21 protein-coding genes and 1 pseudogene are annotated in these 41,652 nt (G+C 44.0%); 11 read left to right on the forward strand and 11 right to left on the reverse strand.

The annotated features are described in order from the left end of the window. Positions 1-103: 103 nt before the first annotated feature. Together EZE20_RS22990 and EZE20_RS22995 are read right to left on the reverse strand one after the other, a co-directional pair. Entirely contained in the window at positions 104-2,509 is a 2,406-nt protein-coding gene (locus EZE20_RS22990; RefSeq protein WP_132122205.1) for an SdrD B-like domain-containing protein, read from the reverse strand. A 740-nt stretch (positions 2,510-3,249) separates the two neighbouring features. Then, entirely contained in the window at positions 3,250-3,525 is a 276-nt protein-coding gene (locus EZE20_RS22995) for a LuxR C-terminal-related transcriptional regulator (protein ID WP_132122207.1), read from the reverse strand. Positions 3,526-4,619: 1,094 nt separating this feature from the next. On the opposite strand from EZE20_RS22995, the gene parA reads away from it, so the two are divergent. The 3 genes from parA to EZE20_RS23010 all read left to right on the forward strand — a co-directional run bounded on the left by parA (position 4,620) and on the right by EZE20_RS23010 (position 8,013). Then, the gene (parA, locus tag EZE20_RS23000; protein WP_132122209.1) at positions 4,620-5,264 is read left to right on the forward strand and encodes a ParA family partition ATPase; all 645 of its coding nucleotides are present in this window, start codon (positions 4,620-4,622) and stop codon (positions 5,262-5,264) included. Between the two features lie 23 nt (positions 5,265-5,287). Then, complete coding sequence (locus EZE20_RS23005) at positions 5,288-5,545, forward strand: hypothetical protein (RefSeq protein ID WP_132122211.1); 258 nt, start codon at positions 5,288-5,290, stop codon at positions 5,543-5,545. Positions 5,546-6,732: 1,187 nt separating this feature from the next. Continuing rightward, positions 6,733-8,013 (forward strand): replication initiation protein, encoded by a 1,281-nt coding sequence (locus EZE20_RS23010; RefSeq protein WP_132122213.1) that lies wholly within the window; start codon positions 6,733-6,735, stop codon positions 8,011-8,013. 783 nt (positions 8,014-8,796) lie between these two features. Here EZE20_RS23010 and EZE20_RS23015 read toward each other — a convergent pair. Further along, positions 8,797-10,203, reverse strand: coding sequence for a hypothetical protein (locus tag EZE20_RS23015; RefSeq protein ID WP_132122215.1), 1,407 nt, complete (start codon positions 10,201-10,203; stop codon positions 8,797-8,799). Positions 10,204-10,303: 100 nt separating this feature from the next. Further along, entirely contained in the window at positions 10,304-10,867 is a 564-nt protein-coding gene (locus EZE20_RS23020) for a Crp/Fnr family transcriptional regulator (RefSeq protein WP_132122217.1), read from the reverse strand. A 1,891-nt stretch (positions 10,868-12,758) separates the two neighbouring features. Between EZE20_RS23020 and EZE20_RS23025 the strand changes: the two genes are divergently transcribed. From EZE20_RS23025 to EZE20_RS23055, 7 genes are all read left to right on the forward strand, one after another. Then, positions 12,759-15,203: a type I restriction-modification system subunit M gene (locus EZE20_RS23025; RefSeq protein WP_132122219.1), complete on the forward strand. Its 2,445-nt coding sequence runs from the start codon at positions 12,759-12,761 to the stop codon at positions 15,201-15,203. A gap of 108 nt (positions 15,204-15,311) precedes the next feature. After that, positions 15,312-16,409, forward strand: coding sequence for a PDDEXK nuclease domain-containing protein (locus EZE20_RS23030; protein WP_132122221.1), 1,098 nt, complete (start codon positions 15,312-15,314; stop codon positions 16,407-16,409). A 173-nt stretch (positions 16,410-16,582) separates the two neighbouring features. Then, a complete protein-coding gene (locus EZE20_RS23035) occupies positions 16,583-17,818 on the forward strand; it encodes a restriction endonuclease subunit S (RefSeq protein WP_132122223.1) in 1,236 nt (411 codons plus the stop codon). Between the two features lie 55 nt (positions 17,819-17,873). Further along, positions 17,874-21,020 carry a type I restriction endonuclease subunit R gene (locus EZE20_RS23040; protein WP_132122225.1) on the forward strand — a complete coding sequence of 1,049 codons (3,147 nt, stop codon included), beginning with the start codon at positions 17,874-17,876 and terminating at the stop codon, positions 21,018-21,020. Continuing rightward, positions 21,010-21,750 (forward strand): M48 family metallopeptidase, encoded by a 741-nt coding sequence (locus EZE20_RS23045; protein ID WP_132122227.1) that lies wholly within the window; start codon positions 21,010-21,012, stop codon positions 21,748-21,750. The genes EZE20_RS23040 and EZE20_RS23045 overlap by 11 nt, the downstream gene beginning before the upstream one ends. Positions 21,751-21,965: 215 nt before the next feature. After that, positions 21,966-28,046: an AAA family ATPase gene (locus tag EZE20_RS23050; RefSeq protein ID WP_132122229.1), complete on the forward strand. Its 6,081-nt coding sequence runs from the start codon at positions 21,966-21,968 to the stop codon at positions 28,044-28,046. Positions 28,047-28,278: 232 nt separating this feature from the next. Beyond that, complete coding sequence (locus EZE20_RS23055; protein ID WP_132122231.1) at positions 28,279-28,842, forward strand: recombinase family protein; 564 nt, start codon at positions 28,279-28,281, stop codon at positions 28,840-28,842. Between the two features lie 20 nt (positions 28,843-28,862). Here EZE20_RS23055 and EZE20_RS23060 read toward each other — a convergent pair whose 3' ends face one another. From EZE20_RS23060 to EZE20_RS23085, 6 genes and pseudogenes are all read right to left on the reverse strand, one after another. Continuing rightward, a complete protein-coding gene (locus EZE20_RS23060; RefSeq protein WP_132122233.1) occupies positions 28,863-29,114 on the reverse strand; it encodes an RHS repeat domain-containing protein in 252 nt (83 codons plus the stop codon). Positions 29,115-29,197: 83 nt separating this feature from the next. Continuing rightward, positions 29,198-29,623, reverse strand: coding sequence for a hypothetical protein (locus EZE20_RS23065; RefSeq protein ID WP_132122235.1), 426 nt, complete (start codon positions 29,621-29,623; stop codon positions 29,198-29,200). A 21-nt stretch (positions 29,624-29,644) separates the two neighbouring features. Further along, a pseudogene (locus tag EZE20_RS23070) lies at positions 29,645-30,454 on the reverse strand (RHS repeat domain-containing protein); the annotation flags it as partial. 269 nt (positions 30,455-30,723) lie between these two features. Beyond that, positions 30,724-31,008, reverse strand: a complete 285-nt coding sequence (locus tag EZE20_RS23075; protein ID WP_199879944.1) for a hypothetical protein — start codon at positions 31,006-31,008, stop codon at positions 30,724-30,726. Between the two features lie 10 nt (positions 31,009-31,018). After that, complete coding sequence (locus EZE20_RS23080) at positions 31,019-34,279, reverse strand: DUF6443 domain-containing protein (RefSeq protein ID WP_132122239.1); 3,261 nt, start codon at positions 34,277-34,279, stop codon at positions 31,019-31,021. Between the two features lie 56 nt (positions 34,280-34,335). Next, on the reverse strand, positions 34,336-39,444 hold the full coding sequence (locus EZE20_RS23085) for an SGNH/GDSL hydrolase family protein (RefSeq protein WP_132122241.1): 5,109 nt from the start codon (positions 39,442-39,444) through the stop codon (positions 34,336-34,338). Between the two features lie 1,339 nt (positions 39,445-40,783). Here EZE20_RS23085 and EZE20_RS23090 point away from each other — a divergent pair. Next, positions 40,784-40,990, forward strand: coding sequence for a hypothetical protein (locus EZE20_RS23090; RefSeq protein WP_132122243.1), 207 nt, complete (start codon positions 40,784-40,786; stop codon positions 40,988-40,990). A 201-nt stretch (positions 40,991-41,191) separates the two neighbouring features. Here the strand turns inward: EZE20_RS23090 and EZE20_RS24700 are convergent, their stop codons facing one another. Then, a complete protein-coding gene (locus tag EZE20_RS24700; RefSeq protein ID WP_132122245.1) occupies positions 41,192-41,482 on the reverse strand; it encodes a T9SS type A sorting domain-containing protein in 291 nt (96 codons plus the stop codon). Positions 41,483-41,652 lie beyond the last annotated feature (170 nt).

Below are 41,652 nucleotides of genomic sequence, written 5' to 3' on the forward strand. Positions count from 1 at the left end.
TACAATTGGCTGAAAAACACCCTGCAAAACATCGCTACGATTAATCATAAAGACATTGCCGATCTGTTTCCGCAAAATTTTAGCAAAGGTCAGTAATTAACTATTATGTAGTTGGTAGGCCGGATACCTTGTAGCAGCCGCTTACGTTAAATATCCTAATGCTAAGAGCAATTTCAGTTAGCGAAGCCAGAGGTTGATTTTGTAGAAGCCCCTGGTCTGGTATTTGATCTGCGGAGGAGTGATCCGCCCGACCCGTATAAATTGGAGTCGGAGTCAAATCGTACCGTTCGTCACTAGTATAGTTGTCAAGTTTCAGGGCTATTGTGGCGTTGGATAAATCGGTTCCATTACATAGTAGTTCTGCTGTTACATTTGATTTATTCACACATTTGAACCCAAAATCCAAATTAAACATATTCTCTCCTTGAACAGGGGCAACAAACGGAATTACAGCATGACCCATTTGTTCAAGTGCATCATTATCAATATCTTGTCTTAGTTCTTTTGCAGATGGAGCAATTTGTAAAAGACCATATGGCTCTTGCTGTAACGGAATACGAAGTTCATACTTTTCTCCTGGGTTTAGACCCCTGGTTAAAAATCGGCTGTCAAAGTAATAAATACCAAGGCTATCGGTTTGTGTCGTTGCAATTAGATTCGATTCTCGCCACAAACCTACTTTAACATTTGACAAACCAACTTCATCCGCATCCTGTAAACCGTTTTCATTACAGTCCTGCCATACCCGGTGGCCCAAAAGTGTAGGTGGAGCTGCCCCTAATACCTCTACATCACCTATATGATTACTCTTGCGACCCACAAATTCCGTTGTAGAATTTTGTTGATATGCTACTAAACTACCCACTTTCTTACCAGTTACGTTATCATAAGCGCTAATCCCGGCTGAATTGTACTCGGCTATGGGCTCGCGACTACTGACTAATACCAAGCCGTTATTAGGTAAAATGGCAAGGCCACCCATCCCATTCTCCTGGTGATAAGTCGTCTGACCTACGGAAAAAATATCTTCAAAATAGAATTCGCCCCCCTGTGGCCCCTGTTCATTATTGTGCCCTTTGCTTTCATTTCTACCCACGCTGGCATTTGCCTCCAAGCTGAAATTTTTTCTCTTGGGTGTTGCTCTTAAAACATCGCCTGCTGAAATAACTATGGTTTGTTTCCACTGACCATCAGATGTACCCTTGCCAGAAGCCATTTGATGACCTAGACGATCCATCAGGCCAATTATAAGACTACCATCGGAGTCAAATTCAATATCTGAAAGGATGGGTTGTGGATGTACTGCCCACCATGCGGGCTCTTTAAGCATAACCTCCTTAGGATTGTCAGTCCATGCAAACCAATTTCCTATCCCATATTCAACTGTCCCTCTTTCATAGTTAAGAGGAAAAGAAATCACTTGGGCCATTTTCCTGGTCTCGGGGTCAAAAGAATGAACATAACCTATCAAATCCTTGGATTTACCTGAACGTTGAGCATCGCACACACCACCAACATAAACCTTATCTTTATAAGATTTGACCGCAAAAGGGCGGTAGGTTCCACCCCTACATCTGGGTACCGCAAGATCAAAGCTGTTAAGATCTTTTGAAGTAGGAGCTTTGTCATTGTCTGGTAATTGAAGGGAATACAATTTTCTATCAAATAGACTAACGGTATATAATATACGTTTGTTTTTGGATAAATCAATTCCCCCAAGTCCCATCTTTCCCACGAGAGGAAACATTAAAGAGTCATTCATTGGGCTCTCGAATCGGGAGGATAAATCACGTACTAAATCTTTTGGACCCGTGTTTCCTCCTAAGGAATCTAAAGAAGCAAAAGGAATAGTTTTCCCTGTCAAAAGATTGGTCTTGTAGATTCCACCTGAACCTAATGGTCCAAACCCACTGTGTCGCTTAGCTAGCGCTGCAGAGTAGAGCAAATTGTGTGACCTATCATAGGTGAGCCCCCAAATACAACCTGTATACTTGGGGCTAATTTGTATTCTATCATCTCTTACTAGGGAATCAGACATGAGGATACGGATAGTACTTATTCCTAATGAATCTATTCTGCTGTCTGTATGATCGCCCATTGGCTGTATACTAACGGCAATTTTTGGCGACTCACTTACATAAGCAGTTGGTTGATACAAACCTAGATCTATTACCTCTCTCCGCCTTCCATCAATGAATCGGTTAAGATATTGGCCAATTGTAGGATGGAAACCTACTGGCAAACCTTCAAATTCAATTCGGAGTGGCTGCGGTGGTATACCCGAAAGAGAATAGAGCCCAATTGTGTCCGTTAAGGAAGTTCCTAACAATTGGCCCATACGGTCGTACGCTAAAACCTTTATCTGGCTAATGCCTTTTTCAGATGGACTATCGTATTTCCCATTTGCGTTTAAGTCCTGGTAGGCACGCCCCCCCACTTGCGCCAATGCATTTTGGCAAAGTAAGCCCGCAGCAACCGTAAGGATGCAGGGCAAAAGTTTTTGTTTCATAAAGATTATGCGATATGAAAAGAGTTATTGATGGAAAATCACAATAGAAATTCGGAAATGAAATATATAATTAATATAAATTGTATCTAAAATTATTTTTCAAGGGAATACGATATGTATTGATATATGTAGCTCCTTAATAAATATTATTACAAAATGCTATCTTTAAGCATTTAAATACTAAAACCAAAATTTTTAATAACTATCCTTTATTCGTTTTAATTTGCAAGTATATAAAATACTTGCCTACTAAGGTATGGTTAAGTGCACAATCTACTGTACCTTGCTAAAATGCAAGATATTTTTAATTTAATTATCATATAATGCCTCATAATCAATTAGTTATGCCTTAACTATTTTAAAATATCGCAAGAAGGGACATATATGTATTTACAAGTCCTTATTTATCTAAATATCTATTATTCAGATAGTAAATTAAAAGGTATTGGCTACCCATATTACCGTCAAATTCATTAGTACACTTTTAGAATACCTAATCAATACTCATTTTTTTGTATAATTTTGGCACATTATAGAAACCAAAAGTTAATATGGGTTTCACAACTCCAAAACTGAATTTAAAGGATTGATATTAAAATTTCAGCCTTTATTTATGACAAAATTAGGTTATTCGCCACATTTGATGCAAGGGTAAAAAGACCTCAAAAAGACCTCAAAAATTGAGGTCTTTTTGAGGTCTTTTTACCCTATCTTTAAAAGATACTCAATCACCAAAATTTTTATGATGGTGATTTACCAGTGTGCTGCATGTATAATTCCCTCAAATAATTGCGATTACGACGAGCATAACGAGCTAATACATGCGGGCCTTTTTGTTGCAGCCTGTCACTAATTCGGTTTCGATAGTTTTTGACACTCTTGATTGATACAGATATTCTTTCAGCAATATCTTGGTTATCAAGGTCGTCAGCTAGCAAAAGTAGCACCTCCCATTCTCGATGGGTGAGTTGATGCCAACTGGATGAGTCATAATGTGGAACTGTAAAATCACGCATAAAAGTACTATTAGGTTAAAAATTAGTGAGGCTCCTAAATGTTTTAGTATGTGTACCTTTACCTTTGCGCACAAGCATTGGTTACAATTTATGATAAATCATCAATAACAATGCCAGTTTGTCTGTTTTGTGTCCATTATTTACTTCTATTAACTAAATTCTAAACAGATCACAAATAACCTTCGGTTCTGAGCAGTTGCATTTGAATACTTTATAGTTGAATGATCCTCATGCTATTGTAATAATGGCCAGTGATTTCAAATAGATAAGGATTTAGTTCTTTTCAGACACTCGATTGAGGTTTTCTTTTAGATGTGCGGAATACTGCGTAACTAGAATAATTACATAGCTCTAAGCCACATAAACTATTAATTTTGAGTCGGTTGCAGCTATTTAGGGAGTAAGTAATATCGGATGATATGTGAGGCATTTGATTTTTCGAATTAAATGCATAGCAACATACAATGTTCACTTTTGCCCCATCGCTTCCGAGGATACTGTTAGATTGATGACTATAATTTCAGCAGCAGTTTTCTCCTCTATATTGAGCATTATTGCTATTTCAGCTTTCAAGAGTGCTCTCTAGCTAGGTCTTTTCTATCCCCAGTGTACCCTTTTATACTTTTTGCACCCTTCCTCGCTACGGTCCAAAAAAAACTCGTATAAATTTGTCAGGTGATTCAAGAGTAAAGAAAAATGGCCCTAAGAAGTTAGAGTATCAACAGTGCATCTTCAATTTCCATAGTCGTGTTATGTTAAGTAGAATAGTCACTGAATGTCTAAAAAAATCACTTAGAAGCTTAAACTTGGCCTGCCTGCGCCCAGAAAGGTCCATACCGTGATCAGAAAACCAAATATATACCTGCAGCAAGGCACGAAATAGTATTCTTACTTATCCCAACATTTACTTAAATAAGTAAATACTTACGTTTTACGTCATAGTAGAAATGCTTCTCCACGTAACACTCCAATTTTGTTGTTCGACATAAAAGTGTTTACGTTAATCCAACCAACAAATACTTATTTAAGTAAATAAGTATTTGTTGGTTTAAGTATTTACTTACCTTTACACCCACAAGCAATCTGATTATCTAATGATTATATCTGTAACTAGCCTAAAAGGGGGTGTTGGTAAATCAACACTATCACAAAATCTTGCCGTATGCTTTGCTCATGCGGGTTATAAAGTGTGTATCCTGGATGTTGATACGAACCAAAGTGCTATACGCTGGTCAGGTTTGCGCCCGGACGACGCTCCTGCGATTCCTGTATTTGGGCAGCCGGATGGTATAGAACTTTCAAAAAATGCGAAACATTTGAGTAAGGACTACGACATCATTCTCATTGATGGTACTCCTTCGCTCAATAAGGTAACTAGCAAGATTATCCTACTGGCAGACCTGCTGTTGATTCCAATCTTGCCTAGCGGTCTCGATATATGGGCAACTGAGCAGTTCTTAGAACGATACCATGATGCAGAAGCAGAACGAGAAAAAAAGCTACCAGCTTACTTTTTGATGAATCAGTTTCAGCCCAATACAAACCTTTCAAAGGAGGTTCGGGAAGTCCTGGAAGACACGGAAATTCCAGTCTTGAAGAATACACTAAAAAATCGTACAGCTTATCGAGAGGCCGTAATTAAAGGACTTGGCGTGATTGAATATAAAGACAAGAAAGCCCAGGAAGAGCTTGTAGCTCTATACAATGAAATTTCAAAAATTATGAAAAAGATCAAGTAAGCACCAATTAAAAAGACAAAACCATGGCAAAGGAAAAATTAGGCTTAAAAGAGACGCTGGGCCTGAGCCCCAGGCAGAATATAAAAAAAACAGTTATTGATGTCGAAAAAACGGAGAAAGCAGTGAAGGAGCTCCATTCTACCGGTAAAAAGGAGATCACCCGCCTAAGCGTTGATATTGACAAAGAGCTTTTCAAAAAAATGAAAGTAAAGCTGGCGCAAGAAGGTATGACAGTCCGTGATTACGTGCTGAGTTTGATTGAAGCAGATATACTTAAATAAGTAAATAAGTATATGTGTGTTTAAGTATTTACTTAAACACACATATACTTACACTACCTTTTTATATTTATATACTTGGTTATCAGTAATTTTAGCTGGTTAAACCCGCTCTGATTGCTAGAATGAAACCAAATAAATCTATCAGTTTGCCATCGTACAATCCTCAATTCAATATTGCTTTACTCAATTTATGATCAGTTATTTCTTACTTCAAGCAACGAGATACGCCGGTTAGGATTTGAATATGAGAACAAATGCTAGAAAAGTCAGATATAGAACTCCATGAAAGAAGGCCAATAAAGAGAAAACAAATATACATATAAGACAAATAAGTAAATTTATCACGTCAAGAAATCTACACTGACTACATGAAATAGCCAATAAATTATGACCCCATAAAAGTCGTTTTTAGCATAAAAACGGACAAAAGAACCATAATTCGGACAAATACAGGAAAAAACCGACAAACTGCGACAAATACCGACAAAAGGAGTGTTTATCAAAAAATCTTTACTCCGCAGGCCCAAAAAAAGTTTTTTTTTAAAAAAGTGCCTCATTTTGGAGCATGATAACGTAATCGGCTAATTATCAAGTGATTATGTATTATGATATTCTAACTGCTAGTTTGTCATTCACAAATTTTGATTGCGAAAGTGTATCCAATACAAACATTTAAATCATAATGTATTGAATATCAAAAGATTATAGAGACAAAAACGACTTTTATGGGGTCGGCGCAAAAACTTTCTTTCTTTACAGACAGTCAAAAGGAAGTCCAATGACTGTGTCAATTGTGATCGATTCTTGAAAAAGTACTAATTGGATCGATTCTCTTCAACAGCTAAATTTTTATTTTTTTTACTAAAATTTTAAAAAAAACACTGTTTGTTTCTTTCTTTTACCTTTCCTCTCTTTCCTAACTTTCCTCCTTCGTAACCTATTGAAAATCAGTATGGTTAACAGTGTTAAAAACGACTTTTATGGGGTTAAAAACGACTTTTATGGGGTCAAAAACGACTTTTATGGGGTCAAAAAACGACTTTTATGGGGTCAAAAAACGACTTTTATGGGGTCAAAAAACGACTAAGAAAAAAATAAGTCGTTTTTCTGGTATTAAATAAAATACTCTCTTACTTTTGTTCTACGACTACCGATGAGTATGAGTCGTTTTAAACACATCAGGATTCATGGAAGAAAAAAGAGATAAGGCATTACTTTCAATTGCGAACGATCCCCACAGATTAATCAAAACCAATCCAATCATCAATGCGCGGTTTGATATAACTGCTGTGCAGCTAAAAGTCTTCTTAAAAATTATTGCTAGCATAGATCAAAGCCTGGACGATATTCCGGAGATAAAGCTTTCGGTCAAAGAGATTACGAAATTCATTGGGAGCGGCTCCAAAAACATTCATACTTACTTGCAGGAGGAGCTTAGTAAGCTCCGCAAGAAAGACATCAACTATGAGGATGAAAACATCCGATTGGAGTCTAATTTTATTAACACAATTGTCTATCACAAGAAAGAGGGATACTTTACTTTCGAGATTCCCAGCAAGATCAAACCCTTCATTTTACAGATCAAAGAGAACTTCACGGTGATAGATATACGTAATATTATGCACCTGGATAGCGTATATTCCATACGCTTCTATGAGTTTTGTAAGGAGTACGAACGCTTTAAGGGCTTTGAGTATGAGCTGGAGGAGTTGAAGAGAATATTTGGAATTGAGAATAAGTACAAGAACTACTACGATTTCAAATTAAAAGTACTTAACCAAGCGCGGAATGAGCTTATAAAAAACTCAGAGTTGTACTTTGACTATGAAGAAGTAAAGGCAGGCAAAAAAGTAATCAAGCTGCGTTTCAAGATAAGGAAGAATAAAAAACAAGTACTAACCGACGTAGATCCGCAGATACAGGAGATTTTAGAGCTTGTAAAAGAGTACGTCCCGGAATCCGTGGTAAAAGCCTGGTTCGACAAGTACTCATATGAGCAAATAAAAAAAGGGGTAGAATATGGGCTAGGAAAGCTCAACGGAGGGAAGGTGAAGGATGTGGCCGCGTACATGCAGAAAATGGTCTCTATGCCCGAATTTGTGGATAGTGAGAAGGTATTGAAGGAGCAGAAGGCAACGAAGGCCAAGCAAAAGAAGGCGGAAAAGGAAATTTCACAACTTAGTCATGAGAATGTTGAGAAACTAAAAGAAATGGTCTACCAGGAAAAAGTGGCTATTTTTAGAAGCCTCACTCAGGAAGATTTGAGTATTCAGGAGCAATTGATTGTTAAACTCCGGGGAGGCTATTTTAAGTCTACGTACAAGGATAATCTGAGCTTTTCGGAAAACCTGAAAGATCCAATGTTGGAGGGAATGTTGGTGGGAGTCGCTCAGGACCTTTTTCCACAAGCATTTTTATCAATTGCTTCACGGGAGATAGAAATAAAAAAAATGGAAGATGGGTTTTAGCATTTGGTTGCCCCTAATGTAGTCATTTAAAACGTTAAAATTTGATTTTATATCGTTTTAAATACGTTTTAATTACTTTAATAGAGATTGTAAAACGAATTTCCTGTTATGAAAAGATCAGGATTGACTCCATCTCTAAAACAAGCCTTCCCTGCTGCTCTCCCACATCAAGGAGCTATCCCAAATCTGTATTTTGGCACCGGGAGAGATCTCTGACATTAAGCAATAAAATCTCCTCACAGTGAATGACAAGGTCTGGAATGGCAATTGAGCTCAGAGAGCCGCGGGGAAAATTGCACCTTTTAATAGTTAAGCCTCACCTAAGAAAGAGTGGCAAGCCAACTTGGCTTGCCACTCTTTCTTAGGTATTATCAAAACAAAATTTTAATTTAACCCCTTTATCCGCAACCCGAGTTAGAATAATGATTCTCAAAGTATTCTTGCGGAACCTTCTTATAAGGCAATCGAAATTTTGGATGAGTCAGGAACTCCCACCAAAGCCAAAATTTAAGCGGATTAATCCGGAATGCTCTGTACACGATGGCATCAGGCTGTTTGCATTCTTTCTTGTAATAATCAAACCATCTAAGTACCTCATCATAATTTCTTCCCTTACTCTTGATCTCACTCTCAATGAACACGAGATCATCTGAAACATAGATATATTCGTAGGAAAAAAACATTTCCAGCAGCGGCTTGATTGGGGGTAGATTTGAAATAATCAAAAATAATCCCAAGATCAGTAACAATTTTTTATTATTTCTAAACATGATTAGTGTTGATTTAACAACCACCCTGTTTTTGGGTTGGATAGCCAGCGGTTGTACTGCGTGTCATGTTTGGTGCCAGAGACATACTTCTGATGTCTTCTCCTAAATCCGAAGGGTTGAGACCACCTCCACCCCACCAACTTCCTGAGGTTTGAGGAAGTGAGATTTGGTAGGAGGAACATGCATCCAAAACGTAATCTGTGCAGTTGTTGTTATTGAGATTATAAGTGTTTTCAGCAGTTGCGATAAGTTGGTCAACTATTCCATCAAACTGATTTTTAGACACTTGAATTTCAAGTTTGACGTCATATCCGCGAGTGTCAGCTCTAACATGTCCAGATACACTAGGATTTAAGGGAGTGACTATTCCATTGGGATAGAATCCTACATTCCTCACGATCTTCTGGCCACCGTACATCATTTCGAGACCAATAAAAACATGGCCTGGTGAGGAGTCAGATGAACTTAACCCTATAGTTCTTGTGCCTGGTCTTACCTGATCTACGTAAACGACTACTTTGTAAGCGCTTCCTGAACTTGAATTCATTTTGAAGCAGTCCAATTCTGTCCTAATATTGATTCCAGGTCCACTACCATCTATCTGATAGAGATACTGCCCATTGGTATTGTAGTTGTTGGTTATGTATGAAGGGCTGGACACTGTGGGAGGGGGCGTCACGCCATCAGAACCATGATCGCTTTGTTCACAAATATAATAGACCTCCGAATACATATAGGTTGGTGCGTAACAGTTTCCATTTACGCATGCAATCGACCACCACTCAACCTCGTATTCATGATACTGAGAGCTTCCGCAGGGGTTAGAGACTACCCTTGCATTTTTTAGTTTCGGACTGAGCTTGCCCGTAATTTTGCCATTTTTATAAGTGAAGCCTTCTATAAAGTTGCCATCGAGGTCAGTAACCGTAAGCATTCCAGAAAACTCTTTCGTGAGGGTCTTTCCGTTTTTCTTCTGGTCGTTTTCATCAGGCATAATATTGTGTACCTGGTACTCGAATCCACCCAGTTTGTTCTTCCATATTATTAGTCGGGAAGAAAAATTGATTTCTTTTCCAGGAGTCTTTTTTTTCTGCTTAGAATCACCAAATGAAATTGCTGGGATGTCGTTCATATATTTTAGAGGAACGATCACTACTTGCCCAACTTCTGCCGTATTTCGGGGTACGGCAAAATTCCAAACGGCCTCTTTATTCCAGGCTCCGTTGGCATTTGTGCGGGCGTTTCTTTTGGTAGCTGTAACGACAGAACCTTGAAACCAGGTTTTAGCTTCAGCTACGGTAAATTCTTTGGCGTTGGCTTGATTGCCAACCTGGACGGGAGACCTTGGTTCAAGGTCTTTGCAGCTCAGTAGTGAAGCCACAGTAAGCAGGACGACAAGAATTGCATTGAGTGCTTTCATTTCCTCTTTTCGTTTGGTTGATAGGCAAATATCGGCTAATCGAAATGCCTGCTACTTGACAAAAATCAAAAAATGATTAGTAAATCAAAAAAATCAGGATTTAATATTTCGCCCTGATTCGACTCAATGTTTCCTGAGTGACATTTAGGTAAGAAGCAATATAGCTCAATGGGATTCTTTGCAGGGCGCGAGGTTCCTGGCGAAGTAATAACTGGTACCTTTCCTCGGCAGAATGGAAGATAATCATTTTCATTCTCTGGTCAAGAAGAAGATAGTTTTGGGTGACCAGTAGTCGACCCAATCTTTCGAGTAGGGGGTAATCCAAAAACGATTGTTCGATTATATCATATTGAACGGTGTGCAGAACCGAATCTTCGAGTAACTCGATATTGTAGATTGTCTTATCTGCCGTGAATAGACTGTCAATACAGCTGACAATCATGCCTTCAAGGCCAAACCAGCCCGTAATTTCTTTATCATCTTTATGATAATAAACACGAGCGCATCCTTTTTCAATAAAATAAAATTTCCTGCAAACAGAGCCTTCCCGCTGCAGGATGGTTTTCTTTTTGATTAATCTTTTGCTTACAGCGCTTTGAACAAGGATACTTGTTCGCTCGTCGAGTGGAACAAGTTGATTCAGAAATTCTAAAAAAACACTCATAAAAAAATAGGCATCATTCGTTAATCTAGAAATACTATTAATTTTCCCCTAGTTTATTATATAGGTTGTACAATAGGCTGAAAGAGATTTTTAAATAAACTAAAAAATCAACCAATTATGCTTAATGTAAGAATATGTTAATGTTAATTTTTTTCAAATTTTCTCCACACATCTGCTTTTTAATTCGGTAATTTGAGGAGCACTGTATATAACGAATTTTGGTTTCAACTACCCATTCGTGTCAAAAGTAAAATAGGAATTCAAAAATGGCATTTGATTTTCCGAACTGAGGGTTAAATTAAAAGAAAGGAAAAAAAGGTCACGACTTCCACGTAGACATTTGTTTTTTGCCTGTGGTTGTATGCCGGAACCTAATGGCTCAGAAATCTACCTGTCAGCGTTATTGTGTCAATCCATTTAAACTTTACTATTGATTTCAACGCATAGTTAGCAACTATTTCATATTCTATTCTGAATTCGTGCAAAAGCCGGATGCACAATCACTTCGGCCCCCTTTATTATCCACATGGGCAGCAAGGCCTGAGATAGCTGCCCATCTGCTTATGATTTCGTCAAATGATAACACTCCTAATTCTGTATTCTATGATCCTTCCAGCTAAGGAAACAGGGGGTGTTACAGGGGTGTTACAAAGGTGTTACAGGGGTGTTACACCTGCCGGTTCAGGGTGTTACAAGGGTGTTACACCCCCTGTTACAATTGAATAGCCCGATTTAGGCAGAGTAATTGGGCTTTTAAGGGTATTTTACACGCAATTTTCGGTACATACGTATCACATTTGCCTTCGTATGGGCCTATTCACTGGGCTTGATCTTCAATTCTGCCTATACAATTAGCTGAAACGGGTCAGGAGATGGGAGAGGAGCAACATCAGCAGCACATTTTAGAATGAAAAGGGCCTCAGATTTGGTTTCTTTTTTAGTGGCCGGGGCTACCTTAATAGGTTATCTAAGTGTCGACTCCTCCCGGAAATTCTCCACAGCTAGTTTAAAGCTACTTTTTCTAAAAGTTCTTACCGGTATTCCCGTAAAAGGCTCTGAATTTACCCTGAATCAGAGAAATGAATCCATCCGCCTTTTTAACACGGTCCGAATCTGTTGTGATTCATTGCAGAGAATATAACTGACTGCTTGTAATCTCGGCTGTGAATCACTGTATTCGCAGCTCCGACTCACAGACGTGGTCCAATGAATCAGTGCTATAATTTGTGTATTCGTTGCGATCCAAGCAAAGAGTGGTATTTCCGGTCCGAATCTGTTGTGATTCATAGCTGAAAATACAACCGATTGCTTGTAATCACAGCTGCGAATCAGAATGAATTCGCTACCTGCACCTCTTTCTGAGCGAAATACAGTAACTACCTATAAACCAGCTGTGAGTCACTGTATTCGCAGCTCCGACTCACAGCCGTGGTCCAATGAATCAGTGCTAAAATTTGTGTATTCGTTGCGATTCGAACGAAGGGGGGTATTTCCGGTCCAAATCTGTTGTGATTCATAGGGTTTGTCTGCTCTGATTCTCTATACGCCAGCAATGAATCAGAGGGCAAAAGCCATCGAATCAGGAAGCGAACCAGTACTTACGAAGAACGGATCGCATTGCTGCATCAGTCAGCGATGTAGTCAAATGAGATTTCACCTTGTAATACAAAAAATGGTAGGGGGATAAATAGCGAAGTTCCTGTATGGCCACCCGGCAGATGGAGCATATCACCCAGTTGAAACACATCAAATTGGTAATTCTTGCTATCAACGGACAAGTCCCCTTTTCTCTCTCCCAACGAGCTTTTCAGCATTGAGTAACTCTCCAAGAAGTCTATCTTTGCCCCTTTACGTACCTATTGCAAAATACCCAACTCACTTACCACGACCTATGGCCGTTAAAAAATCCGAATTATATAGCTCACTCTGGGCAAGTTGCGACGAACTGCGGGGTAGTATGGACGCCAGCCAATACAAAGACTACGTGTTGGTGATGCTGTTCATGAAGTATGTTTCCGATAAGCAGGACCCTCTTATTGAAATTCCTGCCGGAGCAAGTTTTTCCGACATGATTCAGCAGAAAGGCAAGCCCGACATCGGCGACAAGATCAACAAAATCATCGGCGCTTTTGCCCAGGCCAACGGCCTGACGGGCGTCATCACCGTAGCCGATTTTAACGATCCCGAAAAACTGGGGCGAGGTAAAGAAATGGTAGACCGGCTTACCAATCTGGTTTCTATTTTTGAAAAACCTGAATTGGATTTCAGCGACAACCGTGTTGAAAACGACGATTTACTGGGCGACGCCTACGAGTATCTCATGCGCCACTTTGCCACTGAAAGCGGCAAGAGCAAAGGCCAGTTTTATACACCCTCCGAGGTTTCGCGGGTGATGGCCAGGGTTATTGGCATTGAGAGGTCTCAAAGTCAGTCAGAGACAATCTATGACCCTACCTGTGGTTCGGGTTCGCTGCTGCTAAAAGCCTCTGATGAAGCCCCGCACGGCATCACCATCTACGGACAGGAAAACGACAATGCTACCCGTGCCCTGGCCGTCATGAATATGTGGCTGCATGGCAACGCCGACGCCGAGATTGTGCAGGGCAATACGCTCGCGGCTCCGCAGTTTACCGACGAAGCCAATAGTCAGCTCAAAACCTTCGACTACGCCGTTGCTAACCCCCCGTTTAGCTATAAGTCATGGATGAACGGGTTGGATCCTACTAACGATCCCTACGGCCGCTTTGACGGTTACGATGCCGCACCACCCAAGAAGAACGGCGACTTCGCTTTTTTGCTCCACCTGATCAAATCGCTTAAATCTACTGGCAAGGCCTGCATCGTTTTGCCGTTGGGGGTACTCTTCCGGGGCAATGCCGAGGCAGACATCCGAAAGAAGTTGATTCAACGGGGGTACATCAAAGGCATCATCGGTCTGCCGCCTAACCTGTTCTACGGCACGGGTATTGCGGCATCGCTCCTGGTGATTGATAAATCTGACGCCGCCCGCCGGACGCACATTTTTATGATTGATGCCAGCCGGGGTTTTATCAAGGATGGGAACAAGAACCGCCTGCGCGAGCAGGATATTCACCGCATGGTGGATACTTTTAACCAGCAAATCGAAATTCCGAAGTATTCACGGCTGATTCCACTGAGCGAAATTGCGGATCCAAAAAACGACTATAACCTCAATATTCCTCGCTACATCGACAGCCAGGAAGAAGAAGATGTGCAGGACATCGAAGCCCACTTGCTGGGAGGCATTCCTACACGTGACGTGGATGCCCTGCAAAAATACTGGACCGTCTACCCGTCTCTGAAAGCTGAACTGTTTGAGCCCATACCCAGCCGTGCGAACTACTATCAGCTGACCACCCCCATTGCCGACATCAAAAACCGGATCTTCCACCATCCGGAGTTTACGGCCTTTGGCGAGCAGATGAACGCCGTCTTTGAACACTGGAAACAGGAAACCATTTCCTACGCTAAGGGGCTGAATACGGGCTTCAAACCCAAGGAAGAAATTCATCAGCTATCGGAAAAACTACTGCGGCAGTATGCCAACCGGCCCCTGACCGACCCTTATGCCATGTACCAACACCTGATGGACTATTGGTTTGAGATCATGCAGGACGATTTCTATGAGCTGACCGCCGATGGCTGGCAGGCTGGAAATCAGGTAAAACGCCTGGAAAAGAAAACACAAAAGGGCGACAAGGAGGTAGTAAAGCAAATACCAGGTATGGAAGGCCTCGAAGGTCGACTCATTCCGCCGGCGCTGATGGTGCAGGAATACTTTGCCGCCGAGCAGGAAGCTATTGACGCGCTGGAAGCCGAAGCTGAAACCCTGAACGCCAGCATGGACGAACTCCGCGAAGAGCACGGCGGCGAAGATGGCCTGCTGGCTAACGCCGTGGACGACAAAGGCAAGATAAGTAAGGGTAACCTTGCCAGGGCTATCAAGGAGCTGGGCAAGCGTACCGACGACAACGCCGACGAGTATGACCTGCTACAAACCTACCGCAAGGCCATGGAGGCCGAGAAAAAGGTACAGGACCGCATCAAGCTGGCGCAGATTATGCTCGAACGCCAGGTGATTGAACAGTATCCACAGCTGGAACTGGAGGAGATAAAAACCGTAGTAGTGGAGAAGAAGTGGATGGCAAGTATTGAGCAGCGTATCGGTACCGAGATGGACAACATCAGTCACCGTCTTACGCAGCGCATCAAGGAGCTGGCCGAACGCTACGAAACGCCCCTGCCCGACTTAGAAACATCGCTGGGCGAGATCGAGCAGCGGGTGAAGGGGCATTTGACAGCGATGGGGTTTTAGGGATATTCTTTTCATAAATTGTCTACGCAGTGCGTAGACAATTGAGCGGGTCTTACCCTCGAATGTTTATCTATCTGTTTTGACGAGCTTAACCCTAAAACCTTACCAATGACTTTCGAACAGCTAATCAGCACCTTAGAGAGCACCCATTACGACCTTTCGGCGCGAGCCAGCCAGCAAGTGAATACCGCTTTGACAGTACGCAACTGGCTGATTGGTTACTATTTGGTCGAGTTTGAGCAAAACGGTGACGACCGGGCCATGTACGGACAGCGGCTTATGGAACGTACTGCCGAGCGGTTGTCGGCCATCAAGGGCATGACCATTACGAACCTGCGAAACTTCCGACAGTTTTACCTGACCTATGGCTGGTTTATGCCCTATGTGGTTCAGGAAATGAAGTTGGGACCAATTCACCAGACGCCGTCTGGCGAATTGGGAACTGCCCAAAACAAAGAAGATGAACACTTGAAAATGTCGCCCAGCCGGTTACTGAATACGCTTGCCTTCTCGCATTTTATTGAGCTGATCCGTTTGGACTCGGAACTAAAACGAAGATTCTACGAAATAGAAACCATTAAAAACGGCTGGAGCGTGCGGGAGTTAACGCGGGCGACTACCACCCTGTTGTTTGAACGCACGGGGCTTTCTACCGACAAAGCTGCTGTGATTGGTCGTATAGCAGAGGGACAGCTCGGCATCCCGTCCGACCAGATGCGGAATCCTTATGTGCTAGAATTTCTGAATCTGACTGAGAGAGCCGAGTACTCCGAGAATGATCTGGAAACATCGATTTTGAATCACTTACAGGAATTCCTGACCGAACTGGGGCGGGGGTTCTGTTTCGAGGCTCGTCAGCGGCGCATCACCTTCGGCAACACTCACTACAAGATCGACCTGGTTTTCTACCATCGAATCCTGAAATGCCACGTTCTGATTGACCTCAAAATTGGTCGGTTCGATCATGGCGATGCGGGCCAGATGAACCTCTATTTGAACTACTACCGGGAAAACGAAATGACCGAAGGCGATAACCCGCCCGTAGGCCTTATTTTGTGTGCCGACAAAGACGACAGTCTGGTGCGGTACGCCACGGGCGGAATGGCCAACGAGTTGTTCGTGTCGAAATACCAGTTACAGCTTCCTGATCGGCAGACGTTGCTGAATCTGATTCAGCAGGATCTCGAAGCGTTCGGTGAAGTTTGACGAGCGTCGCAAATTAGTACCAAATGTGCGACAGAAACGGCAAAATAAATGTACTTATAGGTTTGATTATCAATAGAGTACAAAAAACAAAAACGCGCGGGGGTACTGGCATATTTAGTGCCGATGAATGAGCTTGAATTTTTGAAAATAGAAAAACGTATCAATAGCCTGCCATGGTAGAAAATAGAGTAGTACAAGCTGAATTTAAGGAAACCGAAGTGGGGTTAATTCCGAGTAATTGGGAAGTAAAAAAATTAGGAACATATTTAATTCAAAACCCTGATTACGGAATCAATGCAGCAGCAGTAACTTACAATCAAGGATTACCGGTTTATTTGAGAATTACAGATATTTTAGAAAATGGTAAGTATTCAAAAGCAAACGTAGTTTCGGTTGATAGTGTTGACTCAGGATCATATTTTCTAAATGAAGGAGATCTTGTTTTTGCGAGAACAGGAGCAAGTGTTGGTAAAACTTATCTTTATGATAAAAAAGACGGTGAACTTGTTTTTGCTGGTTTTTTAATTAGAGTTAGAACTAACCAGAAAATCCTTTTACCTACATATCTATTTTTCTTTACACAAACGAAGTACTATTGGAATTGGATTGCAGCGAATTCAATGAGAACTGGGCAACCAGGCATAAATGGTAAGGAATACAAGGAGTTACTAATCCCCCTGCCCCCCACACTAGCGGAGCAAACGGCCATTGCCACGGCCTTGAACGATGCCGACGCGCTCATTACCCAACTGGAAAAACTCATCGCCAAAAAACGAGCCATCAAGCAAGGCGCCATGCAGGAGCTGCTCAAACCCAAAGAGAGGTGGGAGGTGAAGAGGTTGGGGGAGATATTCGAGTCAAGTCAGAGCAAGCCTTCCATTAAAAGTGAAACACCAGTTGTTTTTTTGGGAATGGAGGATGTATCAGAAGAGGGAAAAATTCTTAATCAACATATATTTTCTTATTCACAAGTAAAAAAAGGGCTTTCTTTTTTTAGAAAAGATAATGTCTTAGTTGCGAAAATAACTCCATGCTTTGAAAATGGTAAAGGCGCTTGTTTGGATACGCTTAAAACGGACTTAGGATTTGGTAGTACAGAGTTCCATGTACTGCAAATTAATGAGAAATCCATACCTAGATTTGTTTTCTATCATACGCAAACCAAGGAATTTAGAAATCAATTAGAGTTAGAAATGACAGGTACAGCTGGTCAGAAGAGGGTTCCAATCAAATCAATCATTAACTACGATATTTCCCTGCCCTCGCTTGCCGAACAAACCCAAATCGCCCAAACTCTTTCCGACATGGACGTAGAAATAGAGGCTTTGGAAAAGAAACTAGCCAAGTACCAGCAGCTCAAACAGGGCATGATGCAGAACCTGCTCACGGGAAAAATCAGGCTGGCATAAGCTACCATTCCCCAGCAAACCCTAAACCCTCAACGAAAAACCACCTACCCCCACCATGAGCAGAATCGGCAAAATAGAACGGGAGACGCAGAACCGGCTGGTCCGGCTGTTTCAGAGCGAACTCGGGTACCGCTACCTGGGCAACTGGGAAGACCGCGCCCACAACAGCCACATAGAAGCGGAGCTCCTCACCGCCCACCTCAGCCGGCGGGGCTACCCGCCCACCCTGATCACCAAGGCCCTCTACGAGCTCGACAAGGTAGCCAACGACCAGGGCAAGAGCCTCTACGACGTCAACAAGGAAGTCTACTCCCTGCTACGCTACGGCATCAGCGTGCAGCCCGAAATCGGCCAGAACCGCCAGACCGTCTGGCTCATCGACTGGCAGCAACCCCAGGCCAACGATTTTGCCATTGCCGAAGAAGTATCCGTGGTTGGCAAACACAAAAAACGCCCCGACCTGGTTCTGTATGTCAATGGCATTGCGCTGGGCGTCATCGAGCTCAAACGCAGCACAGTATCCATTTCCGAAGGAATCCGGCAAAATCTCGATAATCAAAAGCAGATTTTCATCAAATCATTCTTCTCTACCATTCAGTTGGTCATGGCCGGCAACGACACCGAGGGGCTTGCCTATGCCGGTATCGAAACCCGGGAGAAGTACTTTCTGCGCTGGAAAGAAGTAAACGAGGAAGAAAACCGGGAGCATCCCTACCTGCTGCAACTAACCCAACCCCTGCGCCAACGCGCCGCCACCTACGCCTACCCACTCGATCGTAACGTGGTGGAGCTGTTGAACAAAGAGCGCTTTCTGGAAATCATCCACGACTTTGTGGTCTACGACCGGGGTCAGAAGAAGCTTTGCCGACCCAACCAATACTTTGGTATCAAGGCCGCCCAGGACTTTGTAAAACGCCGCGAGGGGGGTATCCTGTGGCATACGCAGGGCAGCGGCAAAAGCCTCACCATGGTGTGGCTCACCAAGTGGATCCGGGAGTATAACCCCAACGCGCGCATCCTGATCATCACCGACCGCGACGAGCTCGACGAACAGATTGAAAAAGTGTACAAGGGCGTACAGGAAGACATTTACCGCACCAGCAGCGGGCGCGACCTGCTCACCAAGCTCCATGCCACATCCCCGCTGCTGATGTGCTCGCTGATTCATAAGTTTGGCGGAAAGGAAGAAGTGGACGAGAACGACATGCAGAAATACCTGGCCGAGCTAAAAAGCAGCATTCCTACCGACTTCCGGGCCAAGGGCGACCTGTACGTATTTGTGGATGAATGCCACCGCACCCAAACCGGCAAGCTGCATCAGGCCATGAAGCAGTTCATGCCCAATGCTGTATTCATCGGTTTTACGGGTACGCCTTTGCTCAAATCCGACAAACAAACCAGTCTGGAAGTATTTGGGCGGTACATTCATACGTACAAGTTCAACGAAGCCGTCAAGGACAAGGTTGTACTGGATTTGCGTTACGAAGCCCGCGACATTGAGCAAAAAATTAGCTCCGAAGAGCGAATAGACGAATGGTTTGAGCTCAAAACCCAGGGCCTTACCGACTACGCCCGGGCAGAACTCAAACAGAAGTGGGGTACCTTAAAAAAAGTGTTCAGCTCAAAGTCTCGTTTGGAGAAAATCGTGATGGACATCGTGATGGACATGGCCCGGAAAGATCGCCTGCAAAATGGTCGGGGAAATGCCCTGCTGGTATCCGACAGTATTTACAACGCCTGCCGCTACTACGAGCTGTTCCGTAGCGCCGGCCTGAAAGAGGTAGCCATTGTGACATCCTTTGTGCCTACGTCAGCCGATATTAAAGGAGAAGAAACCGGAGAAGGTTATACGGAGAAATTGCAGCGCTACGAAATCTACCGCCGCATGCTGGCCGACTACTTCAACGAAGACGCGGATACGGCCCTGGGAAAGGTGGAGGAGTTTGAGAAGCAGGTTAAGAAAAAGTTTGTGGAAGAACCCGCCCAAATGAAGCTATTAATTGTGGTGAACAAACTTCTCACCGGTTTTGACGCACCTTCGGCTACCTATCTGTACATTGACAAGAAACTCCGCGACCACGGGCTGTTTCAGGCCGTATGCCGCGTAAATCGTTTGGACGGAGACGACAAAGAGTACGGCTATATTGTTGACTACATGGATTTGTTCAATAGTCTGGAAGCAGCGTTTTACGATTTTACGACCGAAGCTTTGGGCGGCTACGACAAGGAGGATATTGAAGGCCTGCTAAAAAACCGCCTGACCAGCGGCAGAGAACGACTGGACGAAGCCCTGGAAGCCATCAAAGCTTTGTGTGAGCCCGTTGAGCCGCCCCGGGGCGATCTGGAACACAAGCATTACTTCTGCGGCAACAGCAGCAATCCAGACGACCTTAAAGATACCGAGCCCCGCCGGGAGATGTTGTACAAACTCACCGTGCAGCTCATTCGTGCCTACGCCAACATTGCCGACGAAATGAAGGAAGCAGGGTACAGCGAGCGGGAAATTGAAGCCATCAAAGCAGACGTAAAACACTTTGAAAACCTACGCCAGGAAATTCAGCTGGCCAGCGGCGACTACATTGACCTGAAACAGTACGAGCCCGCCATGCGGCATTTGCTGGATAGCTATATTGGCGCAGAACAAAGCCGGATGCTGGCCAACTTCGACGATTTTAGCCTGGTAGAGCTGCTGGTACAACGAGGCGAAAAAGCTCTGGAAACATTACCTGACGCTACCCGCAGGAACAAGGAATCGGTGGCCGAAGTAATAGAGAACAACCTGCGGTCTGTAATTATCGAAGAAAGCCTGGCCAACCCCGCCTACTATGAAAAAATGAGTACCTTGCTCAAAGAGCTCATCCAGATGCGGAAAGACGCAACCCTTGAATACGAGGAATATTTAAAGAAAATCATTGCCCTGGCTGGTCAGGTAAAAGCTCCCGGTAGCACTAACGCCTACCCGCCTATGGTAAATACGGATGCCAAGCGGGCCTTTTACGATAACCTCGGCAAAAACGAAGAACTGGCCCACGATTTGGATCAGAAAATCCTGACCACTAAAAAAGACGGCTGGCGAGGCAATCCTCAAAAAACCAAAGCCGTAAAATACGCGATTGAAGAAGTACTGGATAGACACGAAGTACAGGAGCCCAGCGCCGATTTTGTGCTGGACCTGGTGATGAAACACAAGAATGAGTACTAAAAAAAGCATTGATCGGGAGCAGATCACCATCAGCAATATTACGATTGACATTGTCCGAAAGGACATCAAAAACATCCATCTTGCGGTATACCCACCCTCGGGGCGCGTCCGGATTGCGGCCCCTTTGCAGGTGAAGGACGATGCCATCAGGCTATTTGCCATTTCAAAACTAAGCTGGATTCGTCGCAATCAACGCAAGTTTGCCGAGCAGGAGCGCCTTCCGGCCCGGGAATACAAGCAGCGGGAAAGTCATTACTTTCAGGGCAAGCGCTACCTGCTTCGTATCCATGAAGCCGACTCCCCGCCCAGGGTTGTTCTCCGCAACAAAACTTACCTGGATCTATACGTTCGTCCTGGGACTCCTCCCGAAAAGCGACACGAGGTCATGACACGCTGGTACCGCACCCAGCTCAAAAAGCAGATTCCGCCCCTGATTGAGAAGTGGGAGAAAATCATGGAGGTATGCCTGAACGGCTGGCAGATTCGGCAGATGAAAACCCGCTGGGGCTCCTGCAATCCCGACCAAAAGCAGATCCGTCTAAATCTGGAACTAGCCAAAAAGCCCGACACCTGCCTTGAATACATCCTGGTCCACGAAATGGTCCACCTGTTGGAGCGCCACCACAACGACATATTCGTGGCCTACATGGATAAGTTCCTACCCAATTGGCGGCAGTTAAAGGTGGAGCTGAACAAGCTGCCAGTTCGGCATGAGGAGTGGGGGTATTGAAGGAGGGTAGAAAACACACTGAGTGATTTTAAAAAGAGGAGTGGCTCATATCCGTACGATCCGAGTGCCGAAGCGAATGTGGACCACTCCTCAAAGAGCTGATAAAAAAATTTAGGAGATTAGAAAAGAAATGCAATCGCTTGTCTAATTCTTTCAGAAGAAGGAAGTCAATTTCTTTACAGGATAATTCACTTATCAATAAAAAACTTACTCTAATGAGTGATGATATTGTATCTGCCAGGGGTGAACGGGCTGCAATGGGCGGCTATGTACCACAGTTTAATGAATTCGCACGCTTCGCGTACCATGAATTGGTAAAAAACAACCTCGAATGGATCAAAATTGCCGACCCCGACGCTGAAAAACTAGACGACATCCAGTATGCAACCCGCAATGAGGTTCATGCCTATCAGGTGAAATGGACAATTGCTAGCCAAACTATCAGCTATAATAATTTCACCGACTTGTTGCCCTTGCTCCTGTCGAGCTGGCAAAAGCTGACAGCGATCCACACAAAAGACAAGAAAAAAGTCATTGCACATTTACTGACCAATAAGGCGCTCTCCAAACATGATGCGATCATGTCCGGCGAAAAAGAAGTTGGGACTTTTGCTGATTTCTATGAAGAAGTTTGGCAGAAGTGGAAGCTTGGTCTGCCTATCGCAAAAAAATGGAACCCAGTCGTCAAAAAATTGATGGCTGACCTAAAATTAAACGATGCTGATTTCAAGGCATTTATCTCCCATTTTGAATTCCATCCTGAGCATGTAGGCGCTGACCTAAGAGTCGGTTTGCGAATGCACTCAAGCGAAGTAGAGGACTCATTGACTTTCAGGTCGTTTTTACTTGAAAAGGTTGCTGACCCGGAGCGAAAAGTGCCCTTTACTAAACAAGAAATCATTGATGGGCTGGTCTGGGCAACAAAGTTTAAGACAACATTTAATCATGAATTGAGCGTAGATATTAACCGCTATCAATCCATTGCCTCTACTGTCGATGACCTGAATGAAAAACTGGTGGCTCACGGTAGCGGTTATGTCTTTCTAGTTGGCGGGCCGGGAAGCGGCAAATCCACGCTTCTGACAGAATGGATGAAAGGTCGTACGGAGCGCGTTATCAAATTCTATGCATTTGACTTTACCAATCCATCATTTTCAGTCAATTACCAGGAGCGCGGGGATGCAACCAATTTGTATTTCGACCTCGTTTTTCAGCTTAAAGAGGAGGGTGTATATCTTAAGCCGGTGCTGCCTTATAAAGACCTAGTCTTCTTAAAATCTGTATTCGCGGAACAGCTAGAAGAGCTTGGTCAGGAATATAAAAATCATAATAGAAGGACTGTTATTGTCATCGACGGCCTGGACCACGTACCAAGGGAATATAGATCCGTCAAACAAAGCTTCCTGCGAGACCTGCCTCTACCGGCGGATCTGCCGGAAGGTGTCTTCATTGTGCTGGGCAGTCAGTCCTATGAACTGGAAGACCTTAGCCAGGAAATCAAAGCAGAGTGGAAATCTGGTACCCGTTCTGTGCAGATGAATCCCATGGGCAAAACAGAGGTGATAAAATATGCTGAAGCCTCGGAAATTGAACCCGCCTTGACTCCGGAGCAGCAAAATTTGCTCTTTGAAAAGTCACAAGGGCATCCGCTGTACTTATCCTACCTAGTGGAACGTTTGAAAGCTTCGGAAAACATGGATGAGGCAATAAATGGCTTTATTTCCATTGATGGGGATATACTGATATACTACAACAAGATATGGGAACCGATTAGTAGCAATGTGGGATTGCTAGAAATGCTTGGGCTCATGGCCCGGATCAACGACAGCATAGTCATTGCCTTCGTTAAAGAATGGAACCTCGGCAGACAGACCTTGCTAGATTTCAAAAAAGACGCCCGCGTATTATTCGACGAAAACCAGAACGAATGGACTTTTTTTCACAACTCATTCCGCCTGTTCTTGCTATCAAAGACGGCTACTGATTCACTGACAGACGAATTTGACAGCAGTCAGGATATCGACTACCACCAGCGCCTGGTAACACTCTACAATAACTCTGCCGTGGAGCCTGGCTGGAAACAAAACTATCACCTGTTTGCGTCCGGCGATTTTGATCAGTTCATCGCCTGGACCTCCGCTGATGAGTTTTTTTCACAACTTATCAGCTTCAGGCCGCCTGAAGATATAAGAAGAGATATCAAATTGGGTATCGAAATCGCACAAAAAGATGGCAATGTTCATACCCTACTCCGTTACCTGTTCTCCCTCGCTGAATTAGACCGGCGGACGTTTAATGTCAATCCTGCTTCTTACATAGAGGAATTACTATTGTTGGGTAAAACAACGGAAGCTAAACGCTATGCCAGAAAGGGTGCAGCGCTGCTGATAACGAAGCGGTATGCCCTGGAGGTAGCCAGGCTGTTTGACAAATTCGGCCAAAGCTCTGAAGGCATGCTATTGTTTAGCCTGGCACAGCCCGAAATGGTCATGCCGGACAGCATTGTTTTAGACTACCGCGGAAATACTGATAACTCTACTTATCAGCTCTTACAGGAATGGGTTACCTCTGCTGCGATATTCCAGAACCTTGATATCGTGTTACAAAAGATCAAAAACCTTACGGCAATTAACCTGTCGGAAGAGCACGAACTATTGATGAAACCGGAGTTGATCCAAAACCTTCTGCTTCGTGACCTAGCCATCGCGCTGATGCACCAGGAAAAATGGCCAGAAATGGAGCATGTGTTCGCAGAATATGATCTAACAGAGGATTTACAGAAAAATTATTTCTTCCAGGTACTTCACATTGCAGTTAGATCCAATATCGGACGAAACAGGGATCAGGCTAGAGAATACCTGAAGGTGTTACTCTCCAACTTTTCACCAGCAGAAACAAATGATAGCCAGCGGATCTTCATTGCGGATCTGATCATCACTCTGGAAAAGGACAAAGATCTGGCGACGAATTGGGTTAGCGGCATTGAGCAGCCGTTAATTAAATGCAGTGAAGACTTGGGCTTTGAGTCTAGCGTTGATGTATTTCAGCCATTGATAAAGCTTAACAAAGTGCTGAACCTTATTGGCAAAGGTGTGGCTGTACCGGATGCTGTTCCCACAGGCACCTACACGTCCAGCGATTGGGTTGTTGGCGAATTCCAGCGCATGCTGTGCCTTACGACGCAGCTTTTTTGTGAAGAAATAGAGAATAAGACCATCTTGAATCTCACCCAGCGGATACAGCCGATTATTCAATTTTACAATCGAGAAGCTCCTGCATACAATACCTACTGGCACCGGCTCACCAAACTGAAAACGGATTATTTTGATTTTCTAATCCGTGCAGTGGCCCCATCAGGTGCGGAAAATGTGAATGAATTAGTTACCGCATTGGAGGCGGATATTGTACATCACGCCAAATACTGGAGCAGCGATCAAATTCGCGGGATTGCCGATACTCTGCTCAGAAACCATATTGAAGTCGATCGCGCCCTCGCCCTGCTGTCTACATTGGAATTAAACATGCTTATCGGAAAAGACATCAACGGTAGGATCACAGAATGCATGCAGCAGGCCAAAAGCTATCTATTAGCCAATGACAAAGCAAAAGCGGAAAAATGGATCAAAAGAAGTATTACAGAAGGCATTGGCGTTGGCTACCGTAAAGACTACCAGTATAATACTTGGCTGGACTGGTTGCTTCAAAGTATCAAAAGACATCCCGAAACAGCTGCACAGGAAATCTGCTGGTTCCTGTCCCATTTGCATCATTTGAAGGAATCTACCGAAGGGCGTGCTGCTAACTCTGCTGCCAGAAAGCTATTGGGCATTACACTGGGCTGGAATCTGGCTGCGGGTATAACCCAAATGAAATGGATGCTGGACAACGGTTTGATCCACTTCGAAAACGCCATCGGTACCTTTTTGGAGACCCTCCTCATTAAGGATATCGGTCAAGCGGAGTATAAACTACTAATCGGAATTTACTCAGACCTTTACTTATTTTTGGCAGATTCTCCGGACGACAGTCTACTCGTGCTCTTCTTGCAGAAAGGCGAATCGCTTTACGGTGAGGAATTTGACGTCACTTGGGTACAGGCTATTTACCGAATAATCATTACAAAAGCCCTTGATGAACAACGCCCATCGATGCTGATCGCACTTGAAAATTTTCTGTTGGACAAAGGAAAAAAAGTACAGGAACTGGTTCCGCTTTTTGCCATTCCCGAAGAACCTGACCATCGACAGTCTAGGTCGAGCTCTTCATCAAATTCACTGGTTCTCCGTCCCGGCCATGAGAGTATTTCCCATGAAGAGGTCATGATCAGGGTAAATACTTATGAGGAGTTTAGAGATTTACTGAGTCAGGAAGACAAAGTCAATTCCCGCTACAATTGGACAGAGGTTTTCAGGAAAATTGAATTATCAATCGATCTAGCACGAATACAGGAAATAGAAGGCATCATAATCGGTACCCGAAAGTCAATCGAATTACTTGTTTTATTAAGTGAAAAAGCACAGGAACTGGGCGATAATTTGCTCGCTGAGCATTTAGTGAATGAGGGTATTGCGCAGTCCAGTGCAAGCGGCTGGGTAACGTTTTATGACGGCGGTTCCCGCATCAAAACATTTACAACACTTGGCAAGATCAAAGGCGCTGAAGGGACCAAAAAAGCGTTCGACGTGTTTTGCTATGACTTGCTGCATGGCGATTCGGCAGGAAACTATGCCGAATCACTCGATGAAATATTACCGGTAATCTCGCCGGGTTATAATGAAGATGAGGTCTGGTCGCAGCTGTTTACTTATTTGCAGAGGTTGATGTCCACTAGCACTCCTTCTGACAATTTACCTGACCTGACGCCGCAGGATAAAAGCCTGTATGACAATATCATTGACATCCTAAATTACCTTTCAACCTATACGGTGACTCTGGTTTATACCGCAGCACAAAGATTATTAGCCGAACAATTAAATGGTAAAATACTATACCCGCTTCAAATAGTTGCCTCAATACAACTGGATGATGATTCTAGCGCAGAATTGTTTACCGGGCTACTCCTATTAAGCCAGGAATATGGTAATGATCTGTCCACCTTTTACCCGCAATTGGAATCACTTGCAACATCGTCCAATTACATGATAAGAACAGAAGCGATACATTTGCTGAAACTTAATGATCAGCGGGTTCCTATAATTGCTAAGCAAACATTATCGCCATTCTTTCAAATGGATTTTGACAGCTCCAATTCGGATGTCATTACCTTAAGCATGGAAGGTCATGTTCACCCGATCGGGCAAATTATCAAACTGATAACGCCATTGGACCGAGACTTGAAGATATTATCCAAAATATCAGGAATTGCCGAAAGAACACTGATATACCGAACATACATGGAATTAAGAAAGGCTGGTATACCTAGCGATTGGCAGGCGGCTGACGACGGAGGCTTTAGCAAGCACCTAGAAAAGATACGGTTGAGGTATGGTTACGCCAAGCCGCGCGCGATCGCCGTAAAACGAGCTATATCGAGGGTAGTTTCTGAATTGGTCGATGCCGGAGTACTCGAAGAGGAATCTGCTATTCAATTTTTTGGGCCCCGTGACAAAGGAACGGATATACTGTCTGTGAGCATGAGACCCAGCTTTATCAATCCGCTAAGTGAAAAGAAGTTTATGCTCGATACCGAGCAATGGCTGAATGATATTAAGAATAATCCGCGGTTGAAAGAAACAGTCTTAAAGAATGATGGACGGAACATTATCGGCGAATACACGGTGCTGACAAGTTTAGATTGGGGTAAGGCACAGCAGATTTTCATGAGTCAGATAAAAGGCAATCAGGAACCAAATGGAAAATGGTTTATTTTCGGGGGGGTAACCAACGGGCAAACAAAAGATTATTATGACCTGAATAGTACAGGTAAAAGCCTAATAATTGTGCGGGAAGAAACCCATGTTAATTCTAGTTCCTTATCTAATTGGATCGCCATCAATCCGGTACTGGCAAGGCATCTTGGATGGCACCCGCTTCCGGAAAGGTTATTTGCCTGGGCAGATGCAGAGGGTAATTGCCTTGTAGAGTCTGTTTATTGGGTGGACGGTAACATCAGAATGCAGCCGCCACATTTATACAGTGAAGCAGGTGAAGGCTGGTATGTACTGGCAACAGACCAGGCGCTGGCGGAAATAAGGGAGGCAGAACCCTATATATACCAGGAAAAATTCATTTATCGCTCAACAGAGTATGGTGGCAACTCCGCACAACATACAACTATACAATTGATCAATGAATGATGTGTAAAGACCATTTCTTTTCTGTTTCTAAAAAGCTTGATCTAACCCCCTATTTCCTGGAATCTGATTCTACTATTTGGTCCAATAAGCCATACCTTTCTGAACCATGCCAGCAAGCACGGTCCCCTATCATCATATCAGCCAAAAACAGGGTTCAAAAAGTAGGTTCAGTTCAAAAAGATGCACTATCTTTATGAACCTAACTTTATGACCACTTCTGCGGACCTGACCTATGAACCAAATCTTCGGATACGCTCGTGTATCAACAGCTGACCAAAATACAGACACGCAAATTGATGCTTTACAGAAATTCGGTTGCGACCGCATTTTTCAAGAGAAAATTTCCGGACTTTCCGTTCAGCGCCCAGCCTTGGACGAAATGCTCTCGCTCCTGCGGGAAGGTGATACTGTTGTGGTTTCCCGCTTCAACCGATTAGGCCGGAGCCGGGATCACCTGATTAGCCTGATCGGCGAGTTCTCTAAACGCGGCATCATCTTCAAAGCCCTGGATCTGGGAATTGATTCTTCCACACCCTCGGGTAAGCTGGTCATTGGCATCTTTGCTGCCCTGGCCGAGTACGACCGGGAGATGATTCTGGAAAAGACTCGCGCCGGCCAATTGTTGGCAAAGGCAAAAGGCAAGCACATTGGCAGACCCAGCGGAGTGAATGAGGAAAATTTTCAGAAGGTGAAGAAAGCTATAGACAGGGGGCTATCGGTTTCTGAGATTGTGCAGTTGACTGGAATTAGTATTTCAAGTGTGAAACGGTATAGGAAGGAGATCACAAATTATTAGATTCGGAAAATGTCTATATTTTAATTCAGCACATAGGGCGACATAAACTCCTGAGCCTCGGCCAAGGGATCTACACTCAGGAAACGCGCAAGGGTTGGATCGTAAAACCGAGCTTTCAAGTCTAGCCAACCCGTTTCCTGCTGCAACTCGCAGGTAAGGTAAAGATACTTGTTTTTTGCGCGGCGGCTCACTTTGTGGCCAAAGGCGTAGTACTCGATTTTCGGTATGACTTTTACACGCTCGTCGAAAGTTCTCCGATTACCTAGTGTGATCTTTCAGGTAATACTAACGTGGCCGCCAAGGGCCTGCAGGGACTCAGGTCACGGAGGAGTACATGCCATGGTGAGAGTAAAAATCAATAATAAACTACATTGTAGTGCGTAATTATAATGATCCTATCCATTACTGGGAAGAAAACCCCAACAACTTCATCAGATATACTAAACCAGATATCCTCCCAATATCTTATCAAATAGCTTAAATCAAACTTATCTATTTCATCTGGATAATTCCAGATCAAAAAAGCCTCTGAGTCATTTAGAAGCGCTAAATCTTGCAAAACAGTCTCTATTTCACTTGATGAATTAATACCTTCGTAATCCTTTTTATATGACAATTTATCTTGTAGAACTTTAAAGAAATTACCATTGATAGATTTATTTATACCATATCGCTGAACTAATAAACCATTTAAATATAGCATTTCGTTATCAGATATTGGCTGACAGGAGATAGGAGCTTTATGTTCTAAGAAAAAAAGTTCTTTTTTAAAATGTATCATTCTTTAAACTTTAAACCAATTTTATTTAGGATCTACCAAAGGGATAGCTCCATATTTGCCGCCTCTATCTTTTTTCCCATTAGTCCAATCCCAATAATTAATGTGGGGTACGGATTCTTCGTGTCCTTTTGGTCTATCCGGATGAGCAGGGTCAAGCCTGTACCCTTTTTTTGAATCACCTGCTGTTGGACTTCCAAATTTACCTTTTTCTCCCTTTGGCAATGATCCAGATATTCCTAGCTTATCATAAACCTGTCTTAAAGCCCCTTTAACATTAGATATTTTAACCCCTGAACTGCTTTGGGCAACCTCCTTTCCAGCCTTTACAACCTGTGATTCTACACTGGTTTTAGAAAGCAAGTTACCAGGGTTGGCTGGGCTTGCTCCTGCTGTAGCTACCAAAGCTACATCACCAACCGTATTTACTGCTTCCCTTACTTGTCCTAAAAGTGAATTGTCAACGACTTGTTTACTAATTTGTGTCTCGAATACCTGCTGCCCGCCTTCCACTTTATATCCAGCACGAATATCGGAACCAAATGCCCTTGCAGCAGTATTTATGATGGCATGTTTTGTATCAAAAAATGCAGTTGCTGCCAATCTCGCAATAAGGAAAGGATCATCTCCCGGCCCATCCGGCATCTTCCCATTTGGGTCTGAAAACCGTATCGGATTGTTGTAGCCATAGTGATAGGGCGACATAAACTCCTGAGCCTCCGCCAAGGGATCTACACTCAGGAAACGCGCAAGGGTTGGATCGTAAAACCGAGCTTTCAAGTCCAGCCAACCCGTTTCCTGCTGCAATTCCCGGGTAAGGTAAAGATACTTGTTTTTTGCGCTGCGGCTTTGGCTATTGGCCTAAGGTGACTCAGGATAAGTTAGAGGTTTCGGGAGGAAATGTGTAGACTACAAGTAAAAGCAACTGGGCGGCGGCCCACTCATCAGTAAAATCCAGGTTAACGGAAATGAAAAAGGGGTCGAGAAACTCCCTCCCCCTTTTCAAATTCATATTTTGAGTAATCCCAAAAAACTCAGAAGTCAAATCTAGTGTTGGCTAATACACCTAATCAGGAGGCTTTTACATTAAACTAGCTACCAATCTATTCAGATTTGAAAATAGTCCATTTTGAAAATTTATCTGGTCTTTCTGCTTGATATCCCAAAGGCAAATCTGCCAACTCTAAAATACTTGAATCGTGTGCAATCATTTCTTCAAGTGAAATAATCCTGGCATCTTCTTCTTCGGATTTGTCATCACTCATAAATTGCCAATCCCCGTCTTCATCATGAGAAATGAAAGTAACTTCTGATTTGTTTTCAATGACAAAACGGGTAGTGAAAACATACATTTGTAAATCTTCATCGAATTTTTTTTCGCTATTCATAAGTTTCATTTTAATTTTCCCTGTTTCCTTTTCTTAAATTCTCTTCTTTTGAAATCACACGAGCATTACTATTACTGTTACTTCCACCTTTGGATTTTGGTTTAATATGGTCTATTTCTGCCTGATTCATGTCTGCTTTCTGTCCTTTTTTACTTTGCTGTGGTGAATTGAGGTTATTTCCACTTTGATCACTTTTAATATTGCCTCCGTTTTTGGCTCTATTCTCTTCTAAAATACGCTTCTTTTGCGCAGGTGTAAAGCTTTTCCCATCACCAACATTTCTAGGTTCTTTCAGGCCGGAATATTTCCCCTCCGCGTTCACCCTACCCTTATCATTTCTGATATTATCAATGGCATTCATTGCCGTATTGCCACCGTGCGTTACCAGTGCCACTGATCCTGTCGCAGTTGTTGCAACTACGGGTGTTAACAATCCTGCGCTTCCCAGTTCTGCTCCAACCGATGTCCCCAATCCCAGGGCACCACCTGCTATTTCGGCTGCACCTGCTACTACTGAGGCATAATGCCCCACAGTTCTTCCCGCATTATAGGCACCAACATAACCCGGTTTGACAATTGCCGGATTGCCCCAGCCCATGTTCTCATTTAGAGCCTGTCCTACGCCAGAAAAGAAATCACCAATACCATCGCAACAATCCGGCATCCTCCCATTTGGGTCTGAAAACCGCATCGGATTGTTGTAGCCATAGTGATAGGGCGACATAAACTCCTGAGCCTCCGCCAAGGGATCTACACTCAGGAAACGCGCAAGGGTTGGATCGTAAAAACGAGCTTTCAAGTCCAGCCAACCCGTTTCCTGCTGCAATTCCCGAGTAAGGTAAAGATACTTGTTTTTATCCCGACTAGCCACTAGATCAGATGGATTTTTCGGAATCGCCAACCCAAAGGGATAATAATCAGTCTCTTGCACCACCGAGCCGCTTTCATCAAGTACTACCCTTACGTTACCCAGGTGATCTTTCAGGTAATACTGCCACTTCCAGGCCCCGTCCACTTTTACAAGCTGACCTTCATCGGTGGCAATACGCGTCAGCAGGCCATTACCACCATATTCAAAGTTACCCTCATAACTCGTTACGGTACCGTTTACAGTCATGCGGTGCTTCTGTCCACTGGCGTCATAAGTATAATCCATGTTCTTGCCAGGCAGCGTTACACGGCGCGGGAGGTTGAGGTAATTATACGCTATGCTACTAATCTGACGGTCAAGATCAGCTGTTAAATTCCCGTTTTCATCGTATGAGAAATCATTGCCCGATGTATTGCGATTGTTGTACCCCAAATTACTTACAGGGTCATAAATAGACATCAGCCGATTGCCGTTGTAAGAGTACGTCAGTTGGTCAATAGCTGTCCCGGCGGCATTGTAGCGATGTAGCCCATTTATATTTCCATTAACATTGTATGCAACTACTTCCCCCTGCCCACTATTTAAGCCCGTGCGGCCACTTTTCATCCGGTTAAGTTCATCGTAAACAAACTGATAAGAACCCGCTGCGGAAGTGGGAGTCTTCCAGTACATGTCCTTAATATTGCCGTTGCTCTCATAGTTCAACGTAATCTGGTATGGTCGGTTGACGTTCGTCCCCTTGTGTTCCCGCAACCAGCCACGTACATTATTTCGGTACGTGAGCCGCTCAATAGCACCTGTTCCTGTGGCATCATTGGCGTTTAGATATTTATCGGTCAATTGTCCTACCTCATTATAGCTCAAAGTGTTGACGTAAATATCTTTTGCCATGCCAGCAGCTGTACTGCTGGTAATATAGCGGGTGGACGTTAACCGGTCAGCTTGATCGTAAGTAAGGATACGCTCCAGTGTGTAGGAATCACTGCTCCAGCTTTGAGTTGTTTTTTCGCGCAGGGGCTTACCCAGAAAATCATATTTATAACTTATACGCTCAAGACCATTACTGCCCATAGGCATTCGCCGAACAGTTTGTACGATACGCTCACGGTCATCGTAGTAGGTAACTGAGCAATCCCACTCGGTACTCAAGGAACCGTCAGGGCTCAATAACCGCGAGCATTGGCCTGTTGGCAACCCTTTACGGCTAGCAGTACGCACATTGGCTGGCAGGAAATCATCGCCCGAATTGAGCGAATAAACATTCTCAAAACCAAAACTACCGTCACCCAGCTTCACGTTGAAAGGGGGGAGAATGGATTCATAATTATCGTAATAAGTAAATGTAAGCGGATTATTGTTAGGCATATTACCGGGGGCTGTTAACGTACAGCCTGCCCCAAGGCATACACCCATTTCAATTTGTCGATTCAGAACGTCATACTTATGATAAAAAACCTGATTAGTGGCATCACGAAAACTGATAAGTAGGTCGCGGTCATTATACAACATTGTTGTTTTTCCGCCTCCGGGGATTTGTTTTTCAATGAGTCTTCCCCGACTATCATATAAATAAAGAAAAGCGAATTTATCCAGATCGGTGCTAGTAGGCATGGAAATCTCATCATACTTAGGTTGTAAAACAGCACGGAGTCGGCCCAGGTCATCGTACACGTAATAGGTGTCAGTCTGATTAGGAGTACCACCAGCCATTCGTCGGAGCAACAGGCGGCCCTGATTATCATGATATTCCGCCACAGCCTTGCCATTTTCATCGTTAATGCGTTTGACAGTCAATAGGTTAATATCATAATAACCAATACGGGTAATCGACGTCAATCCCGGACCAGCCCAGTAGTTCCATATCCCATGATTATTAAGTTCATAGTTAATGGTTGTCGGAACAGTTGTCCCGGCGGCTACATTTTCTTTGGGTCTTCCCAAAGGAGAAGCCTCGTAGCGTGTTTCTGTATACACCCTGCTTGTAGGATCAGCAAAGCGTACTGCACTATTATAATAGGCAGATGCAAGAGAAGTAGCATTGCTCGTATATGAGCCATTTTGTTTGTCGGTAGATACAGGGAGAAATAATTTGCTCTGTCGGCCAAATGCATCGTACTCAATTGGAACGACAAGATCCTTCCGACCTTTACCAGCCTGCACAGCAATGGTTTGCTGGAGTCGACCCAGGCCATCGAAGTAACCTACCGAAAGGTTAGCCTCACCCACCGAAACGGGAGTATCAAAGCGGTCTGCCGAGGTCTTTACCTTATAGGTTCGAGTCAGAATGAAATTACGAGTCTTGTCCTGTGCAGAGGCTGACGGTACCCATGTGAGCGAAAATATAAGGCTTACGCACATGTAAATACCTACTAGTTTACGGACAATAGTGATGATTGACATTGGATATGTATGATTAAGCTATTGTTTGAACAAAAAGTGTAGGAACTGGCATACAGCTATTGGGACAAAGTCATAGTAGCAGTCACTGCCGGGGACTTAATGATTTGATTATCCGGGCTTGTGGTTACTTCCGCCCAATACCAAAAATTTGCGTTAGGCGCTAATGGTCCAAATTGGGCACCTGGGTTTATAGGATATTCACCAGCCATGGGAGGAAGCCAGCCACCAGACTGACCATTAGCCACCATAGATGCATTAACTCGGTATGTTCCAGGGCTTCCGGGTACCGGACTGGCAGTTCCAATACGTCGCTGCACGACGGAGCCGCTAGTTGTTCTTGCGACAATGTCTACACGTGTAATAGTTTGTCCTGCCGGTACTTGAGTTACAACCGTTATGGGCATAATGTACAATCCGCTGTATCCCTGGGCTGGACTGCCCACAACTGAAGAACCATTAGTAGGTGTTGTAATGGCTGATGTTGCGTTAGATTGGCCTTGCGTGTCGAGCATAATCCAGTTTTGACTTCCTAGACTCACACCGTGCCAGAAGGTGGACGAGTTACCGTCATAGGCATTAGTTAGGGGATAAGAAGCTCGATCATCAAAAGCTCGCCAGGAACCTGTAAGCTTAGTTGAACCATTATAGAACTCTATTTCGGCCAACTCACCATACCCGCTTCCTGATGACTTAAAGCGTAAATAGCGATAGGTTTGAGTATTGCCTGTGAATTCGTACTCTTTGTATGTAGTCCATGACGGTAAATTAGATGAGTTTATAGCGACCAGCGTTTGCCATGGACCAGACAAACTAGTAGCACCCTCGAATACTGCCCCATTAAAGCGGTTCGTATAATTGAAATCTTGTCTCGTAAGTATCCTGGCCTTTGTTGCAACGGAGGCAGGTGGGGTCATAAGGATAGAAACCTCAGGAGACTCGATAGGTGTACCGCCAGCAGACGTGACCAGCTCAGCCCAGTACACAAAGGTTGCATTAGGTGCCAGCGGACCGGTTTGTGCGTTGGGGTTGCCGGGGTAGTTATCTCCTCCTATGGTAGGCAGCCAGCCTCCCTCTACTCCGTTGCCGACCATCACTGCGTCGATGCGATAAGTGCCGGGACTACCAGCCACTGCTTTGGCTATACCTACCCGCCGCTGCACCGATCCATCGGGGGTCTTAGCAATTACGTCTACCCGTACTACACTCTGACCCGAAGGAAGGCTGACTGACATAGTTATCGGCATGATCAGCCCGCTGTTGCCCGGGATAGTCGTACCCGGGACTGTGCCCTCAATTGGAGAGGTGATTGTTACAGATGCTGCTTGAGGAGTGCTTCCCCCCTGCGTGTCGAGCATAATCCAGTTCTGGATACCAGCGCTATTCCCATGCCAGAAGGTAGATGAGTTGCCGTCATAGGCATTGCTGAGCGGATAGGCTGTTGGATAATCTGGATAAGTACGACCAGGTGATCCTGTCCAGGAGCCCGTAAGCTTAGTTGAACCATCATAGAATTCTATTTCGGCCAACTCACCCGCACTAGTACTACCAGCCGTGTAACGTAAGTAGCGATAAGACTGGGGGTTGCCTGTAAAGGGGCAGTCTACCCATTGAGAGAGTGTGGGTCGCGGCGTCACTGGGATGGTGTACAGCAATTGCCAGCTGTTTAGGTCGTTAGAGCCTTCAAACTTACCACCACTGTAGCGGTCGAGCACAAAATCGTGGTCACCACGCACCTGTATCCTGGCCTTGGAAGCAATGGAGGTAAGTGGGGTCATAAGGACAGAAACCTCAGGAGACTCGATAGGTGTACCGCCAGCAGACGTGACCAGCTCAGCCCAGTATACAAAGGTTGCATTAGGTGCCAGCGGACCGGTTTGTGCGTTGGGGTTGCCGGGGTAGTTATCTCCTCCTATGGTAGGCAGCCAGCCTCCCTCTACTCCGTTGCCGACCATCACTGCGTCGATGCGATAAGTGCCGGGACTACCAGCCACTGCTTTGGCTATACCTACCCGCCGCTGCACCGATCCATCGGGGGTCTTAGCAATTACGTCTACCCGTACTACACTCTGACCCGAAGGAAGGCTGACTGACATAGTTATCGGCATGATCAGCCCGCTGTTGCCCGAGACAGTCGTACCCGGGACTGTGCCCTCAATTGGCGAAGTTATGGTTACCGTTGCTGTTTGAGGAGTGCTTCCCCCCTGAGTGTCGAGCATAATCCAGTTCTGGATACCAGCGCTATTCCCATGCCAGAAGGTAGATGAGTTGCCGTCATAGGCATTGCTGAGCGGATAGGCTGTTGGATAATCTGGATAAGTACGACCAGGTGATCCTGTCCAGGAGCCCGTAAGCTTAGTTGAACCATCATAGAATTCTATTTCGGCCAACTCACCATACCCATTTTCCGATGACTTAAAGCGCAAATAGCGATAGGCTTGAGTATTAACTGCAAAGGGGCAGTCTACCCATTGGGAGAGTGTGGGTCGCGGCGTCACTGGGATGGTGTACAGCAATTGCCAGCTGTTTAGGTCGTTAGAGCCTTCAAACTTACCACCACTGTAGCGGTCGAGCACAAAATCGTGGTCACCACGCACCTGTATCCTGGCCTTGGAAGCAATGGAGGTAGGTGGGGTCATAAGGACAGAAACCTCAGGAGACTCGATAGGTGTACCGCCAGCAGACGTGACCAGCTCAGCCCAGTACACAAAGGTTGCATTAGGTGCCAGCGGACCGGTTTGTGCGTTGGGGTTGCCGGGGTAGTTATTTCCTCCTATGGTAGGAAGCCAGCCTCCCTCTACTCCGTTGCCGACCATCACTGCGTCGATGCGGTAAGTGCCGGGACTACCAGCCACTGCTTTGGCTATACCTACCCGCCGCTGCACCGATCCATCGGGGGTCTTAGCAATTACGTCCACGCGCACTACACTCTGACCCGAAGGAACGCAGACTGACATAGTTATTGGCATGATCAGCCCGCTGTTGCCCGGGATAGTCGTACCCGGGACTGTGCCCTCAATTGGAGAGGTGATTGTTACAGATGGTTCGGTGCAGGCAGACTGATTGGCGGAAGCATTTTTATTTTCCCCCAACAACTTACCCCATATCCGGTCTGCAATTTCCATCATACCTACATCACCGGGGTGTATGTCATCTATATTGTTTGGAAATACAGTTAATACAGCCGGATCATTTCCTGCTAGAAATACAGGATTATAGTACATGTCGCTCAAATCCACAAAAAGGAAATTTCGCTCATTAGCCACTTCCTGAATTTTTGCATTTGCCAGGGGTTGGTCGGGCCAAATTGAGTTAGTAAGCAAGACCTTAGCTCCCGGCGTACTCACGGCCAGGACATTGTCAATTAGTGTATTTAGTGCCCCTTTAAAATTATCAGACTCTACGGTTGTATTCAAAATATTCTCTCCCAGCCGAATAATCACCAAATCAGGATTTGCTAATCCAAAACCAAGGGTGATCCGATTTTTAAGGCCTGCATAATTATAACTAATCCAGCCAGCAGTATTGGATACATAATTCCGCTCAAAAGGTGCTTCCCAAAGTGGAAGTACCTGAGCTGCTGGGTTAAGTTGCTTGAAACGACTTTCAAGAATGTGGGCAAAGTCATTATTCAGCGTAGAAGATGCACGCCCCCAGCCCCCCGATGCGCTAAGGGCTGGCGACTGCCATCCATCAGTACCACTTTGTGCTTGTAGCTTAGTAATACTATTTCCTACAATTACGATTCTTCTGAAATTGGGCGATATAAGTGTGGGATCATCGATACTTCCAGTCAGTCCGTAGTTATAGTGAAAGGTTTTGACAAGATTTTGATTATGATCCTTTATTGCACTTAATCGGTTGAAGGAGTCATAGTTGTAATACGTATTCAACCCAGCATTGTCACTTTGGGAGCTAATACCTACCAATGGCTTGTGAGTAAACGTCGTTACAAAAGCTGTACTGAACAGCGAATTATTGCGAATTTTGTTGTTCCAAATATTGAGTACGGAATTATCAGGTAATGTCCCAGTTGACAAAAGGTTATAATCAGACCCTAAGGCACTTTTTACTTGATCGTAAAGTGCATTTTTAATCTCCCCAGCTAGCAAAGCTCCATCATGGCTCCATACGTAAGCTGTGGGAAAATCGTTCGTCAAGCGTTGCTGGGCAAGATTGCCATACTCATCGTAACGCTCAAATTTAATCAACTCACGATAGCGCGAGTCTTTCCCAACTGTACCATTACTCTGTACAGTAATATTACTCCAAGTTGTTAACGGATTAACTGTTTCAATTTGCCATACCGATTCTTTCAACCCAATTTGATCAGATTTGAAACTTGTGTAAGTCCCACTAATCAATATTTCAGTGGAGGAGTTTTTCTTTTTTAGAGTTTGGGTCTCTTCTAAGATAGCATTGACTACGTTTTTTTCCTGCAGTTTTTTAATAGCAAGCAATTCCGATGATGGAGAGGGAAAAGCCGAGATTACCAGGTTCTGTGGGTATACATATCGGGTAGTTAGTTTATCCTCATTACTAAGTGTTTGTTGACGAGAAAGAATTTGAAGATTTATAGGGCTGTATGTGAATTGAGTTTCACTTACCTGTGGTTCAGAAGAATCATATAGTTCTTCGGTTTGACGATCCAATTTAACCCATGTACGACAAAAGCCGTAATTGCTTACTCCTACCAGTGATTGATAACTCCCGCCAGGCGATTTGAACGAAAACATCATCTTAATGCCCAGAACTATATTAATCTCCGAAAAAGTATAAAAGTTATTTTTCTTACGAAGGGCTCGGAAATTATTATTCTCATAGATATAATCAATTGCTTCCAATTCAAGCCCACGAAAGGCATCTTTACTAGTCGGTGGAGGAAATGGTAACTGATCTGCACTACCCTGCGGATAAGTATCCGGGTTATCCCGATAGGTCGTAAACCTATGCCAGGTTTTTCCACCACTGGTCTGGTCTTGCCCATGGTAAACAGTAACTTCTTCATAACCAATATGGCTTCCCTGAGTTGATCCCAAATAAGCCTGGCTGTTGGAGGAAGCAGCTCTGAATGTACAAGTTACATCAAATGGAGTAGTATTTTCACCAGAGGTATATAAAGTAGAAGTCGTATAATCGTATTGATATGCGAATTGTTGAATCAGCACGCCACTTGATCGGTCTGGTTCGTTCCTTATTCGGTATTCGTAGGTGGTATATGTATCCTTAGATGGGTCATCAGATGATTTATCAATGATTCGTTTAATCCGAACCCCACCTGCAGCTGCTGCTTTAACTGCACCCGTCATGAGAAAAACATATCCATAATCATGCCCCTCATAGATAAAATCCGTTGTCCCTCCGGTGGGATACTTTATCTGGGTCAAGGTGCCAAATTTACTTTTTTCAGCATCTGCCTCTCGGTTTGCCCAATTGTAGCCACCTGGATTACCCGGAAGGTTAATGAACGGGATCATTGTACTTGCCGTGTTGGAGTTATAAAAGCCCCAATGATCCTGGGCTTTGGTATTACGGGCTGGCAGATCGGAAAAGCGATAGTAGGAGAATTGATGCCTGGGCCCGGGTCTGGTCGGATCTGTCGTTTCTATAATATCGGTCAAGGCAAATCGGGTGTTTCCTCCACCATACAAGTAAGCTAACTGGTACTGCTTAATAATCAATCCAAGCTTGTTAGTCACACTAACGTTTTTGAGTCGCTGACCAGCAGGGCCCGTATCTACACGATTTTCATAGGAAAAGCTAATCTGTCCTAGATCAAAGGTTATAGTCTGAATCAACTTCATAGTTGATTGGAAGCTGGAAATACAAGTAGTAACCGGGGTATCCTCACAATAGGGCAAAGGTCCACCAATTTTGAAGCTACGATTCTCGTTGATTCCCTGATCGTAAGTTACATTTGACAAAGTCTTGTAACTAAATATTACCGAATTTCCCACCAGTGGTTTAACCTCAGTAAGCCACCAGCCAGACGTAGCTGTGTACGTTGGTGATGAGGTACTTACACAGCGGGTGATGGGTCTAACTGTTTCGGTCTCAGTAAAACTATATATCGTTCCCTGCTCATCTGTAATAGTGAAGCTAGTTCCGTTGAAAGCAATTTTCATCATGGAATGATCCAATAATATTGGTTGCCCATTCAGATCGAAAACCATCCTGCCGCTTCGGCCCAGAAAATTATAGAAATACTCGTCAGGTTCAGTATCATAAATACCATCTGCGACTAAAAACTCGAATTCCTTACTTTCTGCAGTACTCATCTCCCCATTTCGGTATCTACTAATTCTTGCCTGCATTTGAGAAGTTTGATAACCTTCCGGTTGCTCATCGGGATTTCCATGAACAGTTCGTGTAATAACCCCCCCTGCCTGCAATGACCATCCAATTCCGACACTTGATGATAGTTCATCAACCTTTACACCACCAGAATGGTAGCTTAGTCCAATAGATACCTCTCCCCAGCTCCGAGAAAAGCTGTAAAGTGGAATATTGATTGAGGGAATACCTGAGTACAAGCTTACCGGTACAGCGCCGTATTTACCCAACGACGCTGCTTCGGGCGAGGGAGGAATGACATTGACAATTGGGGAGGGCTTTCCTTCGGGTATAATGTTTGCCGCTGGAACTTCCGGTGGAGTTTTTGTTGGAAGCTGGGCATTCACTAAATTGCAAAAGAGCAAGAGTAGGATGGTGTAAAAAATTTTCATACAATTAATTCTTGGAAAGTAGGCTAACTATTTTTTCGTCAATGTCTTAGGAATAAAGAGATTATCGAATCAAAAATGATTACACTCTGTTATTGCAGGAGTCGGTATATCAGGCCGTTTCAACCCAATATAGATTTCTATATAGAAGCAGGTTTTACAGTTTGTTGGCACTGAATGCCTACTAAGCAAATTAGTGACGTATAATCTTCTTGGTGATTATAAAAGACCCATGCTGAATTGACACAATATATAATCCTGAAGGGTGGCTCGATAGATCCAGCGTAGTTTCTAATTGACCATTGGACGAAGGAAGTAAGGTTTCCTGATATAATAATCGGCCATTGGCATTAGATAAATGCATAATAGCTGGTGATTCTACGGAAGAGCTTTTATAATTTAGAACAGCCTTACCTGTGGTAGGATTGGGAAAAATATTTAGGCCACCGTTCTCCCCTATTCCACTTTCAGTTAACAATTTCATACAACCAGGACTTTGTGTCACATTTACAAATAAGTCCTTGTAGCGTAAGCATCCTATGAACTACATATTTCTTGGCTAGAATTCGGTTTCTACTTTTGACCTAAAAAGACAAGCGAATGAATCAGTCAGAAGAAATGTTCAAATTAGTACGTGAGTGGCGCAAAAGCAGC

Origin of the sequence: Arundinibacter roseus (assembly GCF_004348825.1) — a bacterium.
GTDB lineage: Bacteria > Bacteroidota > Bacteroidia > Cytophagales > Spirosomataceae > Arundinibacter > Arundinibacter roseus.

What these genes read in the sequence shown, in the direction of transcription:
- EZE20_RS23055 (WP_132122231.1), top strand. Translation starts at nt 28,279, where the DNA reads ATGAACCAAATCTTCGGATACGCTCGTGTATCAACAGCTGACCAAAAT.
- EZE20_RS23050 (WP_132122229.1), top strand. Translation starts at nt 21,966, where the DNA reads ATGAGTGATGATATTGTATCTGCCAGGGGTGAACGGGCTGCAATGGGC.
- EZE20_RS23015 (WP_132122215.1), bottom strand. Translation starts at nt 10,203, where the DNA reads ATGAAAGCACTCAATGCAATTCTTGTCGTCCTGCTTACTGTGGCTTCA.
- EZE20_RS22995 (WP_132122207.1), bottom strand. Translation starts at nt 3,525, where the DNA reads ATGCGTGATTTTACAGTTCCACATTATGACTCATCCAGTTGGCATCAA.
- EZE20_RS23005 (WP_132122211.1), top strand. Translation starts at nt 5,288, where the DNA reads ATGGCAAAGGAAAAATTAGGCTTAAAAGAGACGCTGGGCCTGAGCCCC.
- EZE20_RS23040 (WP_132122225.1), top strand. Translation starts at nt 17,874, where the DNA reads ATGAGCAGAATCGGCAAAATAGAACGGGAGACGCAGAACCGGCTGGTC.
- EZE20_RS23035 (WP_132122223.1), top strand. Translation starts at nt 16,583, where the DNA reads ATGGTAGAAAATAGAGTAGTACAAGCTGAATTTAAGGAAACCGAAGTG.
- EZE20_RS23075 (WP_199879944.1), bottom strand. Translation starts at nt 31,008, where the DNA reads ATGAATAGCGAAAAAAAATTCGATGAAGATTTACAAATGTATGTTTTC.
- EZE20_RS23030 (WP_132122221.1), top strand. Translation starts at nt 15,312, where the DNA reads ATGACTTTCGAACAGCTAATCAGCACCTTAGAGAGCACCCATTACGAC.
- EZE20_RS22990 (WP_132122205.1), bottom strand. Translation starts at nt 2,509, where the DNA reads ATGAAACAAAAACTTTTGCCCTGCATCCTTACGGTTGCTGCGGGCTTA.
- EZE20_RS23065 (WP_132122235.1), bottom strand. Translation starts at nt 29,623, where the DNA reads ATGATACATTTTAAAAAAGAACTTTTTTTCTTAGAACATAAAGCTCCT.
- EZE20_RS23045 (WP_132122227.1), top strand. Translation starts at nt 21,010, where the DNA reads ATGAGTACTAAAAAAAGCATTGATCGGGAGCAGATCACCATCAGCAAT.
- EZE20_RS23025 (WP_132122219.1), top strand. Translation starts at nt 12,759, where the DNA reads ATGGCCGTTAAAAAATCCGAATTATATAGCTCACTCTGGGCAAGTTGC.
- EZE20_RS23080 (WP_132122239.1), bottom strand. Translation starts at nt 34,279, where the DNA reads ATGTCAATCATCACTATTGTCCGTAAACTAGTAGGTATTTACATGTGC.
- EZE20_RS23020 (WP_132122217.1), bottom strand. Translation starts at nt 10,867, where the DNA reads ATGAGTGTTTTTTTAGAATTTCTGAATCAACTTGTTCCACTCGACGAG.
- EZE20_RS24700 (WP_132122245.1), bottom strand. Translation starts at nt 41,482, where the DNA reads ATGAAATTGTTAACTGAAAGTGGAATAGGGGAGAACGGTGGCCTAAAT.
- EZE20_RS23010 (WP_132122213.1), top strand. Translation starts at nt 6,733, where the DNA reads ATGGAAGAAAAAAGAGATAAGGCATTACTTTCAATTGCGAACGATCCC.
- parA (WP_132122209.1), top strand. Translation starts at nt 4,620, where the DNA reads ATGATTATATCTGTAACTAGCCTAAAAGGGGGTGTTGGTAAATCAACA.